Source organism: Pseudomonas sp. MWU12-2020 (genome assembly GCF_023100605.1).
Lineage (GTDB): Bacteria > Pseudomonadota > Gammaproteobacteria > Pseudomonadales > Pseudomonadaceae > Aquipseudomonas > Aquipseudomonas fluorescens_H.
On sequence record NZ_JALMEX010000014.1, the window covers coordinates 1 to 56,717 of the forward strand.

General features: G+C 60.9%; 52 protein-coding genes (1 of these 52 running past the window's edge). 27 read left to right on the forward strand and 25 right to left on the reverse strand.

The features are described 5' to 3' along the window. Positions 1-94: 94 nt before the first annotated feature. Positions 95-547, reverse strand: a complete 453-nt coding sequence (locus M0814_RS24695) for an Lrp/AsnC family transcriptional regulator (RefSeq protein WP_103484818.1) — start codon at positions 545-547, stop codon at positions 95-97. 164 nt (positions 548-711) lie between these two features. Between M0814_RS24695 and yedA the strand changes: the two genes are divergently transcribed. Further along, positions 712-1,653 carry a drug/metabolite exporter YedA gene (gene yedA / locus M0814_RS24700; protein WP_003228473.1) on the forward strand — a complete coding sequence of 314 codons (942 nt, stop codon included), beginning with the start codon at positions 712-714 and terminating at the stop codon, positions 1,651-1,653. A gap of 65 nt (positions 1,654-1,718) precedes the next feature. Next, positions 1,719-3,059, forward strand: a complete 1,341-nt coding sequence (locus tag M0814_RS24705) for a DEAD/DEAH box helicase (protein WP_003228472.1) — start codon at positions 1,719-1,721, stop codon at positions 3,057-3,059. A gap of 117 nt (positions 3,060-3,176) precedes the next feature. On the opposite strand, the gene M0814_RS24710 is transcribed toward M0814_RS24705, so the two are convergent. Next, positions 3,177-4,415 (reverse strand): TIGR03862 family flavoprotein, encoded by a 1,239-nt coding sequence (locus M0814_RS24710; protein ID WP_103484817.1) that lies wholly within the window; start codon positions 4,413-4,415, stop codon positions 3,177-3,179. 292 nt (positions 4,416-4,707) lie between these two features. Continuing rightward, the gene (locus tag M0814_RS24715) at positions 4,708-5,628 is read right to left on the reverse strand and encodes a histone deacetylase (RefSeq protein WP_003228470.1); all 921 of its coding nucleotides are present in this window, start codon (positions 5,626-5,628) and stop codon (positions 4,708-4,710) included. A gap of 96 nt (positions 5,629-5,724) precedes the next feature. Between M0814_RS24715 and M0814_RS24720 the strand changes: the two genes are divergently transcribed. The 3 genes from M0814_RS24720 (at position 5,725) to M0814_RS24730 (ending at position 7,859) form a co-directional block, all read left to right on the forward strand. Then, positions 5,725-6,294, forward strand: coding sequence for a GNAT family N-acetyltransferase (locus M0814_RS24720; protein WP_003228468.1), 570 nt, complete (start codon positions 5,725-5,727; stop codon positions 6,292-6,294). Between the two features lie 105 nt (positions 6,295-6,399). Further along, positions 6,400-7,269: an acyl-CoA thioesterase II gene (tesB, locus tag M0814_RS24725; RefSeq protein WP_003228466.1), complete on the forward strand. Its 870-nt coding sequence runs from the start codon at positions 6,400-6,402 to the stop codon at positions 7,267-7,269. Continuing rightward, positions 7,266-7,859 carry an HAD family hydrolase gene (locus M0814_RS24730; RefSeq protein ID WP_103484816.1) on the forward strand — a complete coding sequence of 198 codons (594 nt, stop codon included), beginning with the start codon at positions 7,266-7,268 and terminating at the stop codon, positions 7,857-7,859. The genes tesB and M0814_RS24730 overlap by 4 nt, the downstream gene beginning before the upstream one ends. 115 nt (positions 7,860-7,974) lie before the next feature. Here M0814_RS24730 and M0814_RS24735 read toward each other — a convergent pair whose 3' ends face one another. The 4 genes from M0814_RS24735 to M0814_RS24750 all read right to left on the reverse strand — a co-directional run bounded on the left by M0814_RS24735 (position 7,975) and on the right by M0814_RS24750 (position 12,566). Beyond that, entirely contained in the window at positions 7,975-8,928 is a 954-nt protein-coding gene (locus M0814_RS24735; RefSeq protein ID WP_103484815.1) for an alpha/beta fold hydrolase, read from the reverse strand. Beyond that, on the reverse strand, positions 8,929-9,819 hold the full coding sequence (locus M0814_RS24740; protein ID WP_103484814.1) for a neutral zinc metallopeptidase: 891 nt from the start codon (positions 9,817-9,819) through the stop codon (positions 8,929-8,931). 190 nt (positions 9,820-10,009) lie between these two features. After that, entirely contained in the window at positions 10,010-10,843 is an 834-nt protein-coding gene (locus tag M0814_RS24745; RefSeq protein WP_103484813.1) for an aldo/keto reductase, read from the reverse strand. Beyond that, the gene (locus tag M0814_RS24750; RefSeq protein ID WP_103484812.1) at positions 10,827-12,566 is read right to left on the reverse strand and encodes an FAD-dependent oxidoreductase; all 1,740 of its coding nucleotides are present in this window, start codon (positions 12,564-12,566) and stop codon (positions 10,827-10,829) included. The genes M0814_RS24745 and M0814_RS24750 overlap by 17 nt, the downstream gene beginning before the upstream one ends. 175 nt (positions 12,567-12,741) lie before the next feature. Here M0814_RS24750 and M0814_RS24755 point away from each other — a divergent pair, with 175 nt between their 5' ends. From M0814_RS24755 to M0814_RS24770, 4 genes are all read left to right on the forward strand, one after another. Continuing rightward, the gene (locus M0814_RS24755) at positions 12,742-13,518 is read left to right on the forward strand and encodes an IclR family transcriptional regulator (RefSeq protein WP_103484811.1); all 777 of its coding nucleotides are present in this window, start codon (positions 12,742-12,744) and stop codon (positions 13,516-13,518) included. Between the two features lie 219 nt (positions 13,519-13,737). Further along, positions 13,738-14,799 (forward strand): Gfo/Idh/MocA family oxidoreductase, encoded by a 1,062-nt coding sequence (locus M0814_RS24760; RefSeq protein WP_103484810.1) that lies wholly within the window; start codon positions 13,738-13,740, stop codon positions 14,797-14,799. A 2-nt stretch (positions 14,800-14,801) separates the two neighbouring features. Continuing rightward, positions 14,802-15,617, forward strand: a complete 816-nt coding sequence (locus M0814_RS24765) for a sugar phosphate isomerase/epimerase (protein ID WP_103484809.1) — start codon at positions 14,802-14,804, stop codon at positions 15,615-15,617. A gap of 116 nt (positions 15,618-15,733) precedes the next feature. Beyond that, positions 15,734-16,612 carry a DMT family transporter gene (locus M0814_RS24770; RefSeq protein ID WP_103484808.1) on the forward strand — a complete coding sequence of 293 codons (879 nt, stop codon included), beginning with the start codon at positions 15,734-15,736 and terminating at the stop codon, positions 16,610-16,612. A gap of 130 nt (positions 16,613-16,742) precedes the next feature. Here M0814_RS24770 and M0814_RS24775 read toward each other — a convergent pair whose 3' ends face one another. Beyond that, the gene (locus M0814_RS24775; RefSeq protein ID WP_103367271.1) at positions 16,743-18,080 is read right to left on the reverse strand and encodes an MFS transporter; all 1,338 of its coding nucleotides are present in this window, start codon (positions 18,078-18,080) and stop codon (positions 16,743-16,745) included. Between the two features lie 267 nt (positions 18,081-18,347). Between M0814_RS24775 and quiC the strand changes: the two genes are divergently transcribed. Further along, positions 18,348-20,249, forward strand: a complete 1,902-nt coding sequence (gene quiC / locus M0814_RS24780; protein WP_103484806.1) for a 3-dehydroshikimate dehydratase QuiC — start codon at positions 18,348-18,350, stop codon at positions 20,247-20,249. Positions 20,250-20,351: 102 nt separating this feature from the next. Beyond that, entirely contained in the window at positions 20,352-21,029 is a 678-nt protein-coding gene (locus M0814_RS24785; protein WP_045122645.1) for a TetR family transcriptional regulator, read from the forward strand. A gap of 117 nt (positions 21,030-21,146) precedes the next feature. On the opposite strand, the gene M0814_RS24790 is transcribed toward M0814_RS24785, so the two are convergent. Both M0814_RS24790 and aroQ read right to left on the reverse strand, forming a co-directional pair. Further along, positions 21,147-22,001 carry a shikimate dehydrogenase gene (locus M0814_RS24790; protein ID WP_103484805.1) on the reverse strand — a complete coding sequence of 285 codons (855 nt, stop codon included), beginning with the start codon at positions 21,999-22,001 and terminating at the stop codon, positions 21,147-21,149. Continuing rightward, the gene (gene aroQ / locus M0814_RS24795) at positions 21,998-22,447 is read right to left on the reverse strand and encodes a type II 3-dehydroquinate dehydratase (RefSeq protein WP_003228440.1); all 450 of its coding nucleotides are present in this window, start codon (positions 22,445-22,447) and stop codon (positions 21,998-22,000) included. Before aroQ ends, M0814_RS24790 begins: the two co-directional genes overlap by 4 nt. 329 nt (positions 22,448-22,776) lie before the next feature. Here aroQ and M0814_RS24800 point away from each other — a divergent pair, with 329 nt between their 5' ends. Next, complete coding sequence (locus M0814_RS24800; protein WP_103484804.1) at positions 22,777-23,205, forward strand: DUF4160 domain-containing protein; 429 nt, start codon at positions 22,777-22,779, stop codon at positions 23,203-23,205. Beyond that, the gene (locus M0814_RS24805; protein WP_103484803.1) at positions 23,202-23,648 is read left to right on the forward strand and encodes a DUF2442 domain-containing protein; all 447 of its coding nucleotides are present in this window, start codon (positions 23,202-23,204) and stop codon (positions 23,646-23,648) included. The genes M0814_RS24800 and M0814_RS24805 overlap by 4 nt, the downstream gene beginning before the upstream one ends. 55 nt (positions 23,649-23,703) lie before the next feature. Here M0814_RS24805 and trmA read toward each other — a convergent pair whose 3' ends face one another. Further along, positions 23,704-24,783 carry a tRNA (uridine(54)-C5)-methyltransferase TrmA gene (trmA, locus tag M0814_RS24810; protein WP_103484802.1) on the reverse strand — a complete coding sequence of 360 codons (1,080 nt, stop codon included), beginning with the start codon at positions 24,781-24,783 and terminating at the stop codon, positions 23,704-23,706. Continuing rightward, positions 24,780-26,075, reverse strand: a complete 1,296-nt coding sequence (locus M0814_RS24815) for an NCS2 family permease (RefSeq protein WP_003228434.1) — start codon at positions 26,073-26,075, stop codon at positions 24,780-24,782. The genes trmA and M0814_RS24815 overlap by 4 nt, the downstream gene beginning before the upstream one ends. 224 nt (positions 26,076-26,299) lie before the next feature. On the opposite strand from M0814_RS24815, the gene M0814_RS24820 reads away from it, so the two are divergent. Both M0814_RS24820 and M0814_RS24825 read left to right on the forward strand, forming a co-directional pair. Continuing rightward, complete coding sequence (locus tag M0814_RS24820) at positions 26,300-26,749, forward strand: DUF4879 domain-containing protein (protein ID WP_103484801.1); 450 nt, start codon at positions 26,300-26,302, stop codon at positions 26,747-26,749. Positions 26,750-26,816: 67 nt separating this feature from the next. After that, complete coding sequence (locus M0814_RS24825; RefSeq protein ID WP_103484800.1) at positions 26,817-27,368, forward strand: DJ-1 family glyoxalase III; 552 nt, start codon at positions 26,817-26,819, stop codon at positions 27,366-27,368. Positions 27,369-27,373: 5 nt separating this feature from the next. Here the strand turns inward: M0814_RS24825 and M0814_RS24830 are convergent, their stop codons facing one another. The 3 genes from M0814_RS24830 to M0814_RS24840 form a co-directional block, all read right to left on the reverse strand. Beyond that, positions 27,374-27,661, reverse strand: a complete 288-nt coding sequence (locus M0814_RS24830) for a HigA family addiction module antitoxin (protein WP_003228428.1) — start codon at positions 27,659-27,661, stop codon at positions 27,374-27,376. A gap of 14 nt (positions 27,662-27,675) precedes the next feature. Next, the gene (locus tag M0814_RS24835) at positions 27,676-27,954 is read right to left on the reverse strand and encodes a type II toxin-antitoxin system RelE/ParE family toxin (protein ID WP_027612847.1); all 279 of its coding nucleotides are present in this window, start codon (positions 27,952-27,954) and stop codon (positions 27,676-27,678) included. 100 nt (positions 27,955-28,054) lie between these two features. After that, the gene (locus tag M0814_RS24840) at positions 28,055-29,293 is read right to left on the reverse strand and encodes an MFS transporter (RefSeq protein ID WP_103484799.1); all 1,239 of its coding nucleotides are present in this window, start codon (positions 29,291-29,293) and stop codon (positions 28,055-28,057) included. Between the two features lie 537 nt (positions 29,294-29,830). Between M0814_RS24840 and M0814_RS24845 the strand changes: the two genes are divergently transcribed. The 3 genes from M0814_RS24845 (at position 29,831) to M0814_RS24855 (ending at position 32,535) form a co-directional block, all read left to right on the forward strand. Beyond that, on the forward strand, positions 29,831-31,273 hold the full coding sequence (locus M0814_RS24845; RefSeq protein WP_003228422.1) for a cytochrome ubiquinol oxidase subunit I: 1,443 nt from the start codon (positions 29,831-29,833) through the stop codon (positions 31,271-31,273). Positions 31,274-31,276: 3 nt separating this feature from the next. Next, a complete protein-coding gene (cydB, locus tag M0814_RS24850) occupies positions 31,277-32,284 on the forward strand; it encodes a cytochrome d ubiquinol oxidase subunit II (protein ID WP_103485429.1) in 1,008 nt (335 codons plus the stop codon). 83 nt (positions 32,285-32,367) lie between these two features. After that, entirely contained in the window at positions 32,368-32,535 is a 168-nt protein-coding gene (locus M0814_RS24855) for a DUF2474 domain-containing protein (RefSeq protein ID WP_080963309.1), read from the forward strand. A gap of 74 nt (positions 32,536-32,609) precedes the next feature. Here the strand turns inward: M0814_RS24855 and M0814_RS24860 are convergent, their stop codons facing one another. Then, positions 32,610-33,734, reverse strand: a complete 1,125-nt coding sequence (locus tag M0814_RS24860; RefSeq protein WP_103485428.1) for a class I SAM-dependent methyltransferase — start codon at positions 33,732-33,734, stop codon at positions 32,610-32,612. 158 nt (positions 33,735-33,892) lie between these two features. Then, entirely contained in the window at positions 33,893-34,615 is a 723-nt protein-coding gene (locus M0814_RS24865) for an autoinducer binding domain-containing protein (RefSeq protein ID WP_103485427.1), read from the reverse strand. Between the two features lie 320 nt (positions 34,616-34,935). Here M0814_RS24865 and M0814_RS24870 point away from each other — a divergent pair, with 320 nt between their 5' ends. Continuing rightward, complete coding sequence (locus tag M0814_RS24870; protein WP_103485426.1) at positions 34,936-35,712, forward strand: ferredoxin--NADP reductase; 777 nt, start codon at positions 34,936-34,938, stop codon at positions 35,710-35,712. 41 nt (positions 35,713-35,753) lie between these two features. On the opposite strand, the gene mscL is transcribed toward M0814_RS24870, so the two are convergent. Further along, the gene (gene mscL / locus M0814_RS24875) at positions 35,754-36,167 is read right to left on the reverse strand and encodes a large-conductance mechanosensitive channel protein MscL (protein WP_003228412.1); all 414 of its coding nucleotides are present in this window, start codon (positions 36,165-36,167) and stop codon (positions 35,754-35,756) included. 286 nt (positions 36,168-36,453) lie between these two features. Here mscL and katB point away from each other — a divergent pair, with 286 nt between their 5' ends. From katB to radA, 3 genes are read left to right on the forward strand one after another with little or no spacing between them, the layout of a single operon-like run. After that, positions 36,454-37,995, forward strand: a complete 1,542-nt coding sequence (gene katB / locus M0814_RS24880; protein WP_103485425.1) for a catalase KatB — start codon at positions 36,454-36,456, stop codon at positions 37,993-37,995. A gap of 60 nt (positions 37,996-38,055) precedes the next feature. Then, positions 38,056-38,592 (forward strand): ankyrin repeat domain-containing protein, encoded by a 537-nt coding sequence (locus M0814_RS24885; protein ID WP_103485424.1) that lies wholly within the window; start codon positions 38,056-38,058, stop codon positions 38,590-38,592. A 43-nt stretch (positions 38,593-38,635) separates the two neighbouring features. Continuing rightward, a complete protein-coding gene (gene radA, locus M0814_RS24890) occupies positions 38,636-40,003 on the forward strand; it encodes a DNA repair protein RadA (protein WP_007963764.1) in 1,368 nt (455 codons plus the stop codon). 192 nt (positions 40,004-40,195) lie between these two features. On the opposite strand, the gene M0814_RS24895 is transcribed toward radA, so the two are convergent. Continuing rightward, positions 40,196-40,564, reverse strand: a complete 369-nt coding sequence (locus M0814_RS24895) for a PilZ domain-containing protein (RefSeq protein WP_103485423.1) — start codon at positions 40,562-40,564, stop codon at positions 40,196-40,198. 159 nt (positions 40,565-40,723) lie between these two features. Between M0814_RS24895 and M0814_RS24900 the strand changes: the two genes are divergently transcribed. From M0814_RS24900 to yjiA, 3 genes are all read left to right on the forward strand, one after another. Continuing rightward, on the forward strand, positions 40,724-42,790 hold the full coding sequence (locus M0814_RS24900; RefSeq protein WP_003228403.1) for a carbon starvation CstA family protein: 2,067 nt from the start codon (positions 40,724-40,726) through the stop codon (positions 42,788-42,790). A gap of 15 nt (positions 42,791-42,805) precedes the next feature. Then, positions 42,806-43,003 carry a YbdD/YjiX family protein gene (locus M0814_RS24905; protein ID WP_003228401.1) on the forward strand — a complete coding sequence of 66 codons (198 nt, stop codon included), beginning with the start codon at positions 42,806-42,808 and terminating at the stop codon, positions 43,001-43,003. 153 nt (positions 43,004-43,156) lie between these two features. Next, positions 43,157-44,128, forward strand: a complete 972-nt coding sequence (yjiA, locus tag M0814_RS24910; protein WP_103485422.1) for a GTPase — start codon at positions 43,157-43,159, stop codon at positions 44,126-44,128. Between the two features lie 116 nt (positions 44,129-44,244). Here yjiA and M0814_RS24915 read toward each other — a convergent pair whose 3' ends face one another. The 5 genes from M0814_RS24915 to morA all read right to left on the reverse strand — a co-directional run bounded on the left by M0814_RS24915 (position 44,245) and on the right by morA (position 52,749). Continuing rightward, positions 44,245-44,955 (reverse strand): GntR family transcriptional regulator, encoded by a 711-nt coding sequence (locus tag M0814_RS24915; protein WP_103485421.1) that lies wholly within the window; start codon positions 44,953-44,955, stop codon positions 44,245-44,247. 24 nt (positions 44,956-44,979) lie between these two features. Next, on the reverse strand, positions 44,980-45,684 hold the full coding sequence (locus M0814_RS24920; RefSeq protein WP_045122643.1) for a FadR/GntR family transcriptional regulator: 705 nt from the start codon (positions 45,682-45,684) through the stop codon (positions 44,980-44,982). Between the two features lie 84 nt (positions 45,685-45,768). Next, positions 45,769-47,082, reverse strand: a complete 1,314-nt coding sequence (locus tag M0814_RS24925) for a C4-dicarboxylate transporter DctA (RefSeq protein ID WP_003228396.1) — start codon at positions 47,080-47,082, stop codon at positions 45,769-45,771. A 325-nt stretch (positions 47,083-47,407) separates the two neighbouring features. Next, a complete protein-coding gene (gene glyA, locus M0814_RS24930) occupies positions 47,408-48,661 on the reverse strand; it encodes a serine hydroxymethyltransferase (RefSeq protein WP_003228394.1) in 1,254 nt (417 codons plus the stop codon). 239 nt (positions 48,662-48,900) lie between these two features. Beyond that, entirely contained in the window at positions 48,901-52,749 is a 3,849-nt protein-coding gene (gene morA / locus M0814_RS24935; RefSeq protein ID WP_103485420.1) for a cyclic di-GMP receptor MorA, read from the reverse strand. Positions 52,750-53,043: 294 nt separating this feature from the next. Between morA and ettA the strand changes: the two genes are divergently transcribed. After that, a complete protein-coding gene (ettA, locus tag M0814_RS24940; RefSeq protein WP_003228391.1) occupies positions 53,044-54,708 on the forward strand; it encodes an energy-dependent translational throttle protein EttA in 1,665 nt (554 codons plus the stop codon). A gap of 352 nt (positions 54,709-55,060) precedes the next feature. After that, positions 55,061-56,398, forward strand: a complete 1,338-nt coding sequence (gene gdhA, locus M0814_RS24945) for an NADP-specific glutamate dehydrogenase (protein WP_103485419.1) — start codon at positions 55,061-55,063, stop codon at positions 56,396-56,398. Here the strand turns inward: gdhA and M0814_RS24950 are convergent. Beyond that, positions 56,395-56,717, reverse strand: the 3' portion of a protein-coding gene (locus M0814_RS24950) for a GreA/GreB family elongation factor (protein ID WP_103485418.1). Its footprint extends 172 nt past the window's final position; only the last 323 of its 495 coding nucleotides appear in the window; its start codon lies off the right edge, out of view; it ends in the stop codon at positions 56,395-56,397. The two genes, gdhA and M0814_RS24950, sit on opposite strands and share 4 nt — an antisense overlap.

The window sequence follows — 56,717 nt, forward strand, 5'->3', positions numbered from 1 at the left end:
GCTGAATGCCATGCTGCGAGACGGCACAGAGTGGCGGTGACGAACGGTGGCAGTAAGACAGTTGCTCCCACATTTGGATCCTCTGAGTTGCTGATTACTTGCCGTTGCCTTCGATATGGCTCAACGGCACGCGCTTCTCGATCGCGCTCGATAACACAATCGAGGTCTTGCTGAAGCCGAACTTCGCCACCCGATTGATCAACTCTTCCAACTCCGGCATCGAGCCCACCGCGCCCTTCATCATCACGCACGGATCGCCGGTCACTCGAAAGCATTCGGTCAGTTGCGGGATTTTCACCAGTTCGTCGTAGACCTTCTGACTGCCATTCTGGTGCAGGCGCAATTCGATCATGCACTGGATCGGCAAGCCGATTTTCGACAGGTCGATATTCGCCTGATACCCGGTGATCACCCCGGCTGCCTCAAGTTTGGCGACGCGTTCGGCCACCGCCGGGGCAGAGAGGTTCACCTTGCGTGCCAGATCGGCGTAGGACGCGCGACCGTTTTCCAACAGGGCGCTGAGCAGCATGCGGTCGTATTTGTCCAAGGCCGGACTCCTGAAATTGCCAGACTTTCGAAATCGCGGTTAATCCCGTCGATCTCCGTTGTTTCAAAAGTGTACCGGCGCGATAAACAGGTTTTGTAGCTTATTTTTGCGCGCCGGCCTTTCTAGAATTAATTCACACCCTGCCTCTGACTGTCGAGCTGCCCATGCCTGCCTTGCGCCGTTTTTCTCTGCCGCTGATCGCCGCGTTTTTTGCGCTGTACGTGATTTGGGGATCGACCTATCTGGTGATCCGTATCGGCGTCGAATACTGGCCGCCACTGATGCTCGGCGGCGTGCGCTTCGTGATTGCCGGCAGCCTGATGTATGCCTTCCTGCGCTGGCGCGGGGCGCCAGCGCCGACCTGGGCGCAGTGGAAAGCGGCGGGGATCATCGGGATTTTGCTGCTCAGTTTCGGTAACGGCGCGGTCAGTGTCGCCGAGCACAGCGGCGTGGCGTCCGGCGTGGCCGCGTTGGCGGTGGCGACGGTGCCGTTGTTCACCTTGCTCTGCGGCTATTTCTGGGGCGCGCGCAATACTCGGCTGGAGTGGGCCGGGGTGGCGTTGGGGATTATCGGCATCGCCATGCTCAACATGGGTTCCAACCTGCAATCGAGCCCGATGGGCGCGGCGCTGCTGATTTTTGCGGCGGCAACCTGGGCGTTCGGCTCGGTGTGGAGCAAACACCTGCCGTTGCCGCAAGGTGCGATGGCCAGTGCCGTAGAGATGCTGGTGGGTGGCGTGGTGCTGCTGATCGGCAGCGCGGTCAGCGGCGAACACCTGCAAGCCTTGCCGCCGGTGGAAGGCTGGCTGGCCCTGGGTTATCTGATTTTCTTCGGCTCGATCATCGCCTTCAATTCCTACATGTACCTGCTCAAGCACGTGCGCCCGGCAGCGGCCACCAGTTATGCCTACGTCAACCCGGCGGTGGCGGTGTTGCTGGGGATCGTATTTGTCGGCGAGAGCATTGGCATGGAAGAGGCGCTGGCGATGCTGGTGATCATCAGCGCGGTGGTGCTGATCGGTCTTCCGCAGTGGCGGCGCCCGGCGCAGCCGCTCGTCGTGGAGACGCCGAAGACCGCCATTCCAGCAGAGCAACGTGTGAATTAGGGTAAACTGCGCGCCATTGCACCCTTGTTTTGCGCAACCGCGCTGATTTTTCCTACGGTACTCCCATGACTTTCGCCACCCTTGGCCTGATCGAACCCTTGCTGCGCTCCCTCGAGAAGCTCGGCTACCAGACTCCAACGCCGGTCCAGGCGCAAGCCATTCCGGCCGTTCTGGCCGGTCGCGACCTGATGGCTGCGGCCCAGACCGGCACCGGCAAGACCGCCGGTTTCGCCTTGCCGCTGCTGCAGTTGCTGGCCATGGAAGGGCCGAAAGTGGCCGCCAATTCGGCGCGTGCGCTGATTTTGGTGCCGACCCGCGAGCTGGCGGAGCAGGTTCATGAGTCGGTGCGCCAATATGCAGAAAACCTGCCGTTGCGCACTTACGCGGTGTACGGTGGCGTCAGCATCAACCCGCAGATGATGAAGCTGCGCGGCGGCGTTGATGTGCTGGTCGCCACGCCTGGTCGCCTGATCGACCTGTTCCGCCAGAACGCGTTGAAACTCGATCAGTTGCAAACCCTGGTGCTGGATGAAGCCGACCGCATGCTCGACCTGGGCTTCTCCGAAGAACTGGCGAACATTTACCGCATGCTGCCGAAGAAGCGCCAGACGCTGCTGTTCTCTGCGACCTTCTCCGATGACATCCGCCTGCTCGCCGGGCAGATGCTCAACGATCCGCTGAGCATCGAAGTCAGCCCGCGCAACGTCGCGGCCAACACCGTCAAGCAGTGGGTGGTGACGGTGGACAAGAAGCGCAAGCCGGAACTATTCGTGCACCTGATGCGCAAGAACAAGTGGAAGCAGGTGCTGGTGTTCGCCAAGACCCGTAACGGTGTGGATGCGCTGGTGGAAAAGCTCCAGGGCCTGGGCATCAACGCTGACGGCATCCATGGCGACAAACCGCAGGCGACCCGTCAGCGTGCGCTAGATCGTTTCAAGCTCAGCGAAGTGCAGATTCTGGTGGCGACCGACGTGGCTGCTCGTGGTCTGGACATCGAAGACCTGCCGCTGGTGGTCAACTTCGACCTGCCGATTGTGGCCGAGGATTACATTCACCGCATCGGTCGTACTGGCCGTGCCGGTGCGACGGGCGAGGCGATTTCGCTGGTGTGCGCGGATGAAGTGAACATGCTTTCGGCAATCGAGATGCTCACGCGTCAGACCTTGAAGCGTCAGAACGAGCCGGACTTCGAACCTGAGCACCGCGTGCCGGATACCGACGCCAGCGGTCAGGTGATCAAGAAGCCGAAGAAACCGAAAAAGCCGAAGACGTCCGGTGGCGGTGGCGGCAAGCGCAATCTCGGTAAATGGGTCGACAGCGGCGAGACTCAGGCGCCCGAGCCTTCGATCAAGCCTGTACGCAAGGTGCCGGTGTTCAACACTGGGCCGCGTAAGCGCAAGCCTTGATCTGATGGGGTGTCTGTAAGGACGCCTTCGCGAGCAAGCCCGCTCCCACATGGGCCTTCATTGAAATGGAGATCTCCTGTGGGAGCGGGCTTGCTCGCGAAGGGCGCGCCGCGGTCCTCAGTCCTTGCGCAACCACTCCAGCATCCCAAAACCCGCAGATCGCCCGCTGGCAAAACACCCGGTCAGCAGATAGCCGCCCGTCGGCGCTTCCCAATCCAGCATCTCGCCCGCACAGAACACCCCCGGCAACGCCTTGAGCATCAAACGCTGATCCAGCGCTTCGAACGTCACGCCACCGGCACTGCTGATCGCTTCGTCCAGCGGCCGCGTTTTTACCAAAGTCAGCGGTAACGCCTTGATCGCCCGCGCCAACAGCGCCGGATCAGCAAACGTTGCTGCATCGCTCAGCTCTCGCAACAACGCCGCTTTCACCCCATCAATCCCGACCTGACTGTGCAGATGCTTGGCCATCGAACGCGAGCCGCGGGGTTTGCTCAACGCGGCCTGTAATTTATCCACAGGACGGCCGGGCAGCAGATCGATGTGCACCGTGGCTGAGCCGTGTGCATTGATCGCTTCGCGAATCGGTGCCGACAGTGCATAGATCAGGCTGCCTTCGACCCCGGTCGCGGTAATCACGCATTCGCCCAGGCGCGGGATATCGTCGTTCAAACCGATGGCGACATTTTTCAGCGGTGCGCCGGCGAATTTGCTGACAAGGAACTCGCTCCAGGCCTGCACCTCGAAGCCGCAATTGCTCGGCTGCAACGGCGCCAGTCCTACGCCTTTTTGCTCAAGGGGCAGCATCCACGCGCCATCCGAACCCAGTCGTGACCAACTGCCGCCGCCGAGGGCGAGCAGGGTGGCGTCGGGTTTGACGGTGATTTCGCCGTCGGGGCTGGCGATGCGCAGCGCATCGTGTTCATCCCAGCCGAGCCAGCGATGGCGGGTGTGGATAACCACGCCGCTGTCGCGCAGGCGCTTGAGCCAGGCGCGCAGCAGCGGCGCGGCTTTCATGTCGGTGGGGAATACCCGGCCGGAGCTGCCGATAAAGGTTTCGATGCCCAGTTCATGAATCCAGCGGCACAACGCGTCGGCGTCGAAACCGCGCAGTAACGGCGCGATCTGCGGCGCGCGTTCGGCGTAGCGCGCGAGGAACGCCGGGTAAGGCTCGGAGTGGGTGATGTTCATGCCGCCGACCCCGGCCAGCAGGAACTTGCGACCGACCGAGGGCATGCCGTCGTACAGATCGACGCGCACGCCGGCCTGGCTCAGCACTTCGGCGGCCATCAGGCCGGCGGGGCCACCGCCGATGATGGCGACGTGAGCGGGGAGGGGGGCGGAAGTCTGGGTCATGGCGTGCGCTGCGGTATGGCGGGATAAGGCGCGCATTCTAACAGCGCAGATCGATGTGGGAGATCTCTGTGGGAGCGAGCTTGCTCGCGAAGACGTCGGTAGATTCAACATCCAGTTGACTGACACGCCGCCTTCGCGAGCAAGCTCGCTCCCACAGGGGTATTTAGTGGATTCAATACCTGGTTAAAAATTAGTCAGTGTGCTGCAGGCCATGAGCGGTATGGGCTGTAGTCCCTTTCGCTCAGGTTATCCACAGGCCGTTCCACAGCCATTGTGGGTAACGCAGCACAGCTTAGTGACAACCGTGTGACGTCCAGACCCGTTGCGCGCTGTGATGGAGGATGCCGTGGCGGCGGGCGAGGGCGTGGCGATCCTTGCTGTAGCCGCCGCCGATCACGCCAACCACCGGGATGTCGCGGCCCAGGCAGTGACGCATCACGCTTTCATCGCGGGCGGCGACGCCTTCGTCTGTCAGCTGCAGATAACCGAGGGCGTCGTCCTTGTGCACATCGACGCCGGCGTCGTACAGCACCAGGTCCGGTTGATACAGCGGCAGCAGGTAGTTGAGCGTGTCATCCACCACCTGCAGATAGTCGGCATCGCCCATACCTTTGGGCAGCGGAATGTCCCAGTCGCTTTCGGCCTTGCGTGCCGGAAAGTTCTTTTCGCAGTGCAGGGAAACGGTGATCGCCTCCGGGGTGTCCTGCAGGATCCGCGCAGTGCCGTCGCCCTGATGCACGTCGCAATCGAAGATCAACACCCGGTTCACCCGACCGCTTTGCAGCAGGTAATGGCTGATGATCGCCAGGTCGTTGAAGATGCAGAACCCGGCCGGGTAGTCGTAGTGGGCGTGATGGGTGCCGCCGGCGAGGTGACAGGCCAGACCGTGCTCCAGGGCTTTTTCCGCCGCCAGAATCGAGCCACCGACCGCGCGCACGGTGCGTCGCGCCAGCGCTTCGTTCCACGGCAGGCCGAGGCGCCGCTGATCTTCACGGGACAACTCGCCGCTCATGTAACGTTCGATATAGCGACGGTCATGGGCCAGGGCGAGGATGTCGTTGGGACAGATCTCGGGACGCAGCAGGTCGGCGTCGCGGGTCAGGCCGCTGTCGACCAGGTGATCGCGCAGCAAGCGGAACTTGTCCATGGGAAAGCGGTGATCCGCCGGAAACTCGGGGCTGTAGTCTTCGTGGTAGATCAGCGGCAGTGGCATGGTGATTTCGTATGGCTGTTGAAGATTGGGAACGCAGGAAAGAGTGAACGATCCTACCAGCGATGTAGACTTGCGGCATGGAAATGGAGGGGCATGATGGAGCCGATTCAGCAACTCGAAAGCGCACGCCTGTTGATGCGTCAGTGGCGCGACGAGGATTTGCCGGCATTTGCGGCGATGTGCGCCGATCCGCAGGTGATGCGCTACTTTCCGGCACCGCTCAGCCGTCTGGAAAGTGCGTCGATGATCGGCCGGGTGCGCGGGCATTTTGCCGAGCACGGCTTCGGTCTGTGGGCGCTGGAGCGCAAGGACAGCGGTGAGTTCATCGGTTTCACCGGCCTCGGCGTGGTCGGTTTCGATGCGCCGTTCACTCCGGCGGTGGAAATCGGCTGGCGTCTGGCCCGCGAGCATTGGGGCCTCGGCTATGCCAGTGAGGCGGCGTGGACGGCATTGCGCGCAGGCTTTGATCGGCTGGGGCTGAAGGAGATCGTTTCTTTCACCGCGCAGAGCAATCTGCCGTCGGAGAAAGTCATGCAGGCGATTGGCATGCAGCACGATCCGGCCGATGATTTCGATCACCCCAAAGTTGCCGTCGATCATCCGTTGCGCCGGCATCTGTTGTACCGAATCACCAGGGAGCAATGGCTGCAAACCCTGCATGGCTAAGCCGACACGGACGTTTACAATGGCGCGACAGTGGCTCGCGCCAGAACCTGAATGGGCCGCCGCAGCCAAGACTGCGCGGCATAGCGTTGTGTGAGGAGAGTCTGAATGAGCCAAGTGTTGGAAGATCTGGTCGACCTGCTGACCCTGGAACCGATCGAGGAAAACCTGTTCCGTGGCCGCAGCCAGGACTTGGGTTTCCGTCAGTTGTTCGGCGGGCAGGTGCTCGGTCAGTCGCTGTCGGCGGCCAGTCAGACGGTTGAAGAGGCGCGCCATGTGCATTCGATGCACGGCTATTTCCTGCGCCCGGGCGATGCCAAGTTGCCGGTGGTGTATTCGGTGGATCGCGTGCGTGATGGCGGCAGCTTCAGCACCCGTCGGGTCACGGCCATCCAAAAAGGCCACCCGATCTTCACTTGCAGCGCTTCGTTTCAGTACGACGAGGCAGGCTTCGAGCACCAGAGCCAGATGCCGGTGGTGGTCGGCCCGGAAAACCTGCCGTCGGAGCTGGAACTGACCCAGCAACGCGCGCACCTGATCCCCGAGCACATGCGCGAAAAACTGCTGTGCCCGAAACCGATCGAAGTGCGCCCGGTCACTGAAAAAGACCCGTACAACCCGCAACCGGCCGATCCGGTGAAATACGTGTGGTTCCGTGCCGACGGCGCGTTGGCGGATATTCCGGCGCTGCACAAATACCTGCTGGCCTATGCTTCGGACTTCGGTTTGCTGACCACGTCGATGCTGCCGCACGGCAAGTCGGTCTGGCAGAAAGACATGCAGGTCGCCAGCCTCGATCATGCGTTGTGGTTCCACAACGATCTGCGCGCCGATGACTGGCTGCTCTATGCGATGGACAGCCCGTGGGCCGGCAATTCCCGGGGTTTCTCCCGTGGCAGCGTGTACAACCGCGCCGGGCAACTGGTGGCGTCGGTGACCCAGGAAGGCCTGATTCGTCACCGCAAGGACTGGGCATGAGCCTGAGCGATGTGAAGCACTGGGTGTTCGACATGGACGGCACCCTGACCGTCGCCGTGCATGACTTTGCGGCGATTCGCGTGGCGCTGGCGATTCCGCCCGAGGACGACATTCTCACCCACCTCGCTTCGCTGCCGGCCGAGGAGGCCGCGGCGAAACACGCGTGGTTGCTGGAGCATGAGCGCGATCTGGCGCTGGGTTCGAAACCGGCTGCCGGTGCGGTGGAGCTGGTGCGCGACCTGCACGGGCGTGGCTATCGCCTGGGCATTCTGACCCGCAATGCGCGGGAACTCGCGCATGTGACGCTCGACGCCATCGGCCTGGCCGACTGCTTCGCCGTGGAAGATGTGCTGGGCCGCGATGAAGCGCCACCGAAGCCGCATCCCGGCGGATTGCTGAAACTGGCCGAAGCCTGGAACGTACCGGCCAACGAGATGGTGATGGTCGGGGACTACCGCTTCGACCTCGATTGCGGGCGGGCGGCCGGGGCGCGGACGGTGCTGGTGAATCTGCCGGACAACCCGTGGCCGGAGCTGACGGACTGGCATGCGCAGGATTGTGTCGAGTTGCGGCGGATGCTTTTGGCCTGAGATCTTCGGTGCCTGTCAGATTGCCTTCGCGAGCAAGCTCGCTCCCACAGGGGAATGCATTCCAACTGTGGGAGCGAGCTTGCTCGCGAAGAGGCCAGAACGGCCACCGCAAGGATTACTGATCAAACAGCGCTTTCTGTCCCTCCGGCGACGTCAACATCCCATCGCCGTTATGCCCGACACCGGGCACTTCCACCAGCCGCTGATTCACCCCTTCCGGGTGGCGGCGCAGCAGGTAACTGAAAAACGCCTTGCCCCGCTCCAGTCGATACGCGCCCTGCGCCTCGGCGGCGCAACTCTTGTCCAGCGCCGGATGTTGCGGGTCGGTGTCCTGCTGCCCCAGCAGATAAATCACCTCGCGTTTGATGTAACTGCTTTCAAGCTGCATCGGCGTTTGCCCACCGGCGTACACCGGCATGTCGGTCAGACCGTACTTCCAGCGATTGAAGCCCGGGCACTGTGCGTGATCGAACGCCACTGGCCGCTGTTCGTTGAAATAAGCGTACGACGACGGATTGGCCACCACATACCGCAGGCGAATGCCGTTGGCCTTCAGCGCCGGCTGATCCTTGGCCAGCAGCGCGTAGCGTTGCACCACTTGTCCGCCACCGGAATGGCCGAAAATCACGATCTGCTGCACATCCGGAAACTGTTTGCGATCACTGACCCGGGCGACGATGGCGTCGAGTGCGGCGTAGGAGCTCAGCGGCTTCGGCCCTGTGGATAACCCGCCGCCCATCCACTCGTTGCCTTTCCAGCGCAGCAAAGTGTTGGGCAGGGAGTACAGAGCGACGTCGCTTTCGTTGAGAAACTGCGGCGCGATCACCAGCGTGTGCGCCGTTTGCCCGGCCAGTTCAGTGGCGCGCTCGGCACTCTTGCGGTAGGTCTCGGCGTTGCGCAGACGACCGTGAATGACGATCAGCACCCGCTCGATTTTTTCCGGTGCCGGGCTGATGCCGACGGCCATTTCGCCGGCCTCGAATTGCAGGCGTCCGGGGCTGATGGCATCGACGCCCGCCGCGTGGGCGTTGCCGCCGATGATCAGTAAAGCCAAAAGCCATTTGCGCATTTACAGGTTTTTCGCCGCGAAGGTATCGCACTGGCCGACCTGGCCTTGGGCGAAACCGGTTTTGAACCAGCGCACCCTTTGCGCCGACGTGCCATGGGTAAACGAGTCCGGCACCACACGGCCCTGACCCTGTTGTTGCAGGCGATCATCACCGATGGCGTTGGCCGCATTCAAGGCCTCTTCGACGTCACCCGGTTCCAGCCAGTTCAGGCGCTTCTGCGCATGGTAGGCCCAGACGCCGGCCAGGCAGTCGGCCTGCAATTCCTGACGCACCAGCAAACCGCCGTCGCCCTGCATCTGCCGGCCCTGCTGACGGGCCGTCTGAATTTTTGCCGAGACGCCGAGCAGCGTCTGCACATGGTGGCCGACTTCGTGCGCGATCACGTAGGCCTGGGCGAAGTCACCGGCGGCCTTGAAGCGCTGGGCCATTTCCTGGAAGAAGGCCATGTCCAGATAGACTTTCTGATCCGCCGGGCAGTAGAACGGGCCGGTCGCCGAAGTCGCCAGCCCGCAAGCGGAATTCACCCGGTTGCTGAACAGCACCAGGGTCGGGTCCTTATATTGGCGCCCGGCCTGCTGGAAGATTGCGCCCCAGGTGTCTTCGGTATCACCAAGGATCGAACGCACGAATTCGGCTTGCTGGTCGTTGGCCGGTGGCGCCTGGCGGGTTTGCGTCGAGGCCGGTGCCGATTGCTCGGTCATTTGCCCGGTGAGCTGGCCGAGGATCTGCAACGGATCCTGGCCGGTGATCCAGCCGATGCCGACGATCAGCAAAATCGCCCCCAGACTCAGACCCTTGCCGCCACCGAAACGCATGCCGCCGCCACCGCCGGTATCATCGCCACGGGCATCGACGACGTTGTCACTGCGTCGGCCTTTTTTCCATAGCATGTGGGAAATCCTCTTTCTGTACGTGGTGATGAGTGTTGCTGGTGTGAGAGTGTGGCGCCAGTCCGGTCGTCCGTCTATTCGCGCACACGCCAACAGGCCCGGCCTCGGGTGACGAGGGCGGGCCTGTTATTGACGAGCGTGTACGCGACTAATTCAATCCGTTGGCGGATTTCTCTCGGCGCGCTGTGCGTCAGCGATCGAAGGCATCCCACACCGGGGCGAAATCCGGGCTGACCTGACGCTGATTCTTCGGCAGTGCGGCGATCAGTGCGCGGTCTTCAGCGTCCAGTTCAACCTGCAGCGAAGCCAGGTTCGCCAGTTGATTGGCCCGGCTGCTGGCCTTGGGAATCGCCGCGACGTTAGGCTGTTCCAGCAGCCATTTCAATGCGACCTGAGTCGGTAGCACGCCGTGTTTTTCGGCAATCTGCTGAATCTGTGGAATCTCCGAGACCTTGTTACGCGCCAATGGCGTGTAGGCCGTCAGTGCCAGATCGTGTTGGCGGGCGTAGTCGAGCAGGGCGTTTTGTCCGAGCAGGACGTGGTACTCGACCTGAATCGCTGACAGAGGGATGCCGTATTCCTCGACGACTTTGCGCAGCAGCGATAGCGGAAAATTCGCCACGCCGATGTTGCGCGCCAGACCTTGCTCCTTGAAGGATGCGAGGGTTTCAAGCGTGCGCGGCAAGTCCCAGTCAGTGCTCGGCCAGTGGATCATGAACAGGTCGACGTACTCGCTGCGCAAGGCCTTGAGGCTGCGCTGCATCGAGTGGCGCATCGCGTCGGGTTGTAACTGATCCCACCAGACCTTGGTGGTGACATGAATCTGCTCGCGGGGTGTCGGTGTGTTCGCCAATGCTTGTCCGACGGCGTCTTCGTTGTTGTAGGCCGCTGCCGTGTCGATGTGCCGGTAGCCGAGTTCCAGCGCTTGCTCGACGGCACGGGTGCATTCGTCGCCGAGCATCGGCCAGGTGCCGAGGCCGAGTTTCGGCATGTTCAAACCCTGGGCGTTAACGATGTGCTGCATGGTCGATCTCCTGTTCGAAAGCAGTGATGCCGGCGATATGCCGGGCGGCGATGTAGCCGAAAGTCAGCGCCGGGCCGAGGTTGATCCCGCCCGCCGGATAGTGCCCGCCCATGATGCTGGCCATGTCGCCACCGGCGGCGTAGAGCCCGGCGATAGGCTGGGCATTGGCATCGAGCACTTGCGCATGCGGGTTGACCTTGAGCCCGGCAAAGGTGCCGAAGCAGCCCGGTTGGACTTTCACGGCATAGAAGGGGCCTGTCTCTATTGGGGCAACGCAAGGGTTGGGAAGGTTCGCCGGATCGCCTTGTTTGCGGTTATAGGGCGTTGCGCCGCGACCGAACGACGGGTCCTCGCCGTGGCGTGCATGGCGGTTGTAGTCCTCCACCGTGTGGCGCAACCCGCTGGGGTCGATGCCGCAGGCGCTGGCCAATTCTTCAAGGGTGTTGCCGGTTTTCAGATAGCCGCTGCGGATAAATCCTGACACCGGTACGGGAAATGGCCGCGACATGCCCAAGCCATAACGCCGTTGAAAGGCGCGGGTGCAGATCAGCCAGGAGGCGACTTCTTCGCCCTCGGGCGTGGCGGCAACCATGGCGCTGACGTAGTCGTAGTAACCGTTGGCTTCGTTGACGAAGCGTTGGCCGTTGCGCAGTACGCCAATAATTCCCGGCTTGCCGCGTTCGATGATGTGTGGGAAATGGCCGATGCTGCCATCGGTATGGGGCACTTGCGAGATCGGCGCCCAGGCCACGGGCGAAGCCACGTCGGTGTTGACCGTGGCGCCGACACTTTCGCCCAGGCGCAGGCCGTCGCCATTCACCGCCAGCGGCGGCAGTGCCCAGTGTTCATGACCCGTGGGCGTGCGCGGAAACAAGGCCTTGCGTCGCTCGATGTCGTTGGCAAATCCACCGGCGGCCAGCACCACGGCTTTGCGTGCATGAATGCGGATCGAACCTTTGGCGCTGCTGACCAACGCGCCGCAAACCCCTGCTTCATCGCGCAGCAGTTCGGTCACTGGCGCAGACGCCCAGAGCAGGACGCCAAGGTCCTCGGCGGACTTCGCCAGTCGTGCGACCAGCGCCACACCGTTGACCAGTTGCATGGCCCGGCCGTGTACCGCGAGGTCAAGCAAGTGCCGGGTAAAACGCCGGGTTACGTGCCACGCGGCTTTCAGTGATCGGCTGAGATTGAGGAACGCCGCAAGGTCGGCGCCGGCCATGATTGGCATGCCCATGAAGGAGGTTTCGCGCATCGTTGTACGCAGGCGCTTGAGCAGGCGTCCGACTTGTCGTCCGTCGTAAGGCGCAGCGATCACCGAGCGACCGCCCGTGCCGGCGCCGGGTGTATCGCCATGAATGTCGGCGATGGCGTTGCCGTCGGCAAATTGCAGAGCGGTGTGTTGTTCAAAAAACGCGACCATGTGCGGCCCGGCGGTGAGGAAGGCATCGACCATTGCCGGGTCGTAATGCTCGCCGAGTTCGTGGCGCAGGTAAGTGCGCGGTTGCTCAACGTCCTCGACGATGCCGGCGCGCCGGGCCAGCGGATTGCACGGCACCCACGCCCAGCCGCCGGACCACGCAGTGGCACCACCGAATACCGGTTCTTTTTCAACCACGATGACTTTCAGACCATGCCACGCCGCAGTGACCGCTGTGGATAAACCGGCGGCTCCGGAGCCGACGACCAGAACGTCGCAGTCGATTTCGGGAAGTTCGGCAGGCATCAGGCAACGCTCCGCAGTAGGTTTTATTGGAATTGGATTCCAGAAATTAACCAATGAAGCGCGACCGCAACAAGGCTTGTTTCAGTAAAGTGGGCGGTTATCGCCCGGCCAGTTCCGGATTTCGCTTTGTGTGAGATGTCTTCTAGAATCGGCAAAATTTCACTTGGATTTCCCCATGGCCGGCAGTCAGATCGAACGGGTTTTCAGCGTGCTCGAAAGCCTCACCAGTGAGCCGCGCGGGCTGCCGATGCAGACCCTCGCCGAACAACTGGACATTCCGAAAAGTGCCACTCACCGCATGCTCGCCGAGCTGATTCGCCTGGGTTACGTGCGGCAGAATGCCGACACTTTGCGCTATCACTTGTCGACCAAACTGGTGGCGATGGGGTTTCAGTACCTGTCGAGCAGCGGTGCCGACATCGTGCAGCCGGTGCTGGATCGACTGGCTCAGGAAACCGGTGAACTGGTGCGTCTGGGGGTGATCGATGGCGAGCGCCAGACCTGGATCGCCAAGGCACAGGGCGCACGCACGGGCTTGCGTTATGACCCGGACATGGGGCGCGATGCGCCGCTGTTCTACACCGCCTCCGGGCATGCGTGGCTGGCCTGCATGAGCGATGCCGAGGCGTTGTCGCTGGTCGAGCGCCAGGGCGCGGAAGTACCGGTGGGCGTCGGGCCGAATGCGCCGCGCTCCAATATCGAACTGCTGGAGCGCCTGCGCCTGGCGCGGGAACAGGGTTATGCCTGTGTCGAGGAAAGTTCGGCGGTGGGCACCTCGGCGATTGCCGCGGTGGTCAAGCATCCGGTGGACGGGCGAGTGATCGGCGTACTGAGCATTGCCGGGCCAAGCGCACGGATGCCCGGCGCGCGACTGCACGAATTGGCGCCGTTGCTGGTGAAGTTCACCGAGGAATTGTCGGCGGCGAGCCTGGCGTCTGAGTTATTCATCTGACCGATCCCCTGTAGGAGCTGCCGAAGGCTGCGATCTTTTGATCTTGAAAAACAAAGTCAAAAGATCGCAGCCTTCGGCAGCTCCTACAGGTCAGGCGTTGTGTATGAAGTTGTGCGGTGTTCGCACGGTTTTCCCATCACTGGGTGTTTGATTGTGGAACGCGGTTCTAAATTGTTGCTGGAGTGACTTTTCCAACAACAATCACAAAAGGATCGCGTCTTGACTCCGCCCCTTCGTATCGCCCTGATCGGCGCTGGCAACATGGGCCAGCAGCATTACCAGCACCTGCAAACCCTCAACGAAGCCCGCTTATGCGCAGTGGCCGATCCCGGCCCGCAGGCTGCCGCGCTGGCGGGGCAGTGGGGCGTGGCGCATTTCGCCGATCACCGGCAGATGCTGGAGCAGGCGCGGCCAGACGCGGTGATCGTGGCCAATCCGAATAATCAGCACGTCAGCACCGCCCTGGATTGCCTCGCCGCCGGGGTTGCGGTGTTGCTGGAGAAACCGGTCGGCGTGCACCTGGATGAGGTGCGTGAACTGGTGGCGGCGGTCAAACGCTGTGGCGTGCCGGTGCTGGTCGGCCATCATCGGCGGCACAATCCGCTGATCGTGCGCGCCCATGAGTTGTTGCGCAGCGGCGCGCTCGGGAGGCTGACCACGGTTACCGCGCTGTTCCAGTTACGCAAACCCGACGCTTATTTCGAGATCCCGTGGCGCCGTGAACCGGGGGCGGGCCTGTTGCTGACCAATCTGATTCACGACCTCGATCTGCTGCGTCACCTGTGCGGTGAAGTGCAATCGGTGCAGGCCGTCACCGACAACGCGGTGCGTGGTTTTGCCAACGAAGACAGCGTGGCGCTGTTGCTGCAATTTGCCGACGGTGCACTCGGTACGCTGAGCGGTTCTGATGCCGTCGCCGCGCCGTGGAGCTGGGAGCTGAATTCCGGGGAGAACCCGGTCTACCCGCGTCAGGTCGATCAGCCGTGTTATCTGCTGGCGGGTACCGCCGGGGCGCTGAGCATTCCGCAACTCAAGCGCTGGCATTACGCTGCCGATCAAGTCGATGCCGGTTGGCACGAGCCTTTGCTCGCGGTGCAGGAACATTGCGCGGCCGGGGACGCGTTGCGTTTGCAGCTGCAGCATTTTGTGCAGGTCGCGCGGCGTGAAGTCGAACCGCTGGTCAGTGCCGCCGATGCCGCACGAACATTGGCGCTGATCGAGGCGATTCGCGAGGCGGCGGCCAGCGGTCGTGCCTGTTCCCCTGCAGTGGTCGAGGCTTGAACATGAACGAACGAATCCTGTCCCTGGCCAGTCTCACCGTACTCGAATTGTCGCCACCGCAAATGGTCGAGGTGGCGGCGCGTGCCGGTTACAGCCATGTCGGCCTGCGTCTCGAGCCGGCGACGCCCGAGGAATATCATTTTCCGTTGGTGGCCGATGCTGATTTGCGGCGTCAGACGCTGGCGCGTTTGCGCGACACTGGCATCGCTGTGCTCGATGTGGAAATCCTGCGCTTGAAACCGCAAACCGTGGTCGCCGATTTTGAGCAATTGCTGGCCGTCGGCGCGGAGTTCGGCGCCAGTGAGTTACTGGTCGCCGGCAACGATCCTGACGAGCAACGGCTCACCGACAATTTTGCCGCGTTGTGTGATCTGGCGGCGCCTTACGGCTTGCATCCGCATCTGGAGTTCATGCCCTGGACCGATGCGCGCAACCTCGAGCAGGCGTTGCGCATCGTTGCCAATGCCGACCGGGAAAACGCCGCGGTGCTGGTCGATGCCTTTCATTTCGATCGCTCCGGCTCACGGCTGGAGGATCTGGCCCACGTCGCGCCTGCGCGCCTGCGTTATGCGCAATTGTGCGATGTGGCGGGCCCGAGACCGGCGGACATGGCCGAGATCTTGCGTCAGGCGCGCAATGAACGGCGGTTTCCCGGCGAGGGCGATTGTGACTTGCTCGGGTTGCTGAAAGCGCTGCCGACTAATCTTGCGTTGAGCCTGGAAATTCCTGCGGTGAAATTGCTCGAGCAGGGCGTGAGTGGATTGCAGCGGGCGCAGATGGCGATGGATAGCACCCGAGCGTTGTTGGCGCAGCTTTAAGCGCTGCTGCGCACCTGTCGCGGGCAACCCCGTTGCCACAGGGACAGTGTTGTTCCAGTGGCGACGAGACTTGCCTGCGAAGATTTTTGATCTTTTTTGCAACACAAGGAAATCCAATGACCGTCAGCACCCCGCTCTCTGGTGTCAACCAACCCTTCAAGGGGATCTTGCTGATTGTCGTGGCGACCTTCCTGTTCTCCAGCCACGACGCCCTGTCGAAATACCTTTCGGGCTTTTACCCGATCATCATGGTGGTGTGGGCGCGGTATCTGGTGCACACCTTGCTGATGGCGGGGATTTTCCTGCCGCAGTCGGGGTTGCGCGTGCTGCGCACCAAACGGCCGTTGTGGCAGTTGGCGCGGGCGCTGTGCCTGCTCGGCACCAGTCTGTTTTTCACCACTGCGCTGCTGTACATCCCGCTGGCCGAGGCCACGGCGGTCAACTTTCTTGCGCCGGTGCTGGTGACGGCCCTGTCGGTGCCGCTGCTCAAGGAACGGGTGACGCGCGGACAGTGGATCGCGGTCATCTGCGGTTTTATCGGGGTGCTGATCATCGTCCATCCGGGCGGCGAGCTGTTCACTCCGGCGGTGCTGCTGCCGTTCTGCTCGGCGCTGTTTTTCTGCTTCTATCAACTGCTGACGCGCAAGCTCGCGGAAATCGACAGCCCGACCACCAGCAACTTCTTCGCCGGGTTGTGCAACACCTTGGTGATGAGCGCGCTGGTGCCGTTCTTCTGGCAAGTGCCAACGTTGCCTCACGCCGTGTTGATGCTGGCGCTGGGCAGCTGCGGGATGACCGCGCACCTGTTTCTGACCCAGGCGTTCCGCCATGCCGCGCCGGCATTGCTGGCGCCGTTCGGTTATTGCCAGATCGTGTTTGCCGGGTTGTTGGGGTGGGTGGTGTTCAATCACACGCCGAGTCTGTTGACGGTGATCGGCATTGCGGTGATCTGCTGCAGCGGCCTGGCGGCGGCGTGGCAGCAGAGCCGTAAGTGAGATAAAGACACAACCCTGTGGGAGCGGGCTTGCTCGCGAAGGCGGTGGATCAGTCAACATCAATGTTGAATGTCAGTCCGCTTTCGCGAGCAAGCCCGCTCCCACAGGGGGAGGGTGGTGCAGGCCGGGGTTACTCGGTGACGTCTGGAATCTTGCGCGGCGCCATGAAGTACATCCAGGTCAGGGCAATGAAGTACATCGCCGGAATCAGCGTGAACAACACGGTGTAGTTGTTGTTGGTGACGGTCAGGATGTGGCCGACGATCTGGGTCATGAACATCCCGCCGATCGCGGCGCACATGCCGCCGAAACCGAACACCGTGCTCATCATGTGCTTGGGTGTGTAGTCCATCACCAGGCTCCAGATGTTCGCAGTCCAGGCCTGATGCGCCCCGATGGCCAGGGAGATTGCCGCGACGGCGACCCACAGATTGCTCGAACCGGCGGCCATGATCACGCCGATGATGCAGCAGGCGAACAGGAACATCGACAGCAGCCGCGCCTTGATCGAGTTCATGCCGCGACCGATCAGGAACGACGACAGAATGCCGCCGCCGACGCTGCCGAAGTCGGCCGTCACGTAGATGATGATCAGCGGAATACCCATCTGGGTGACGTTGATGCCCAGGTTGTATTGCTGATTGAGAAACGGCGGCAGCCAATACAGGTAGAACCAGAACACCGGCGCGGTCAGCGAATAGGCGAGGGCGAACGCCCAGGTGCCACGCATGCGCAGGATGCGTGAAAACGGTACGCGGGCCTGTTCCGGTTCTACTTCCTGCTGGATGTAGTCGAGTTCGGATTTCTTCACCCGTGGATGGTCTTCCGGGTTGAAGTATTTCAAGCCCCAGAACAGCAGCCAGATCCCGCCGAGTGCCGACATGCACAGGAACGCCGCCTGCCAGCCCCATACGTGGAGAATCAGTGGCAACAGCATCGGCGTGAACATGGCGCCGACGTTGGTCCCGGCGTTGAAGATGCCGGTGGCCACGGCGCGTTCACCGGCCGGGAACCACAGGCGCGTGGTTTTCACGCAGGCCGGGTAGTTGGCCGCTTCGGTCAGGCCGAGGATGAACCGGCAGACCATGAAGCCGACGGCCGACGTCGCCAGACCGTGGGCGCCGGTGGCCAGGCTCCAGAGCAGCACTGCGCAGAAGAACACGCGTTTCACGCCGACCCGGTCGATCAGGCGTCCCTGCAGGACGAAACCAATCGCGTAGCCGACCTGAAACCAGAAGTTGATGTTGGCGTAATCCATCGCCGTCCAGCTCATTTCCTTGGCGAGGATGGGCTGCATGACGCCGAGGGCGGCGCGGTCGATGTAGTTCAGGGTCGTGGCGAAAAACACCAGCGCCAGCATGCCCCAACGGGTCTTGCCGACAGCCATGGCGCCGCGGATCTTGTCGCCGATGCCACCCGTGGCAGTGCTCATGGCCGGGGCCATGCGGGAAGTCTGTGAAGGAATCATTGTTCCACCCGTTTTTGAATTTGTTATGTGGTGTTGTTTGCACGCACTGCGACCGAAGGTTCATTTCCGGACTCAATGTGAAGTCGATGGTGGGCAGTGGACGAAAAATCGTCAATTCGTCGAAACGCCATAGTGTTCGATAATCGCACGCAAAACTAACCGGCTGGTACACTTTAAATTGCTGCTGAAGACGATGCAGCCAATAATTTCCTCACGATAAAAAACGATCCCCTGTACAAAACTGCAGCGCAGTCCGGGAGTAGAAACATGCAGCGTTCCATTGCCACCGTTTCCCTGAGCGGCACCCTGCCGGAAAAGCTCGAAGCCATTGCCGCCGCCGGGTTCGACGGCGTCGAGATTTTCGAGAACGATCTTCTGTATTACGACGGCAGCCCGCGGGAAATCAGGCAGATGTGCGCTGACCTGGGGATCGCCATCACCCTGTTCCAGCCGTTCCGCGATTTTGAAGGCTGCCGCCGTGATCGACTGGCGCGCAATCTGGAGCGGGCCGAGCGCAAATTCGACCTGATGCAGGAACTGGGCACCGATCTGGTGTTGGTCTGCAGCAACGCCTCGGCGGACAGCATCGGCGATCAACAGATTCTCGTCGATGACCTGCGCCTGCTGGCTGAACGGGCCGGCGCTCGCGGGTTGCGCATCGGCTATGAAGCGCTGGCCTGGGGCCGGCACGTCAATACTTATCAACAGGTCTGGGACATCGTCCGCCAGGCGGATCACCCGGCCCTCGGCGTGCTGCTCGACAGTTTTCACACCTTGTCGCTGAAAGGTGATCCAAGCGCGATTGCCGACATTCCCGGCGACAAGATCTTCTTTGTGCAAATGGCCGACGCGCCGATCCTCGCCATGGATGTTCTGGAATGGAGCCGGCATTTCCGTTGCTTCCCGGGGCAGGGCGAATTCGATCTGCCGGGGTTCCTCGCGCCGATCATCCAGAGCGGCTACACCGGGCCGTTGTCGCTGGAGATCTTCAATGATGGTTTCCGCGCCGCACCGCCACGGGCGAATGCCGCCGATGGTCTGCGTTCGCTGCTGTATCTGGAAGAGAAAACCCGTCAGCGCCTGGAACAGCAAGCAACGCCGGTAGCCAACCGCGAAATCCTCTTCGAAACGCCGCCGGCCAGCGAATACAACGGCATCGAGTTTCTTGAGTTCGCCGTCGACGAAAGCCTCGGCGCCAAACTGAGCAACTGGCTGGAGCGCCTGGGCTTCGTCAAGGCCGGGCAGCACCGCTCCAAGAGCGTGAGCCTGCTGCGTCAGGGCGATATCAACCTGATCCTCAACGCCGAACCGTATTCGTTTGGCCACAGTTTTTTCGAGGCCCATGGCCCGTCGCTGTGCGCCACTGCCGTGCGGGTCAAGGACAGCGCCAGCGCACTCGCTCGTGCGGTCGCCTACAAGGGCCAGCCCTATCGCGGCCTCGTCGGCCCCAACGAACTGGAACTGGCCGCGGTGCGTGCGCCGGATGGCAGCCTGATTTATCTGGTGGATGAAGCGGCGGATGTCTATGGGACCGACTTCAATCTGCTGCCGAACGCTCAGGCCCGTGGCGGCCTCAAACGCATCGATCACATGGCCATGGCGTTGCCGGCCGACAGCCTCGACAGTTGGGTGCTGTTCTACAAGAGCCTGCTGGATTTCGAGGCTGACGATGAAGTGGTGCTGCCCGATCCGTATGGTCTGGTGAAGAGCCGGGCGCTGAGAAGCCGTGACAGTTCGATTCGCCTGCCGCTGAACATCTCGGAGAACCGTAACACCGCGATCTCCCACGCGCTATCGAGTTATCGCGGCTCCGGTGTGCATCACATCGCCTTCGATTGTGATGACATCTTCGCCGAAGTCAGCCGCGCCAAAGAAGCCGGTGTGCCGTTGCTGGATATCCCGCTCAACTATTACGACGACCTCGCCGCGCGCTTCGATTTTGACGACGAATTCCTCAGCGAGCTGGCGTATTACAACGTGCTCTACGACCGTGACGCGCAGGGTGGCGAGTTGTTTCACGTGTACACCGAGCCGTTCGAGGGGCGCTTCTTTTTCGAGATCATCCAGCGTAAATACGGTTATGCCGGTTATGGTGCGGCGAACGTCGCGGTGCGTCTGGCGGCGATGGCCAAATCACGCAGCGGCGCGGTGCGCCAGGCGAAGTTGTAGGAAATTCGTAAACGCGGGATTAAACACGGGTCGCGCAGCTTCCTTAGCGCAGTTGTGCGGCCCATAATCGCCAGCCTGTGCAGTGATGGCCGTGAGCCCGCAATGACAATGACTTCAGAACTCCCCGCAGCCCCCGTCGTATCTGGCATCGAGCCGCGCAAGAGTCGCAAGAACAACCCGGAAAAGACCCGCGAGAACATCCTGCAGGAGGCGATCGTCGAGTTCGTCCAGCAGGGGTTGTCCGGCGCCCGCGTCGACGCGATCGCCGAGCGTATCCACACCTCCAAACGCATGATCTATTACTACTTCGGCAGTAAGGAGCAGTTGTACGTCGAGGTGCTGGAGAAGCTTTACGGCGACATCCGCAGCACCGAAAACCGCCTGCACCTGGCCGAGCTGCCGCCGGTGGTGGCGATCCGCCGACTGGTGGAGTTCACCTTCGATCACCACGACCGCAATGTCGATTTCGTGCGCATCGTCTGTATCGAAAACATCCATAACGCCGAGTTCGTGAAGCGTTCGGACACGATCAAGGCGATGAACAATACGATCCTCGATTCACTGGGCGAGATTTTGCGTCGCGGTGCCGAGGAGGGTGTGTTCCGCACCGGGCTGGACGCGCTGGATGTGCACTTGCTGATCAGCTCGTTCTGCTTCTACCGCGTCTCGAACCGCCACACGTTTGGTGAGATTTTTCAGATCGACCTGCCGGACGAAAGCATCAAGCAGCGTCATCGCGAGATGATCTGCGAGTCGGTGTTGCGCTACTTGCAAGCCTGACGCATTCCCCCTGTAGGAGTGAGCCTGCTCGCGATGGCGGTGTATCAGCCTATACATCTGGCGCCTGACACACAGCTTTCGCGAGCAAGCCCGCTCCCACAGGATCGATGTTGATCTTCAGCTATTCATGCTTTGGAAGTGCGCAAGCATCCGCTGCGCATCCGGCACCACACCGCTGAACAATTCAAACGCCTTCACCGCTTGAAACACCGCCATGTTGCCGCCGTCCAGCGTGCGGCAACCGAGGGCACGGGCGTTGCGCAGCAGTTCGGTTTCCAGCGGGAAGTAAACAATCTCCGCGACCCATAATTCCTTGCGCAGCAGCTCCACCGGCACCGGCATGCCCGGCAGTTTGGCCATGCCCATCGGCGTGGCATTCACCAGACCATCGGCCTGATTCAGCGTGCCCGGCAGATCTCGCCCGGCCACCGCGCGGCCTGAGCCGAAATGCTGGTTGAGGTTGTTCGCCAGACTCTCGGCACGCTCGCGGTCGACGTCGAAAATGCTCAGTTGCTGTACGCCTTCGCTCAGCAGCGCGTGGGCCACCGCCGCCCCGGCACCACCGGCGCCCATCTGGACGACACGCTCACGCGCAGCGTCTGTCAGGCCTCGGCGAAAACCTTCGGCAAAACCCAGGCAATCGGTGTTGTGGCCGATGCGCTTGCCATCCTTGAGCACCACCGTGTTGACCGCGCCGATGCCCCGGGCTTCCGGCGACAGTTCATCGAGCAACGGGATGATCGCCTGCTTGCACGGGAAGGTGATGTTCAGGCCGGTGTAGTGCATGCGCTCGGCGGCCAGCAGCAAGTCGGGCAGCGCGTTGCTGTCGAGTTGCAACTGATCGAGGTCGATCAGTCGATACAGGTAGCGCAGGCCTTGGGCATCGCCCTCGTGTTCATGCAGTGCTGGCGTGCGCGAGGCCTGAATGCCCGCGCCGATCAGTCCGGCGAGTATTACGTTCTTGCGGATCATGCTGCGCGTCCTTTCAGCCGTTGACTGAAATGCTCCAGGGCCAGGCGATAGCCATGGCTGCCGAAACCGCACATCACCGCCGTGGCGATGGCCGAGACGAACGAGTGGTGGCGGAACGGCTCACGCGCATGCACGTTGGACAGGTGCACTTCGATCACCGGCAACTCACTGGCCACCAGCGCGTCGCGGATCGCCACCGAAGTGTGCGTCCAGGCCGCCGGGTTGATCACGATCCCGGCGCAACGCCCGCGTGCCGCGTGAATCCAGTCGAGCAATTCGCCTTCGTGATTGGTCTGGCGAAATTCCACGGTCAGGCCGAATTCTTCAGCGGCGCGCCCGCACAGTGCAGAAATATCGGCCAGGGTTTCGTGGCCGTAGGTCGCCGGTTCACGGGTGCCGAGCAGGTTCAGGTTCGGGCCGTTGAGCACCAGAACGATAGGGGGCATGGGGGCAAACTCCACTTATTGTTTTTGGCTTGGGCCGAGGGTCTCAGCCTGTGGAGGTAAAATGTACCAGATGGTTACCATGGTCAATTGAACTGCCTGGACCTTTGGCTTTTGTGTTCGGTGATCGCACACAAGCTGTTTTCATTTCAATTTTTTCGAGTTGTATCGACAGCTTTGCTTACGTTTTTTCTTGAAGATTCAGCACCTCCTCACGCATGCCGACGCTAGCCTCAAAGGTGTGAAAGCCATTGGGTGCTGTGCAGCGCCGACCGTCGGATTTGCAAGGAAAATCGAATCTTGAAACTTATTAACCTAACGGATGGGTTAGCATGAAGGTATGCAGCTACAAGGGATTGTCGATAAGCATCATGTTGCGAGATGAGCATTGCCCACCCCATGTTCACGTTAATGCAGGCGCCTGGAATGCCCGATTTCAGTTCAGTTTCTGGCACAACGACATTGATCTGTGGGATGTCGTGCCGCTTTCTCGTCGACCTGCGCTGGCCGTGCTGGAAGGCTTGAGTCGATCACTTGGGCAACCTGCTCATCTACGTCGTGCACGAGGGATCTGGTGGTCAGGTTTGCAGACAGTTTGTCTCGACAATCAGGTGTGGGATTGCGAGTCAAACGAAGTCCCCGTGATGAAACCGGTCACCGCTACGACCTACAGAATCAGTTCGGCGCGTTATGAGCCAGAAGCAGACAAGACTCTTCTGACATTGCTCGGCAAACTGGAAGGAGTGGAAATCGATTTATGAATGTCATCAAGGCAAAGCCGTCCGTGCATCGTCCACTGACGGAAGAAATGCTCGATGCCGCGATAAAACGTGGCGAAGCGCGACAAGCAGGTAGCTTGCAGGCTGTTTCCGTGACCTTTGAAAACCCCTCTCTGGTCATTCGTTTTGAAGACGGCAGCGGTGTGTTGCTACCGGTAAGCCAGTATCCGGAGTTCAAAGGGTTTGAGGCAGACGATTATGCAAGCCTGACAGTCGATTTTGCAGGCACTGCGCTTTGTCACGAGGGCAAAGACCTCGACGTTTCCATCTCCGGAATGATCTCGGCGAGCCCGTCACTCATGAGAATGGCGGCTTCGGTGGTTGCTTCGCGCAACGGTCGTCAAAGCAGTGCGGCAAAATCCGAAGCCGCACGAGCGAATGGCAAGAAGGGCGGGCGTCCACGTAAAACCGACACGGCACCGTAAGCAGGCACAAAAAAGCCGTCAATCACGACGGCTTTCTCGTATCTGGCATTCGCCATCAACGCCGGGTCAGCAACACCCCGGACTCCATGTGATGCGTCCACGGGAACTGGTCGAACATCGCGCAGCGGGTGATGCGGTGCGTGTCGTGCAGTTGGGCGATGTTGGCCGCCAGGGTTTCCGGGTTGCAGGAGATGTACAGGATGTTGTCGAAGCGCCGGGTCAGCTCGCAGGTGTCCGGGTCCATGCCGGCGCGCGGCGGGTCGACGAACACGCTGCCGAACTCGTAGCTTTTCAGGTCGATGCCGTGCAGGCGACGGAACGGACGCACTTCGTTCAGCGCTTCGGTCAGCTCTTCGGCGGACAGACGCACCAGCGTGACGTTATCCACAGCGTTTTCGCTGAGGTTGCTCAGTGCGGCGTTGACCGAGGTCTTGCTGATCTCGGTGGCCAGCACTTTGCGCACGCGGGTGGCGAGCGGCAGGGTGAAGTTGCCGTTGCCGCAGTACAGCTCCAGCAGATCGTCGGGACGATCGCCCAATGCTTCGTACGCCCAGTTCAGCATCTTCTGGTTCACGGTGCCGTTGGGCTGAGTGAACGCGCCTTCCGGCTGACGGTAACTGAAGGTGCGACCACCGACTTCCAGCTTCTCGACCACGTAATCGTGGCCGATCACTTCGCGCTTGCCCTTGGAGCGGCCGATGACGCTGACGTTGAGATCAGCCGCCAATTTCGACGCGGCCGCATGCCAATGCTCGTCCAGCGGACGGTGATAGCACAGGGTGATCATCGCATCGCCGGCCAACGTGGTCAGGAACTCCACCTGGAACAGCTTGTGGCTCAGCGCCGAGCTGGCCTGCCACGCCGCCTTGAGCTGCGGCATCAACTGGTTGATGCGCAGGCTGGCAATCGGGAATTCTTCGATCAGGATCGGCGTGCGTTTGTCGTCCTGGGAGAACATCGCGTAGTGCCGCTCACCGGCCTCGCGCCACAGGCGAAATTCCGCGCGCAGGCGGAAGTTCTGCAGCGGCGAGTCGAACACGGTCGGCTCTGGCGCATCGAACGGGGCCAGCAGGTCACGCAAACGCGTGACCTTGTCTTCGAGCTGAGTGGCGTAGGCCTGGGAATCAAAAGTCATGCGTTGAACCAACCCAACTTGATCACGAACAGAATCGACAGGATCACCAGCGCCGGGTTCAGCTCACGGGCGCGGCCCGACAGCAGCTTGATCACGGTCCAGGAGATGAAGCCGAAGGCGATGCCGTTGGCGATCGAGTAAGTGAATGGCATCGCCAGCGCGGTAACCACCACCGGTGCGGCCACGGTGATGTCTTCCCAGTCTATTTCCGCCAGACCGGAAGTCATCAGCACGGCGACGAACAGCAGCGCCGGTGCGGTGGCGAAGGCTGGAACGCTGGCCGCCAGTGGCGAGAAGAACAGCGCCAGCAGGAACAGGATCGCCACGACGACCGCCGTTAGGCCGGTACGCCCGCCAGCGCTGACGCCAGCCGCGGATTCGATGTAGCTGGTGGTGGTCGAAGTACCCAGCAGCGAGCCGGCCATCGCCGCGGTGCTATCGGCGATCAGTGCACGACCCATTTTCGGCATGTGGCCGTCCTTGCCCATCAGGCCGGCGCGCTTGGCGACGCCGATCAGGGTGCCGGAGTTGTCGAACAGGTCGACGAACAGGAAGGCGAAGATCACGCTGACCAGACCGATGTCCAGTGCGCCCTTGATGTCCAGTTGCATGAAGGTCGGGGCCAGCGAAGGTGGCATCGAGGTCACGCCGCCAAACGGAGTGAAGCCCATGGCGATGGAAATGATGGTCACCGCCAGAATGCCGATCAGTACTGCGCCGCGCACTTTCAGCGCTTCGAGGGCGACGATCAGCGCGAAGCCGAGGGTGGCGAGGATCGGCGCCGGGGCTTTCAGGTCACCGAGGCCGACCATGGTCGCCGGGTTGCTGACTACGATGCCGGCGTTGTGCAGGGCAATCAGCGCCAGGAACAGGCCGATACCGGCGGCAATCGCCGAGCGCAGCGGCAGCGGGATGCTGTTGATGATCCATTCGCGGATGCGGAAGATCGACAGCAGGAAGAAGCACACTGCCGAGATGAACACCGCGCCCAGCGCCACTTGCCAGGTGTGGCCCATGTGCAGGACCACGGTGTAAGTGAAGAAGGCGTTCAGGCCCATGCCAGGCGCGAGGGCGATCGGGTAGTTGGCGATCAGGCCCATGATGGTCGAGCCGATGGCGGCTGCCAGACAGGTGGCGACGAACACCGCGCCCTTGTCCATGCCGGTCTCGCCGAGAATGCTCGGGTTGACGAACAGAATGTAGGCCATGGCCAGGAAGGTCGTGACGCCCGCCAGAATCTCGGTACGCACGTTGGTGTTGTGTGCCTTGAGTTGAAACAGCCTTTCCAGCATGTCTGCTCCCCGTGGCGCGCGCGGCGCCGTGAATGTATCGACCTCAACAGCAAAGCACAGACCGTCGCAAGCGCCTGGGAATTTGTGGTGGGCCGGAAAAAGCCGCGCATCATACCAGCAGCGTGAGGAATATGGCGGTTGTTGGTGCCGAACGTCGTCGAAGTTTTGCCGGAGGGTTATCTGCGCCATACTGCGCGCTGAATTTTTCGGGGAAACGCGATCACATGGGCAAGCGCTGGATGAAGGCTTTCTGGGTAATGGCAGGGCTGATGGCCGGGTCGACGGCGGCGCTGGCAGCCTCGGCGCCACCCTTGACGCAAGTGAAAGTGATCAAGGTTCAGTCACCGGCCTGCGGCCTGGAAGACATCGGCGATGGACAGACTCAGACCCAATGCAATCACGCCGGGCCGAGCATCAAGGTGTATGTACTGGAAGTCGGCTATGGCCAGAACCAGCCGCATGCCACGCTGGACGGTTTTGAAGTCAACGGCACCCGGGCTCCAGTGTGCGCTTTTGATAACGGCAATCTGACCGAGTGCACGCCCGGCAGCAAAACCGTTGGCTCGCTGTATACCTTCGATCTGGCGGGCAAGCAGGAAGGCACCTTCAGCTTCAGCAACACTTCGCTCAACGCGCCGCGCAACACCCTGTCGACCCAGCTTTACATCAAGTAACGGCTATCACCGGACGGGGCAGGACAAAGCTGACTACGCTTGAAAGATCACCCAGCGGATAGCGCCCATGACCTTTAGAGCCCTGATTACCCTCGCCGAGGGCATCGATGATCTGCAAAGTGTGACCCTGATCGATGTGCTGCGCCGCGCCGGCGTTGAAGTCGTGGCGGCCAGCATCGAAGGCCGACGCATGCTGACCTGCGCGCGCGGTACGCGCCTGACGGCGGATGGCATGCTGGTCGATGTGCTGGCGCAGACATTCGACCTGATCGTCCTGCCCGGCGGGGTGGTCGGTTCACAACATCTGGCAGCACATCAACCGCTGCAGCAATTGCTCAAGGATCAAGCCAGCGCCGGACGCCTGTTCGCCGCCATAGGCGAAGCCCCGGCCATCGCCCTGCAAGCCTTTGGCGTCCTGCGTCAGCGGCGCATGACCTGCCTGCCGGCTACCAGCCATCAACTGTCGGGTTGTACGTTTGTTGATCAACCGGTGGTGGTCGACGGCAACTGCATCACCGCCCAAGGCTCCGGCGCCGCACTGGCCTTTTCCCTGACGCTGGTTGAGCAGCTTGGCGGCAAGGCGTTGCGGGCGAAAGTGGCGGGGGAGATGTTGGTGTGATGGCTTCAGGCGTGGGCAGCGATAGGCGTAATGGCTGGTTGCTCCCGATGCTCTGCTTGCCACAGATCGTAATCGGTTTGAACGCCTAGCCACACACGCGCCTTGCCAATGCCTGCTCGCTCCAGCCGTACTGCCAGATCCGGGCTGATCGGTGCATGGCCGTGCAATACGCGGGAAAGGTGAGGGCGGGCGAAGCCCAGATGTCTGGCCAATTCACTCACACTGATGCCTAACTCTGGCAAGACATCCACGAGCAGTGTTTCACCGGGGTGTGGCGGGTTGTGCATGGGCATGAGCCTGCCTCCTGTCAGTGGTAGTCCAGATAATCGACCAATTCGATGTCCGAACCGACAAAACGAAAGATAACCCGCCAGTTGCCTGAAACACTGAGCGACCAATATTCGGACAGTTCACCTTTCAGTGGATGCAGGCGCCAACCCGGCAGATCAAGATCTGCGGGAAGTGCTGCGCGATCCATGAACTGCAGCATACGTGCCAGACGTTTTGCGTGATCGGCGCGAATTCCGCGGGTCGAACCTGTTTCATAGAAGCCACGAAGGCCTTTGTGCTGAAAGGATTTGATCATGGCGGCGAGTGTAAGGCGATACATTACACTCTGTGCGGTAACTATGTACCGCACCTTTTCAATCAATTTGTGCTTGGCGTGTTGATTTCGCTGATGTGCCTCAGACCTTCGCCTCTTCCACCGGCACATGCATCCGGTCGCGTCTGGCCAGGGTCGGGAACAGTTTGATCCAGGTCCCGGTCACCACCAGCGTGCCGATCCCGCCCATCACCACGGCCGGTACGGTGCCGAACCAGTGCGCGGTGAGGCCGGATTCGAATTCGCCCAACTGGTTCGAGGCGCCGATGAACAGGCCGTTCACCGCGCTGACCCGGCCGCGCATTTCGTCCGGGGTTTCCAGTTGCACAAAGGAGGCGCGGATCACCATGCTGATCATGTCCGCCGCGCCGAGCACCACCAGCACCGCCAGCGAGAACCAGAATGAGGTCGACAGACCGAAGGCGATGGTTGCCACGCCGAACACGCCGACCGCGGTGAACATCACCCGGCCAACGTTGCGTTCGACGGAAAACCGGGCGAGGAACAGCGACATCCCCAGCGCGCCAACCGCCGGCGCCGAACGCAGCAGGCCCAAGCCCCATGGGCCGGTGAGCAGGATGTCTTTGGCGAACACCGGCAGCAACGCGGTGGCGCCACCGAGCAGCACGGCGAACAGATCCAGCGAGATCGCCCCGAGAATGTCCGGGCGGCTGCGGATGAAGCGAATCCCGGCCAGCAGCGAGTCCAGCGTGGCTTTGCCTTTGTTCAGCGGCGTCTGCCGCGCGGGCAGATTGAGCATCAAGGTGCAGGCGATAACGTAGAGCAACACCGTCGGGCCGTAGACCCAGACACTGCCAAACGCGTAGAGCAGGCCACCCATCGCCGGGGCGACGATGGTGGCCGACTGCTGTGCCGACTGCGCAGCGGCGACCGCCCGTGGAAACAGGGCACTGGGCACGATGCTCGGCAGCAGTGCCTGGGTGGTCGGCAGCTCGAAGGAGCGTGCGCCGCCGAGCAGGAAGGCGAGGATGAAGATCATTTCCCGGGTGATGTGATCGGTGGCGCTGCCGATGGCCAGCGCCAGGGCAATCAACGCTTGCAACGACTGACAGATCGCGGCAACACGGCGTCGGTCATAACGGTCGGCGACGTGACCGGTGTGCAGCATGAACAACACCCGTGGCGCGAACTCGACCAGCCCGACCAGACCCAGGTCGAGCACGTTGCCGGTCAGTTGATACAGATTCCAGCCGATCGCCACCGTGAGCATCTGAAAACCGCTGGCGGTGAAGATCCGGGCGAACCAGAACGCGAGAAATGGACGATGGTGACGTAACAGCAGGGGCTCTTGGCTGGGCATCTGAAGGCAGGTCTGGCTCGGGGGGGAACCGCGAGGTTATCACCAGTCTGTAACAGGAAGTTGCTATGACAAAAAATTTAGTTAGCCAGACATCTATCGTCCAAAACCCTCAGTTTCTTGTGGCGAGGGAGCTTGCTCCCGCTGGAGGGCGAAGCACTCCCGAGCATTTGTCTGGATAGGTCAAGGTGGCAGGTTTTACGACTGCTGCGCAGCCGAGCGGGAGCAAGCTCCCTCGCCACAGGGATTTCGCCGCTCTGGGAATGTGTTTCAGAACGTTGCTCAGGCAATGAGGCAACTTGTCACGCGGCAAACGACCACGCCGTTCTTCGTCGGAAATGGGACTACTCTTTCAACATTGCTTGATCCAGATCAAGACCCTCCCGGGCCATGGTCTGGTGGCCCGATGGCCAGACTCCCTGCGTTGCGATGGTTATTAAAAAAGAACGAATCAGAATTCGCCGCACTCGATATTCGTGGGGGCAGTAGGTGCAGGGGCCGCAAGCCCCATCGCCGGTATTACCTGACAGAGGAAGACGTATGTTCGGTTTAGAGGCGCTCGATCTCGCCCGAATTCAGTTCGCATTCACCATCTCGTTCCACATCCTGTTCCCGGCCATCACCATTGGTCTGGCGAGCTACCTGGCGGTGCTCGAAGGCTTGTGGTTGAAAACCCATAACGACACCTACCGGGATCTCTACCACTTCTGGTCGAAGATCTTTGCCGTCAACTTCGGCATGGGCGTGGTCTCTGGTCTGGTCATGGCCTACCAGTTTGGTACCAACTGGAGCCGTTTCTCGGACTTCGCCGGTTCCGTCACCGGACCCTTGCTGACCTACGAGGTGCTCACGGCATTCTTCCTCGAGGCCGGTTTCCTCGGGGTGATGCTGTTCGGCTGGAACAAGGTCGGGCGAAAACTGCACTTCTTCGCCACCGTGATGGTGGCCATCGGTACGCTGATCTCGACGTTCTGGATCCTCGCTTCCAACAGCTGGATGCAGACGCCGCAAGGCTTCGAGATCGTCAACGGTCAGGTGATCCCGACCGACTGGCTGGCGATCATCTTCAACCCGTCGTTCCCGTATCGCCTGATGCACATGGCCACCGCTGCGTTCGTGGCCACGGCGTTTTTCGTCGGCTCGTCGGCGGCCTGGCACCTGCTGCGCGGCAAGGACAACCCGGCGATCCGCACCATGCTGTCGATGGCGATGTGGATGGCGCTGATCGTCGCGCCGATCCAGGCGGTCATCGGTGACTTCCACGGCCTCAACACCCTTGAGCATCAGCCGGCGAAAATCGCCGCGATCGAAGGCCACTGGGAAAACAAAGGCAACGAAGCGACGCCGTTGATCCTGTTCGGCTGGCCGGACATGAAAGAAGAGAAAACCAAATTCGCCGTGGAGATTCCGTATCTCGGCAGCCTGATCCTGACCCACTCGCTGGACAAGCAAGTACCGGCGCTCAAGGAGTTCCCGCCTGAAGACCGGCCGAACTCGACCATCGTGTTCTGGTCGTTCCGGGTCATGGTCGGTCTCGGCTTCCTGATGATCTTCACCGGTCTGTGGAGCCTGTGGCTGCGCAAGCGCGACACCCTCTACACCTCGCGCCCGTTCCTGTATCTGGCGTTGTGGATGGGACCGTCCGGCCTGATCGCGATCCTCGCCGGCTGGTTCACCACCGAGATCGGGCGTCAGCCGTGGGTGGTCTACGGGCTGATGCGCACGGCGGATGCGTCTTCCAACCACAGCTTCATGCAGATGAGCATCACCCTGATCATGTTCGTCGTGGTGTATTTCGCGCTGTTCGGTGCCGGACTCGGCTACATGATGCGTCTGGTGCGCAAAGGGCCGAAAACCGATGAAGGCAAGGAAACCAACGACGGTGGTCCTGGCCAGAAACGCACACCGGCGCGGCCGTTGTCCGCCGCCGATGACGAAGGCACCGACGCTGACTCGCAGCGCAGCCTGGAAAAGGAGATTTGACTCATGGGTATTGATCTTCCGCTGATCTGGGCCGTGATCATCATCTTCGGCATCATGATGTACGTGGTCATGGACGGTTTCGACCTGGGGATCGGGATTCTCTTCCCGTTCATCCCGGGCAAGACCGACCGTGACGTGATGATGAACACCGTGGCCCCGGTGTGGGACGGCAACGAAACCTGGCTGGTACTGGGCGGCGCGGCGTTGTTTGGCGCGTTCCCGCTGGCCTATTCGGTGGTGCTGTCGGCGCTGTACCTGCCGCTGATCTTCATGCTGATCGGCCTGATTTTTCGCGGTGTGGCGTTCGAGTTCCGCTTCAAGGCCAAGGACGACAAGCGCCACCTGTGGGACAAGGCGTTCATCGGCGGCTCGGTGGCGGCGACGTTCTTTCAGGGCGTGGCACTCGGGGCATTCATCGACGGCTTGCCAGTGGTCAATCGGCAATACGCCGGCGGTTCACTGGACTGGCTGACGCCATTCACCCTGTTCTGCGGCGCTGCGCTGGTGGTGGCCTATGCCTTGCTCGGTTGCACCTGGCTGATCATGAAGACCGAAGGCAAGTTGCAGGAACAGATGCACAACCTCGCGCGGCCGCTGGCGTTCGTGCTGCTGGCGGTGATCGGCGTCGTCAGTCTGTGGACGCAGCTGGCTCACCCGGAAATCGCGACACGCTGGTTCAGCAAGCCAAACCTGTTCTGGTTCATGCCGGTGCCGATTCTGGTGCTGGTGACAATGTACGGGCTGATCCGCGCGGTGGCGCGCAACGCCAACTACATGCCGTTCCTGCTGACCCTGGTGCTGATTTTTCTCGGTTACAGCGGTCTGGGCATCAGCCTGTGGCCGAATATCGTGCCGCCGTCGATCTCGATCTGGGACGCCGCCGCACCGCCGCAAAGCCAAGGCTTCATGCTGGTCGGTACGCTGTTCATCATCCCGTTCATCCTGGGTTACACCTTCTGGAGCTACTACGTGTTCCGCGGCAAGGTCACCCATGAAGACGGTTACCACTGATCTGCGGCTCTGCTCACCCTGAGGGAGCAAATCTGTTCGCGGTGGCGTCCTCAGCGACGCCATCGCCCAAGAGGAACGATGCAATGAACGGCAAACATTCCCTGCACGAGATTGAAGAGGCCGAAAAAAAGCCGCTGTGGCAGCGGCTCGGCTGGTTGGCCCTGATCTGGATCGGTAGCGTCGGCGCGCTGTTCATTGCGGCCAGCCTGATGCGCCTGTTCATGAGCGCGGCGGGCCTGACCACGCACTGAAACATCCCGTCCCGTTGCCTCTGGGCACGGTTTACCACCCTCCGTACCACGGAGGGTTTTTTTTGCCTGAGGTTTTACTTGCGGGCTTTGAGAATCACGAATTTCGGTGTGGCCGCTACTTGCTCGACGCCACGGAACAGCCGCGCCAGTTTGCTGTGATAACCCAGATGACGGTTGCCGACGATGTATAACGCACCGCCGACCACCAGCGCCTCGCGGGCCTGCTGGAACATGCGCCAGGCGAGGAAGTCGCCGACCACTTGCTGTTGATGGAACGGCGGATTGCACAGCACCACGTCCAGCGATTGCGGCTCTTGTCCGGCCAGACCATCGCCGGCCCGCACGATCACTTCTCGTTCGCCCAGTGCCGCCCGCCAGTTCTCGCCGGCCGATTGCACCGCCATGAACGATTCGTCGACCAGCGTGTAATGCGCGTCAGGGTTGTGCAGGGCGCTGGCGATCGCCAATACGCCGTTGCCGCAGCCCAGGTCGGCGACCCGGGCCGAACCAAGGTTTTTCGGCAAGTGCGGGAGGAACGCACGGGTGCCGATGTCCAGCCCTTCGCGGCAGAACACGTTGGCGTGGTTGAGCAACTCGATGGCCGGTTCGTCGAGCAGATAACGCGACGGGTAGGGCGAGACCGTCGGGGCTTTCGCTTCAGGTGTGGCGATCAGCAAGCGGGCCTTCTTCACCGCCAGCGATGCCTGTACCGGGCCGATGTAGCGCTCCAGCAGGTCGCCAGCCGCCCGTGGCAAATGCTTGACCATCGCCGCAGCCACCACTTGCGCGCCCGGAGCCAGTTGGCCTTGCAGGCGAATCAGTTGTTCTTCGAGTAACGCCAGGGTTTTCGGCACACGGATCAGCACCCGGTCGTAGGGGCCGATCAACGGCTCGCTGGCCGGTGTGCCGCGCACGGCATCAAAGGCCAGGCCATTGCGCACCAGGTTCTTCTCAAGGCCCTGAAAAGCCAGGAACGAGTCACCACTGCTGCTGACCTGAACCTTGCCAGCCAGGCTGGCCGCGAGGGCGCCGAAGCTGTCGTTGAGCACCAGTACCCGGGTATCCGCTGCCGGTTGCTCGGCGGCCAGATGATTGAGCAGGTATTCGTCGGCCGCATCGAAGGCTTGCAGCGGTTCATTCTGCTGTTCAGGCTGGCGGATCAGATCGAGTTGGGCAAAGGGCGTATCGAGCAAGGGCATGGGACGGGGACTCTGGGTAATCAACGGGTGGCCCGCGGCCCAGGTGAGCGTGCTGCGGAACCGTCCGAGTGGACCACGACGCCAAAGTTGCCGTCATCACTCAGGAAGGTCGCAAATGGTACTTTTTTTTGCGCTCGAATACTCGCAGGTTTTAGCGTTTACGGCGTGTCCAGCAGGCCGATGCGCGTGGCAGCAATGACTGCGGAAATCTTGTTGCACACATTCAACTTCGAAATCACGTTCTGCACGTGATAGTTCACGGTCCGTTCGCTGAGGCAAAGGATCCGCGAAATTTCATAAGCGGTCTTGCCGACGGCCGAAAGCTTCAGCACTTCCAGTTCCCGGGGTGAAAGCTTCGGTCGGATGACAGGGTCGCTGTGCTTGGGCAAGGTTCTGGCGAACAACTCGCTCAGATGGCCGGTTACGTAGAACATGTAACCGAAATGCTCGTACAGCTCGAGCGGGCTCAAAGGACCCTTTTTTCTGGCGAGGCTCAGCGTGGTGCAGAGCCCGGATGCTTCATGATGGAACGACTGTGACCAGCCGTGGCGCAAGCCATGTTCTTGCAAGGCCATCCAGAGTTCTGGCGTTTGCGAGTACAGGTCTTCGTTCCACATCACCGGTAACATACAGTGATTGCAGTGTGCTATTACCGGATCAATCTTGCCGTAGCGTTCAAGTTCATAGAGTTCGTTCCACTCTTGAGGGTAGTTGTTGATTTGCAAGGGGTTTAAGTTGTCGTTCCGATTATTCGAAGTCAACGAGATCGCGCAGAAATTAAAACCGATATTCTCAGCGAATCTCAAAAGGATCGGATAGGCAGTCTCTATCTCCTTTGCGAAAGTCAGTTGCTTTAGTTGCGACTCCTTCCACATTTCCATTACAAACTCCGTGAGGCTTTTCCTGGGAGTGCGGTTTGGATCCAAAGGATCCGGCACGAACCCGAGTGTAGGACGTTTCTTACGTGGTGTTCTGATCTTTTCGCTCTTGGCTGCTTTGAAAATTAAATAAAGGGTTATTAGTGGGGTTATTTATAAAATGTCATCCTTAATTCAAAAGCTGAGCTGTTCCAGTTAGTTAACATTCACAATATGAAAATAAATTTAATTGTGAAATGCCGAGCGTACAACAGCACAAACTGTCGGTGTTTAAGCTGTTGATTTTGCGCGACACTGGGGGCATTCGTTGAATGGAGTGCCCCATGACCGCCAGCGCAGATAAGTTCACGGCCCAGACGTTGCTCGACGTGCAGCGCTTGACCCCCAGCCTGTTCACCCTGCGTACCACACGCGACGCCGGGTTTCGATTCCGCGCCGGACAATTCGCCCGCCTCGGCGTGACCAAGGCCGACGGCAGCACCGTGTGGCGCGCCTACTCGATGGTCTCGTCGCCATTCGACGAGTTTCTCGAGTTCTTTTCCATCGTGGTGCCGGGGGGCGAGTTCACCAGCGAGCTGAGCCGCTTGCAGGTGGGGGATACCTTGCTGGTGGAGCGCCAGGCCTTTGGCTACCTGACACTGGATCGGTTTGTCGATGGTCGGGATCTGTGGCTGTTATCCACAGGCACCGGGGTCGCGCCGTTTCTGTCGATCCTGCAGGACTTCGAGGTCTGGGAGCGGTTCGAGCGGATCATCCTGGTGTACAGCGTGCGTGAGACACGGGAGCTGGCCTATCAGCCTTTGATTGCGGGGTTGGCCGAGCGTGATTACCTGGCAGAACATGCCCATAAACTGCGATTCATTCCCACGGTTACCCGCGAACAAGTGCGTGGCGCCTTGCACGGTCGGATTACCAGCCTGATTGAAAACGGCGAGCTGGAACGGGCAGCCGGTGTTGAACTGACCCCTGAGCACTCGCGCGTCATGCTCTGTGGCAATCCACAGATGATCGATGACACTCGGGCACTGCTGAAAAAGCGCCACATGAGCCTGAGCCTGTCGCGGCGGCCGGGGCAGGTAGCGGTGGAAAACTACTGGTAGAAAAACGGCGCCATCAGGCGCCGTTTTCATTCATGAAGCGGTCAAGGCCGGTTGTTCTGGGCCTTGAGCAGATCGCGAATCTCGCCGAGCAACTCTTCTTCCTTGGTCGGAACCGGTGGCAGGGAAGGGGCCACGGCTTCTTCGCGTTTCAGGCGGTTGATGGCTTTGACGCCCATGAAAATCGCGAAGGCGACGATCACGAAGTCCAGAATGCTCTGGATGAATTTACCGTAGGCCAATACCACGGCCGGGGCGCTGCCCTCGGCGGCTTTTAGCGTAACGGCCAGATCACTGAAGTCCACCCCACCGATCAGCAGGCCGATTGGCGGCATGATCACGTCGCCGACAAACGACGAAACGATTTTGCCGAAGGCGGCACCGATGATGATACCGACGGCCATGTCGACCACATTGCCTTTGACCGCGAAGGCCTTGAACTCACTTAGCACGCCCATAGGTTATTTCCTTGTTACAGATGAGGTTGGTGTACGCAGTGTAAATCAGCAAAACGCGTCCTGCGCGAAACACCTTCTTACAATGCCCGTTTTTATCGACACATGAATCCACGATTAGTTTGCAAAGTGCCACTAATCGCGCGCGAAATACGCCGTAAACCGCTGATCAGGAAGCCATTTTTTTCAATCGTCGAGTTGCGAACTTTCTATTTATGTTCACCGGCATAGCCCTCTAGCCTCTGGTTGGCGCACCTGGATGCGCCCAAAAAAACCAGAGGAACCTGATATGAATTCCACTCTTGGACTGGGGGCTTTTCCCCATCGCCGTACGCTCGGCGTACTGACCGCCAGCTTGCTGACTTTTTCCGTGAACGCCGCACCCCTGACCCGAGATAACGGCGCAGCGGTTGGCGACAATCAGAACTCGCAGACCGCCGGCGCCAACGGCCCGGTGTTGCTGCAGGATGTGCAACTGATCCAGAAACTCCAGCGTTTCGACCGCGAGCGCATTCCCGAGCGCGTGGTGCATGCCCGCGGAACCGGTGCCCATGGCACCTTCACGGTGACCAATGATCTCAGCGACCTGAGCAAGGCCAAGGTGTTCGCTGCCGGCCAGGTCACGCCGGTGTTCGTGCGTTTCTCTGCGGTGGTGCATGGCAACCATTCCCCGGAAACCCTGCGCGATCCACGGGGTTTTGCCACCAAGTTCTACACCGCCGATGGCAACTGGGATCTGGTGGGCAACAACTTTCCGACCTTCTTCATCCGCGACGCAATCAAGTTTCCGGACATGGTTCACGCGTTCAAACCCGATCCGCGTACCAACCTGGACGATGACTCGCGTCGTTTCGACTTCTTCTCCCACGTACCGGAAGCCACGCGCACGCTGACCGAGTTGTATTCCAATTCGGGAACTCCAGCCAGTTATCGGGAAATGGACGGTAATGGTGTGCATGCCTACAAGTTGGTCAATGCCAAGGGCGAAGTGCACTACGTGAAGTTTCACTGGAAAAGTTTGCAAGGCATCAAAAATCTGACGCCCGAACAAGTTACAAAAGTTCAGGGGAAAGATTACAGTCATATGACTAATGATCTGGTCAGTCATATAAACAAGGGTGATTTCCCGAAGTGGGACTTGTACATCCAAGTGCTAAATCCGCAAGATTTGTCCAAGTTTGATTTCGATCCATTGGACGCTACCAAGATCTGGCCGAATGTTCCTGAGCGAAAAGTTGGACAAATGGTGTTGAACCGTAACCCAGCCAATGTGTTCCAGGAAACCGAACAAGTTGCGATGGCCCCGGCCAATGTTGTTCCGGGTATCGAACCTTCCGAAGATCGTCTGCTGCAAGGCCGGGTGTTCTCTTATGCCGATACGCAGATGTATCGTCTGGGTGCCAATGCCCTGCAGTTGCCGATCAACGCGCCCAAAGTTGCCGTCAACAACGGCAATCAGGACGGTGCGATGAACTTCGCTGCCACGCAGTCCGGGGTGAATTATCAGCCGAGCCGTCTGCAACCGCGTGCTGAGCCACAAAATGCGCGCTACAGCCAAATGGCGCTGTCGGGCAGCACCCAGCAGGCGAAGATCCAGCGTGAGCAGAACTTCAAGCAGGCCGGTGATCTGTATCGCTCGTTCAGCCAGCAGGAGCGTCAGGACCTGATCGCCAGCTTCGGCGGCTCGTTGGCCACCACCGATGACGAGAGCAAGCACATCATCCTATCCTTCCTTTATAAGGCCGATCCGGAATACGGCAGCGGTGTGACCAAAGTCGCCAACGGTGACCTGAGCCGGGTCAAGGCGCTGGCGGCGAAACTGGTCGACTGATCTCGACGCCATGTCATGCGGGGCCTGACTCAGGCCCCGTTCTGCTCAAGGAGACGGCTGATGCGATTTTGTCTGTTATTGCTGCTCGGTTGCCTGTCATTTACAGCGCTGGCCGAACAGAACCCCGAGGCGATCAAGGCCCAGTTGCAGGATTACTATTTCGATGCCGCCCGGCGCGGTGATGTGCCGATGCTCGAAACCTTTATCGAGTCCGGCTATTCCCTCGATACCCGCGACAGCAAGGGGTACACCGCTTTGATTCTGGCGGCGTATCACGGCCAGGGCGCGGCAGTTGATCAGTTACTGGCGGCGGGCGCAGATGCCTGCGCGCAGGATCAACGTGGCAACACGGCGCTGATGGGCGCGATTTTCAAAGGCGAGATGCAGATTGCCCGACGGTTGATGGCCACCGATTGCAGCCCCGATCAGCGCAATGGCGCCGGACAAACCGCTGCGATGTACGCCGGGTTGTTCAAGCGCGTCGAACTGCTCGACGCACTCAAGGCCAAGGGTGCCGACCTCAATGCCGAAGACCCGCTGGGCAACAGTGCCGCGCGTCTGGCCAATGGCGAAATCCGCAGCGCCGCGCCGCGTTGAGCGGTGGCTGCGTTATCATCGCGGTTTTTGCCGGGGGATCCAGATGGCCAAGGCCAAGCGCATGTACGGCTGCACCGAGTGCGGCGCAACCTTTCCCAAGTGGGCGGGCCAGTGCGGCGAGTGCGGCGCCTGGAACACCCTGACCGAAACCATGATCGAAAGCGGTGGGGCCACGGCGCCCACCGGGCGTACCGGTTGGGCCGGGCAGCAGGCGCAGATCAAGACCCTGGCCGAAGTCAGCATCGAGGAGATTCCGCGCTTCTCCACCGCGTCCGGTGAGCTGGATCGGGTCTTGGGTGGCGGACTGGTCGACGGTTCGGTGGTGCTGATCGGTGGTGATCCGGGCATCGGCAAGTCGACGATTCTGTTGCAGACCCTGTGCAACCTCGCCAAGAGCATGCCGGCGCTGTACGTCACCGGCGAAGAGTCCCAGCAGCAAGTGGCCATGCGCGCCCGCCGTTTAGGGCTGCCTCAGGATCAATTGCGGGTCATGACCGAAACCTGCATCGAAACCATCATCGCCACGGCCCGCCAGGAAAAACCCAAGGTGATGGTGATCGACTCGATCCAGACCATTTTCACCGAACAGCTGCAATCGGCGCCGGGTGGTGTATCACAAGTGCGCGAGAGTGCGGCGTTGCTGGTGCGGTATGCCAAGCAAAGCGGTACGGCGATTTTCCTCGTCGGTCACGTCACCAAGGAAGGCGCGTTGGCAGGCCCAAGGGTTCTCGAACACATGGTCGACACCGTGCTGTATTTCGAAGGCGAATCCGATGGACGTTTGCGTCTGTTGCGGGCGGTGAAGAACCGTTTCGGTGCGGTCAACGAACTGGGCGTGTTCGGCATGACCGACAAGGGCCTGAAGGAAGTCTCCAACCCGTCGGCGATTTTTCTGACCCGTGCCCAGGAAGAAGTCCCGGGCAGTGTGGTCATGGCCACGTGGGAAGGCACCCGGCCTATGCTGGTGGAAGTGCAGGCACTGGTCGATGACAGCCATCTGGCGAACCCACGGCGGGTAACTTTGGGGCTGGATCAGAATCGTCTGGCGATGTTGCTCGCCGTACTGCACCGCCACGGCGGCATTCCGACCCACGATCAGGACGTGTTCCTCAATGTGGTCGGCGGGGTGAAGGTGCTGGAAACCGCGTCCGACCTGGCGTTGATGGCGGCGGTGATGTCGAGCCTGCGCAACCGGCCGTTGCCGCATGATCTGCTGGTGTTTGGCGAAGTCGGTTTGTCCGGCGAGGTGCGTCCGGTGCCGAGCGGTCAGGAGCGCTTGAAGGAAGCGGCCAAGCATGGCTTCAAACGCGCGATCGTGCCCAAGGGCAACGCGCCGAAGGAAGCGCCGCCGGGGTTGCAGATCATTGCCGTGACCCGCCTGGAGCAGGCGCTCGACGCATTGTTCGAGTAACCGCTTACGCTCTCTCCAGCCGCAACTACTGCCCATTCCGCGAAAATAATCTGTGGCGAGGGAGCTTGCTCCCGCTGGACTGCGCAGCAGTCCCTTGCTTTTTTAGTGAAGAGCAGGGGCCGCTTCGCGACCCAGCGGGAGCAAGCTCCCTCGCCACGGTGGCAGCGTCACCCTTACCTGAGCAGCATTATTTTAGATTTCGATCAAGGCACCCAATTCGCGCTCAAGCTCGGTTTCATCCGCCAGATTCAGCTCGATCAACCGCCGCAAGCGCTGGATCGATTCCAGGCTGATATGCCGGCATTCAAACCCCAGTTGCCCGTGATCCTCATGGGCCAGATGCACATCCATCTGAATATTCACGTCATCGCTCAGATGAATGTCGACGAAGAAATCCTGCTCCTTGTCCCCCAGCCACGGCTGCGGCTTCTCGATCAGCAAGCCCTTGAGCGACAGGTCGATCAACTTCACCGGCCAGATGAAGTGGCCCTGACTCAGCTCGGTTTTGGCATCGAACGCAATACGTTTGAAGCGACGGCGATTGGCTGGGTGTTCGCTCATGGCGCAATCCTCGGAAGAGTTCGCTGACTATAGACCCGACCGGCGGGTGGCGGCCAATCGACAAGGCGTCTAGACCAACGTCGGGGTATGGCCTTTGGCGCCGTAAGCGCTAAACTCGGGGTGGCTGTCTTTCTTGTCCACCCTGGCTGGAATAATAAAATGAAAAATAATAATAGCCTGCTACGCCACTTACCCTGGCTAGTGCTGGCAATCGTAGGAGCGTGCGCCCTGGGCGTAGTGGCATTGCGCCGAGGAGAGGCGATCAACGCCTTGTGGATCGTGGTCGCGGCAGTGGCCATTTATCTGGTTGCGTACCGTTACTACAGCCTGTTCATCGCCAACAATGTGATGCAACTCGATCCGCGTCGGGCCACCCCCGCCGTGCTCAACAACGACGGTCTGGACTACGTTCCAACCAACAAACACATTCTTTTCGGTCACCACTTCGCGGCCATCGCCGGCGCAGGCCCGCTGGTCGGCCCGGTACTGGCGGCGCAGATGGGTTATCTGCCCGGCACGCTGTGGCTGATTGCCGGGGTGGTGCTGGCGGGCGCGGTGCAGGACTTCATGGTCCTGTTCATGTCGACCCGGCGCAACGGCCGTTCCCTGGGCGACATGGTGCGTGAAGAAATGGGCCGCATCCCCGGCACCATCGCCCTGTTCGGCTGCTTCCTGATCATGATCATCATCCTCGCGGTGCTGGCGCTGATCGTGGTCAAGGCACTGGCGGAGAGCCCATGGGGCATCTTCACCGTGATGGCGACCATCCCGATCGCGATGTTCATGGGCATTTACATGCGCTACATCCGTCCGGGCCGCATTGGCGAGATCTCGGTCATCGGTGTGTTGCTGCTGCTCGGTTCGATCTGGCTCGGTGGGCAGATTGCCGCTGATCCGGTGTGGGCCAAGGCCTTCAGCTTCACCGGTGTGCAAATCACCTGGATGCTGATCGGTTACGGCTTCGTTGCCGCCGTGCTGCCGGTGTGGCTGATTCTGGCACCGCGCGACTACCTGTCGACGTTCCTCAAGATCGGTACCATCATCGCCCTGGCGATCGGCATTCTGGTAACCATGCCCGAGCTGAAAATGCCGGCGCTGACCCAGTTCGTCGACGGCACCGGGCCGGTGTGGAAGGGCGGTCTGTTCCCGTTCCTGTTCATCACCATCGCCTGCGGTGCGGTGTCCGGTTTCCACGCGTTGATCGCGTCGGGTACCACGCCGAAGCTGCTGGATAACGAAACCAACGCGCGTTACATCGGTTACGGCGGCATGCTCATGGAATCGTTCGTCGCGATCATGGCGATGGTTGCCGCTTCGGTGATCGAGCCAGGCGTGTACTTCGCCATGAACAGCCCGGCCGCCGTGGTCGGTGGGGACGTGGCATCGGTGGCGCAAATGGTCAGCAGCTGGGGCTTCGCGATCACGCCGGAGGCGCTGCAAGCGGTGGCGCATGACATCGGTGAAACCACCATCCTCGCCCGTGCCGGCGGTGCGCCGACCCTGGCGGTCGGCATCGCGCAGATCCTGCACAGTGTCCTGCCGGGCGAAAACACCATGGCGTTCTGGTACCACTTTGCGATCCTGTTCGAAGCGCTGTTCATCCTGACCGCTGTGGACGCCGGTACCCGTGCCGGGCGTTTCATGCTGCAGGACCTGCTCGGCTCATTCGTGCCGGCGCTGAAACGTACCGAATCGTGGACCGCCAACCTCATCGCCACCGCAGGTTGTGTGGCGATGTGGGGCTGGTTGCTGTATCAGGGCGTGATCGACCCGTTGGGTGGCATCAACACCCTGTGGCCACTGTTCGGTATCTCCAACCAGATGCTGGCCGGTATCGCGCTGATGCTCGGCACCGTGGTCCTGATCAAGATGAAGCGTCAGCGCTATATCTGGGTGACCCTGCTGCCAGCCGCCTGGCTGCTGATCTGCACCACCACTGCAGGCTTCATCAAGCTGTTCGACGCCAACCCGGCGATCGGCTTCCTGTCGTTGGCCAAGAAGTACAGCGATGCCCTCGCCGCCGGACAAATCATCGCGCCGGCCAAGAGCATCGATCAGATGCAGCACGTGATCTTCAACGCCTACACCAACGCAACGCTTACCGCGCTTTTCCTGTTCGTGGTGTTCAGCATCCTGTTCTATGCGCTCAAGGTCGGCATCGCCGCCTGGGGCAAAAAAGAGCGTACGGATAAAGAATCGCCATTCCAGGCCCTGCCGGACGCGTAACCAGAGGATTGCACCATGTTCAATGACCTGAGTCGCCTCGGTAAATACCTCGGTCAGGCCGCACGCCTGATGGTCGGCATGCCCGACTACGACACCTACGTCGAGCATATGCAAACCAAACACCCGGACAAACCGGTGATGAGCTACGAGATGTTCTTCCGCGAACGTCAGGAAGCGCGTTACGGTGGCAAGGGTGGGCCGAAGTGCTGTTGAGCTGACAGCCTGCGGTTGATGCAATCCCCCCTGTGGGAGCGAGCCTGCTCGCGAATACGGAGTGTCAGTTGATGAATGATTTGACTGACACACCGCTTTCGCGAGCAAGCCCGCTCCCACATTTGTTTTGTGTTTCTTTCAGGAGATCGTGTTTTGTCTTCTCCCATACCCGTAACGGTACTCAGCGGTTTCCTCGGTGCCGGCAAGACCACCTTGTTGCGCCATCTGCTTAAAGCCGAGCACGGCCTGAAAATCGCCGTGATCGAAAACGAATTCAGCGACGCCGGCATCGACACCCAGTTGCTCGGCGACGAACCGGTGCAAGTCATGACGTTGGCCAACGGCTGCGTCTGCTGCACCATCCACACCGATTTGACCAAGGCCCTGTACCTGCTGCTCGAACGCCTGGACAGCGGTGAAATTGCCTTCGATCGGCTGGTGATCGAGTGCACCGGTCTGGCCGACCCGGCCCCGGTAGCGCAGACCTTTTTTATCGACGAAGAACTGCGCGAACGCTATCTGCTCGACGGCATCATCACCCTGGTGGATGCGGCTCACGCCGACCAGCACCTGACCCAGACCATCGCCCAGGCGCAGATCGGTTTCGCCGACCGCCTGCTGGTGAGCAAGACCGATCTGGTGGATGAGGCCGCGTTCACCGCGTTGAGCGAACGCCTGACGCGGATCAATCGTCGCGCGCCGATCCGCGTTGTCGAGCATGGCAACATCGATCTGGCCGAACTGCTCGACGTGCGTGGTTTCAACCTCAATGCCGACCTCGGTGGCGGGGTGAGCCTGCGTCCGGTGAGCAAGGCGCCTTCCATCGACCGCATCTCCAGTCTGGTGCTGCGCACTGACCAGCCGCTGGATATCGATCGGCTCAGCGAATTCATGAATGAGCTGCTGGAAGAACACGGCAAGCAGTTGTTGCGCTACAAGGGCGTGCTGAACATCGCTGGCGAGGATCGGCGGCTGGTGTTTCAGGGCGTACTGAAACTCTACGGTTTCGACTGGGACACTGAGTGGACCGAGGGTGAGGCGCGGGAAAGTGTGATTGTGTTTATTGCCGATGATTTGCCGGAAGAGAAGATTCGGGCGGGGTTTGCCAAAGTGACTTCTGCCTGATGGTTATTCGGCGCCAGGGCTGACGCCTTCGCGAGCAAGCCCGCTCCCACAGTAGGCCGCATTCTGTCAGGAGGAATGCAATTCACTGTGGGAGCGGGCTTGCTCGCGAAGGCGATCTAACCGGCGACACGATGCTCAAGGGCTGTACCCAGCAAAGTTTGCTCAAGATGATCCAGGTGTTGATTCATCAGTCGCTCAGCCATGGACACATCCCCAGCCGCGACCGCCTCGACAATCGCCAGATGCTCCTGCCACGCGCAGCAACCCGGCGTCGATCCATCACGCCGCGCAATCGCCAGCGACGTCAACGGCACCAGGCTGCCAAGGAAATGCGCCAACGGTGCATTGCCCGCCATTTGCGCCAACTGCAGATGAAACTCGCCGGACAACCGAATCGCCGCCGCACGCCGCTCCTGAACCACGGCCAGGCGTTCGCGTTCGACCAGTGCACGCAAGCGTTTCAAACCCTCGGGTGATGCATTCTGACAAGCCAGGCGCACCAGTGTGGCTTCGGTCAGGCGCCGCGCATGCAGGGTCTGTCGGGTCTGCTCGGCATCCGGTGCGGCCACCCGCGGCCGATGATTGGCGCGCAGCACAATCACCTGCTCGTGGGACAACTGCGTCAGTACCCGGCGCACATCGGCGCGGCTGACCCCGAACATCTGCTTGAGGCTGTCTTCGGTGAAGCGGCTGGCCGGATCGATTCGCTGGTCCAGAATCGCGTCGAACAGCCGCGGGTACAGATCATCTGCCGGCGTCCGCAGGCGGGAGAAGGGCAGGGGCGCCGACATCTGACGAGTGTGCGGCGACGTGGCAAGGCTGTTCATGGCCGGTCTCCAGTGTGAAGAAAGTCAGTTGCTGAGGTGGTCATCCGGAATGTTCAACTCAATGCCCATGCGCTGACCTTCGCGCAGAATGTGCCGGCGCATTTCGGCGCTGGCCTGGGCGCTGTTCTTGCTGCGGATCGCGCGCACCACCGCTTCGTTTTCTTCCAGGCGTTCGGCCAGATGCTCAGGTGAATTGCGCAGCACTTCGGCGCTTTGCTTGAGCGCGTTGCTGGTCTGCTGCACCACGCTCTGAAAGATCGGGTTCGAGGTCAGGGTGAACAGCTCTTCGTGGAAGGCGATGTAGGCGCTGACCCCGGCTTCGCTGTCGCCCGCTTCAAGGGCTTCGCGCATGTCCATCAGGGTCAGGCGCAATTGCCCGACTTCCTTGCTGCTGATCGACTGCGCAACCAGCCCGACGATGAACGGCTCAAGGGTGTAACGCAGTTGCAGCACGTCTTCGAGGCTGGCGCCGGCCACCGCGCTGTCGTGGCTCTGGCTGTCGCTGAGTTGGGCGTCGAGCACCACCACGCCTTTGCCCGGCATCGAGCGTACCAGGCCAAGGGTTTCCAGAACGATCACCGCTTCGCGCAGGCTCGGACGGCTGATGCCCAGTTGTTCGGCCAGTTCACGCTGACCCGGCAGCATGTCGCCGGAGCGCCACTGACCGCGGGCCAGCGCTGCGCGCAGTTTTTCTACGACTGAGTTGACGACGGTTGATGTGGTTATCACTTGTCTAGCTCCGTAAGCCCATAGGGGATGCCGCAAACGAGATCAAAAGATCGCAGCCTGCGGCAGCTCCTGCGGGGTTGAAAATCAGAACTCTTGCTGGTGCGCCGGAGTTCCGGTTTTACGCGGTTGAAAGGTGTAGCCCTGCTGACCGCTGAGTACTTTGTTTGCGCGTTGCACATCGATGTCCTTTTCCCAGCGGGCGATGGCCACGGTGGCGACGCAGTTGCCGATCAGGTTGGTCAGCGCCCGGCCAATGCCCATGAACCAGTCCACCGCCAGCACCAGCACCAGCCCGACCACCGGAATCGCCGGGATCGCCGTCAGCGTCGCCGCGAGAATCACCAGCGCCGAGCCGGGAATGCCGTGGGCGCCTTTCGAAGTGATCAGCGACACCAGCAGAATCGTCAACAGGTCGGTCATCGCCAGTGGCGTACCGGTGGCATTGGCGATGAACACGATGGCCAGGGTCAGGTAGATCGAAAAGCCGTCGAGGTTGAACGAGTAACCGGTGGGAATCACCAGCCCGACGGTCGAGCTGCCGATGCCCAGGTGTTCCAGTTTGCGCATGATCTGTGGCAGCACGGCGTCGGAAGAAGCGGTGCCCATGACGATCAGCAACTCTTCGCGCAGGTACTTGAGCAGTGGCCACAGGCGCAGGCCCGAGGCACGCATCACCAGTCCTAGAATCACGCTGACGAATGCCATGCAGGTCAGGTAGAACAAGCCCACCAGACTGCCCAGGTGTTGCAGTGAATCGAGGCCGTATTTGCTGGTGGTGAAGGCGATGGCGCCGAAAACGCCGATCGGTGCCAGACGCACGATCATGCCCATGATCCGGAAAATCACATGGCTCAATTCGTTGATCAGCCGCGAGATCCCGGAAGCCGCTTCGCCCACCAGATTCAGCGCACTGCCGAACAGCACCGAGAACAGCAGCACCTGGAGGATGTTGTTGTCAGCGAAGGCACCGATCACCGAGGTCGGGATCAGGTCCATCAGGAACTGGGTGGTGGTGTGCATGTGCTGGCCGCGTTCGGCGATATCGCCCATGTCGGCGGCGGACAACTGCTCCAGATGGATATTCGCGCCGCTGCCGATTCCGGTGCTGAAAGCGAACACCAGACCGATCACCAGGGCGATGGTGGTCAACACTTCAAAGTAGATCACCGACTTGAGGCCGATGCGCCCGACCTTCTTCAGATCGCCCGCGCCACTGATGCCGCTGACCACCACGCAGAACACAATCAGGCCGATGAGCATCTTGATCAGTTTGATGAAGCCGTCGCCCAACGGTTTGAGCTGAGCGGAATATTCGGGAAGGGTCAGCCCGCAGATGATGCCGAGCACCAGTCCGAGAACCACTTGGAGGAAGATTGAACGCGAGCACCATCTGAGCATGGGAGGAATCCTGGTCGGTGTCCTGGCTGCCGTGTGCGGGGCACATCAGATTCAGGACTTAATTATTGTGGTCTTACCGGTATGTCCAGTGCAGGCGCAGTCTACGCTCGGTTTTTTCGGGATGACAAGTGAAAATCGCTAAATTGGCATGACCGGTCTGACCAGTGGCCAGAGATCAAAAGATCGCAGCCTTCGGCAGCTCCTACAGGTGAGCGCATTCCAAATGTAGGAGCTGCCGAAGGCTGCGATCTTTTGATCTTTCCGACAGGCGAAAAAAAACCGGCCATCGCTGGCCGGTTTTTCATGCTGCGGATTTAACGTCGCATCAAGCGCCGTACACCGGCAGTTTCTTGCAGATGGCTTTGACTTTCTCACGAACGGCGTCGATCACCGCTTCGTTGTTCAGGTCAGCCAGGATGTCGCAGATCCAGCCGGCCAGCTCTTTGCACTCGGCTTCCTTGAAGCCGCGAGTGGTCACAGCCGGGGTACCGAAGCGCAGGCCGGAAGTGACGAACGGCGAGCGTGGGTCGTTAGGCACGGAGTTCTTGTTCACGGTGATGAACGCTTTGCCCAGAGCGGCGTCGGCGTCTTTACCGGAGATGTCCTGCTTGATCAGCGACAGCAGGAACAGGTGGTTCTTGGTGCCACCGGAAACTACGTCGAAACCGCGCTCGATGAACACTTCGGCCATGGCCTGGGCGTTCTTCACCACTTGTTCCTGGTAAGCCTTGAACTCAGGCTGTAGCGCTTCCTTGAAGCAGATCGCCTTAGCGGCGATCACGTGCTCCAGCGGGCCGCCCTGGGCGCCCGGGAATACTGCGGAGTTCAGCTTCTTCTCGATCTCGGCGTTGGCGCGCGCCAGGATCAGACCGCCACGAGGACCGCGCAGGGTCTTGTGCGTGGTGGTGGTGACCACGTCAGCGAATGGCACCGGGTTCGGGTAGACGCCGGCGGCGACCAGACCGGCCACGTGCGCCATGTCGACGAACAGGTAGGCACCGACTTTGTCAGCGATGGCGCGGAAGCGCGGGAAGTCGAGAATCTGCGAGTAGGCAGAGAAACCGGCCACGATCATTTTCGGCTTGTGCTCAACCGCCAGACGCTCGACTTCGTCGTAGTCGATCAGGCCGTTGGCGTCGATGCCGTACTGCACGGCGTTGTACAGCTTGCCGGAGGAGGAAACGCTGGCACCGTGAGTCAGGTGACCACCGTGGGCCAGGCTCATGCCCAGAATGGTGTCGCCACCTTGCAGCAGGGCCAGGTAGACAGCGGCGTTGGCTTGCGAACCGGCGTGCGGCTGAACGTTGGCGTAATCGGCGCCGAACAGCTCTTTGGCGCGGTCGATGGCCAGTTGTTCAACAACGTCGACGTACTCGCAACCACCGTAGTAGCGCTTGCCCGGGTAGCCTTCGGCGTACTTGTTGGTCAGTACCGAGCCTTGAGCTTCCATCACCGCAGGGCTGGTGTAGTTTTCCGAAGCGATCAGCTCAATGTGCTCTTCCTGGCGCTGAGCTTCTTGCTCCATGGCGGCAAAGAGATCGGCGTCGTACTTGGCAATAGTCAAATCACGGCTGAACATGGCGGTCCTCAAGGATCGGGGGCAGAAAAGGGGGGCATTCTAACCCAATGGGTTTTGGATGGCATATGAAACGACATCATGTCGCAGACAAGTGGCGTTCATGCCAGATGTGCGGTGCTTTTGAAGGCCTCTTCGCGAGCAGGCTCGCTCCCACAGTAATCGAGGCAGGCCTGCGATTTTGTGATCGACATCAATCCCTGTGGGAGCGAGCCTGCTCGCGAAGGGCGCGCCGCCGATGTTCAGTCGAACATGAAGAGGGCGTCGTTACTGAACTGCGCCTCGAAGCGGCTCGCCGGCATCGGTCGTCCGAACAGATAGCCCTGCACTTCATCGCAACCGTGCTCGCGCAGGAAGTCCAGTTGCTCATGGGTTTCCACGCCTTCGGCGATCACCGCCAGATTGAGGCTGTGGGCCATGGCGATGATTGCCCGAGCGATCTGCGCGTCCTGCTCGCCGGACGGCAGGCCGTCGACGAAGGTGCGGTCGATCTTCAGCACGTCGATCGGGAATTGCTTGAGGTAGTTCAGCGACGAATAACCGGTGCCGAAGTCATCGACCGCGATGCTCAGGCCAAGGTTTTTCAGCCCGGCGAGGATCTGCATCGCCTCGCTGACTTCGCGCATCAGGATACTTTCGGTCAGCTCCAGCTCCAGACACGCCGGTGGCAGCCCGGTTTCGCGCAGGATGGTGGCGATGCGCGTGCCGAGCTGGCCGTCGGAGAACTGCCGCGCCGAGATGTTCACCGAGACCTTCGGCACGCGCACGCGGTTCTGGTGCCAGGTCTTGAGCTGACGGCAGGCTTCGCTGATCACCCAGTCGCCAACGTCGACCACCAGACCCAGCTCTTCCAGCACCGGAATGAAATCCCCCGGCGGCACCAGTCCACGACGCGGATGACGCCAGCGCAGCAGCGCTTCGGCGCCAGTCAGGCGTTTGCCGTCGCCGCTGAACTGCGGCTGGTAATACAGGACGAATTCGTTCTGCTCCAGCGCATGGCGCAGGTCGCTTTCCAGCTCCAGGCGTTCCAGCGCACTGGCGTTCATGTCGGCCTGATAGAACTGGAAGTTGTTCTTGCCGCGCTCCTTGGCGTGGTACATCGCGGTGTCGGCGTTCTTCATCAACTGGCTGAGTTCGTTACCGTCCTGCGGACTCAGGGCGATGCCGATACTGGCGGTGACGAAGAACTCGCGGCCTTCCAGCACAAACGGTCGCACCAGGCTGGCGAGGATCTGCTCGGCCACATGAATCGCCCGGTTCAGCGCCATTTCGCGGCTGGAACGGTGTTGCAGGAGCAAGGTGAACTCGTCGCCGCCCATGCGCGCCACGGTGTCGTCATCGTCGACGCAGGCCAGCAGCCGCGTGGCCATGTCTTTCAACATGCGGTCGCCAGCAGCATGGCCGAGCGAGTCGTTGATCGGCTTGAAGCGGTCGAGGTCGAGGAACATCAGCACCACCCACGACTTCTGCCGTTCGGCCGATTGCAGCGCAGTGTGCAGGCGATCCTGGAACAGTGTGCGGTTCGGCAGGTGGGTCAGGGCGTCGTAGTAGGCGAGGCGGTGGATGCGTTGCTCGCTGGCCTTGCGCTCGCTGATGTCGCTGAAGAAGCACACGTAACTGGCGAGGTCGCCTTCATCGTCGAGTACCGCCGTGATGCCGACCCACGCCGGGTAATGCTCGCCGTTGCGGCGCTTGAGCCAGACTTCGCCTTCCCAGGTGCTGTGCTGGTGCAATTGCTTGAGCACATAGCGCAGGTGCGCGTCCTGTTGCTCGTCGACGGTGAGCATGTTCGGCAACTGATCGAGCACTTCCGATACCGCGTAACCGCTGACCCGGCTGAACGCTTCGTTGGCCTGCACGATGTAACCGGCGGGGTCGGTGATCAGAATCGCCGAAGTCGAGTGCTCGAATACCGTGGCCGCCATGCGCAGGTCTTTCTCGGCGCGGCGTTGCTGGCTGATGTCGCGGCCGACACCGAGCACGCCTTCGAACGCGCCGTGTTCGTCCCACACCAGCACCAGACGCAGCTCGATCGGAATCTTGCGGCCGTCGGCGCGCAGGCAGTCGAACAGGAACATCTGGGTCTGCACCTGGTTGCGCAACACTGCCAGTTGTTCAGGTTTGTCGAGCGCTTTGCTGACCCGATCCATCAAGGAGTAGATGCCGCTCAGTTGCTGCGGGTTGGCGATGGTCGATTGCCAGCCGTTCTGGAAAATCCACTCGGCGTCGTAACCCAGTACCGCTTGCACTGACGGGCTGACGTAGTTCAGCGACAGCTTGCTGTCGGTGGAGAAGATCACGTCGCTGATGCTTTCGGCGAGCATGCGGTAGCGTTGTTCGCTGTCACGCAGGGATTCACTGGCCTCGATCTGCTCGGTGATGTCCTTGGCCACGCCGATGATCCGCGTGACCTGATCGTGCTTGTCGCGGGCCAGTGCCTGTTCGCGGATGTCGAAGCGCCGCCACTCGCCATCGCGATGCCGGAAACGCAGTTGGCATTGCAACAACTGGCTGTAACCGGCGTGACGCTGCATCTGCCGCGAGCGATGGTAGTAGTCGGCGTCTTCCGGGTGCAGGAGGATTTCCCAGAAGTACTCGCCCATCTGATGCAGTTCGGTGCGGTTGTACCCGAGGGTCTGGCCGAGGTGGTGGTTGCTGAAAATCATCCGCTGGCTGATCACGTCCTGCACATACAGATGATCCGGCACGGTGCGCACCACGTCCGACCAGAAGCCTTCGCGTTCCAGCAGCGACAGCTCGATCAGCTTGCGGCTGGTGATGTCGTTGATGCTCAGGATCACCGCTTTATAGTCGTGCTGTTCTTCAGGCAGGCGCAGGACCATCCACAGGTGCTGATCGCGACCATTGATGTCCGGCAATTTGATTTCCAGTTCCAGCTGTTTTTGTTGCTGCAGAACGGCGTCGAGCACCTGGTTGCCGATGGCGCACTGGCTGTGCGGATGACCGTCGATCAGCAACTGCCAGGCGTGCTCGCAGGAATTGACATTGAGCAGTTGCAGCGCCACCTGATTGACCTCGGTGACGCGCAGTTCTTGCAGCAGTTGCTGGCGCTGGGCCGGCTGGTCGAGCCAGGCCTTGAGCTGGTCGCTGGTCTGGATCTGCGCCTTGTCGAACACCTGCTTGAGGCCGGACAGGTCGAGCACGCACAACGCCACGCCAGTGCCTTCGAAAATGTCCTGATAGCGCCGGCGACCTTCATGCAACTGGCGCTGACGGCGACGCATGTTCAGCAGCGCGATCACCGGCAGCATCGAGAACGCCAGACCCAGCAGGCATTTGCCGATGAACGCCGGTAGCAGTTCTTCGAGCACGCGCTGGCGGTCGAACAGCCCGCGCAACTGCCAGTCGCTGCTGCTCAGCGGCACGGTGAGCACGGTGTTGGCCATGTCGTCCGGACTCAGCACGCCGGGCCTGGCTGAGGACAGCGCTTCGTCGCGGCTGATGATCTGATGATTGAGACGGTTTTCCACCAGCCACAACGGGCGGATGCCGGTTTCGCCCTGCTTGGTCAGCGAGTCGAAGAAGGTCGGGGTCAGGCGCAAAACCCAGTAGCCGCGCGTGCTGCCGCTGGCTTGATGCAATAACAGATGCACTACCGAGCCGTCGTCGGCGTTGCTGAAGTAATGCGCTTGGGCGCGGCTGCGGCGCACCAGTTCACCGAGGTAATCGGCGTCGTGGCTGTCGCTGGCGCTGTCGTTGATGATTTTCCCGGACGGGCTGAGCAGGGCCAGGCTGCGCAGGTCGGGCAACGATTGCTGGAGCTTGCGCAGCAGTGCCTGCTGTTCGTCGGACGACTGCGGCTGTTCGACGATCGGTAACAGGTTGAGGGCGATCTGCGCATTCAGCGACATGTTCAGGCTGACCTGCGAGGCGAGGTCGGCGGTGTAGTCGATGGTGTACTGGCGCTGGTTTTTCTGGGTCTCGCGCAGTTGATCGAGCAGCTGCCAGAACAGCAATGCCAGCAGCAAAAGTACCAGCGTCGCCAACGCACCCTTCAGTGTTCCGCGCAGGGGCGAGCCGGTCCCCGGATTGGACGCGCTCACAGAAGCTGGCGGGGTAACGTTGGACAAGCTGTAATCCTGCGGTTTGGCTGGACTGGCGCGACGTGCACTATAAGCCGGACGCCCGAAGGGCGGCTAGCATGCCTTGAGTTGTGGCGAAGTGCCAGCCCCACTCGGCTGGACTGCCTTCCGTCATTAAGGTAGCTTTGCCGGTTACGCGGGAGCGTTCCAGCTCCTAGACTCAGGTTTTTTTAGCGCGCACGCCTTGATGGCCATCAAGTGATCAAGTGAACGACGCGCATCGGCCTGGCCGGGCATCGCCTGCGCTCCAATCATTCATCTGTCACTGACCCAAGGTTCTCCATGGCTCAATACGTCTTCACCATGCATCGGCTGGGCAAAGTTGTTCCGCCGAAGCGGGAAATCCTGAAAAACATTTCGCTGTCGTTCTTCCCCGGCGCCAAGATCGGCGTACTCGGCCTCAACGGTTCGGGTAAGTCCACGCTGCTGAAAATCATGGCCGGCGTCGACACCGAGTTCGAGGGCGAAGCCCGTCCGATGCCGGACCTGAACATCGGTTATCTGCCGCAAGAGCCACAACTTGATCCGACCAAGACTGTGCGTGAAGTGGTCGAGGAAGCGGTCAGCGTGATCAAGGACGCGCAAGCGCGTCTGGACGAGGTCTACGCCGCTTACGCCGACCCGGATGCCGACTTCGACAAGCTGGCTGCCGAACAGGCCAAGCTCGAAGCGATCCTGCAGGCCAGCGATGGTCACAACCTGGAGCGTCAACTGGAAGTCGCGGCCGACGCCCTGCGTCTGCCGGCCTGGGACGCCAAGGTCGAACACCTGTCTGGTGGTGAGAAGCGTCGTGTGGCCCTGTGCCGTCTGTTGCTGTCCGCCCCGGACATGCTGCTGCTCGACGAACCGACCAACCACTTGGACGCTGACTCCGTAGCATGGCTGGAGCACTTCCTGCACGACTTCCCGGGCACCGTGGTTGCGATCACGCACGACCGTTACTTCCTCGACAACGTCGCTGGCTGGATTCTGGAACTCGACCGCGGCGCGGGCATTCCGTACGAAGGCAACTACTCGGGTTGGCTCGAAGCCAAGTCCGATCGTCTGGCGGCCGAATCCAAGCAGCAGTCGGCTCACGAAAAAGCCATGAAGGAAGAACTGGAGTGGGTGCGCAAAGGCGCGAAAGCCCGCCAGTCGAAATCCAAGGCTCGCCTGCAACGCTTCGAAGAAATGCAGTCGCAGGAATTCCAGAAGCGTTCGGAAACCAACGAGATCTACATCCCGGCCGGTCCGCGTCTGGGCGACAAGGTCATCGAGTTCAAGAACGTCACCAAGGGCTACGGCGATCGCGTGCTGATCGACAACCTGTCGTTCTCCATGCCGAAGGGCGCCATTGTCGGCGTGATCGGTGGTAACGGTGCCGGTAAGTCGACCCTGTTCCGCATGCTGATGGGCAAGGAAACTCCGGATTCCGGCACCATCGAAGTCGGCGAAACCGTGCAACTGGCCTGCGTTGACCAGAGCCGCGAAGACCTCGACGGCAGCAAGACCGTGTTCCAGCAGATCTCCGACGGTTCCGATCAGATCCGCATCGGCAACTACGAGATCCCGTCGCGCACTTACGTCGGTCGCTTCAACTTCAAGGGCGGCGACCAGCAGAAGTTCGTCAAGGACCTGTCCGGTGGTGAGCGCGGTCGTCTGCACCTGGCGCTGACCCTGAAGGAGGGCGGCAACGTCCTGCTGCTCGACGAACCGTCCAACGACCTCGACGTTGAAACCCTGCGTTCCCTGGAAGAAGCCCTGCTGGACTTCCCGGGCGCCGCCATTGTGATCTCTCACGATCGCTGGTTCCTGGACCGGGTCGCGACGCACATCCTGGCGTACGAAGACGACTCGCAAGCAGTGTTCTTCGAAGGTAACTACACCGAGTACGAAGCCGACCGCAAAAAGCGCCTCGGCGAAGCAGCTGCCCAGCCACATCGGGTACGCCACAAGAAACTGGCCTGATATCAGGCTGGTTGGATGAAAAAGAGCGGAGCCTTCGGGCTCCGTTTTTTTTGCCTGGGTTTTTCAGATGCAACCGAGTCGAACCCTTCGCGAGCAAGCTCGCTCCCACAGGGGAGCGCATTTCAAGTGTGGGAGCGAGCTTGCTCGCGAAGGCGGTATAACTGTTGGAGCATCACTTCAATCTGATCTCCCCAATCAGGTGCAAAACCAGCCCAAAAAACCACCTGATTTATATCCTGTGCACCATTTAATTTCATAACTGCGACATTTTGCGCTGTTGCTGTGCGCAAATCGTTTGCTACAGTCCGGCTCAATCGCTTCCAACGACAATAAATTTGCCGAGACATTTCCCATGATCGAATCCGTCGAATCCTTCCTTGCCCGACTGAAAAAACGCGACCCGGATCAACCCGAATTCCACCAGGCTGTCGAAGAAGTCCTGCGCAGTCTGTGGCCGTTTCTCGAAGCCAATCCGCGTTACCTGACCTCAGGCATTTTGGAGCGCATCTGCGAGCCGGAGCGGGCGGTGGTGTTCCGCGTGTCGTGGGTCGACGATCAGGGCAAGGTTCAGGTCAATCGCGGTTTCCGCATCCAGATGAACAGCGCCATCGGCCCGTACAAGGGCGGCTTGCGCTTCCATCCTTCGGTGAACCTGGGCGTGCTGAAGTTTCTCGCCTTCGAACAGACCTTCAAGAACTCCCTGACCTCGTTGCCCATGGGCGGCGGCAAGGGCGGTTCGGACTTCGATCCGAAGGGCAAGAGCGACGCCGAAGTCATGCGTTTCTGCCAGGCGTTCATGAGTGAGCTGTACCGCCACATCGGCGCCGACGTGGATGTGCCGGCTGGTGACATCGGTGTCGGGGCGCGGGAGATCGGTTTCCTGTTCGGCCAGTACAAACGCTTGAGCAACCAGTTCACCAGCGTGTTGACCGGCAAAGGCATGACCTACGGCGGCAGCCTGATTCGCCCGGAAGCCACCGGTTTCGGCTGCGTGTACTTCGCCGAGGAAATGCTCAAGCGCCGCGGGCAGACCGTCGAAGGCAAGCGCGTGGCAATCTCCGGTTCCGGCAACGTCGCGCAGTACGCGGCGCGCAAGGTCATGGACCTCGGCGGCAAGGTGATTTCGCTGTCCGACTCCGAAGGCACGCTGTACTGCGAATCGGGACTGAGCGAAGAACAGTGGCAGGCACTGCTGGAACTGAAAAACGTCAAACGCGGACGCATCAGCGAACTGGCTACGGCGTTCGGTCTGGAGTTCCGCGCCGGTCAGTTGCCGTGGTCGCTGCCGTGCGACATCGCGCTGCCCTGTGCCACGCAGAACGAACTCGATGCCGAGGCTGCGCGTACGCTGCTGCGCAACGGCTGCGTGTGTGTGGCCGAGGGCGCGAACATGCCGACCACCCTGGAGGCTGTGGATACCTTCATCGAGGCCGGCATTCTGTTCGCCCCGGGCAAGGCGTCAAACGCTGGCGGCGTAGCGGTCAGCGGGCTGGAGATGTCGCAGAACGCCATGCGCCTGCTGTGGACGGCGGGTGAGGTGGACAGCAAGCTGCACGCGATCATGCAGTCGATCCACCACGCCTGCGTGCATTACGGCGAAGAGAACGGGCGGATCAACTACGTCAAAGGCGCGAACATCGCCGGCTTCGTCAAAGTCGCGGATGCGATGCTCGCGCAGGGTGTGGTTTAAGCCGGTTCGATGCGAATCACTTCAATCACCTGATCGCCGGCGGGGCGCTGCCACAGCACTTCGTCATTGAGCCGGGCACCGAGCAATGCCCGGCCCAGCGGCGAAGCCCAGTTGATCAGGCCCTGACTGGCGTCGGCCTGATCTTCGCCGACCAATTGCACCCGACTTTCGGTGTTGTGTTCGTCGGCGTAGGTCACCCAGCTGCCGATCTGCACCTTGTCGGTGGAGGTCGCGGGGGCGGCGACCTGTGCGCTCCCCAGACGTTGATTGAAGTAGCGCAGATCCCGTTCCAGATCGGCCAGCCGCTGCTTGTCGGCCT

Bases quoted from the DNA above. Each gene is read 5' to 3' on its own strand.
- yedA (WP_003228473.1), top strand. From the start codon at position 712: ATGCCTGCCTTGCGCCGTTTTTCTCTGCCGCTGATCGCCGCGTTTTTT.
- M0814_RS24705 (WP_003228472.1), top strand. From the start codon at position 1,719: ATGACTTTCGCCACCCTTGGCCTGATCGAACCCTTGCTGCGCTCCCTC.
- M0814_RS24710 (WP_103484817.1), bottom strand. From the start codon at position 4,415: ATGACCCAGACTTCCGCCCCCCTCCCCGCTCACGTCGCCATCATCGGC.
- M0814_RS24715 (WP_003228470.1), bottom strand. From the start codon at position 5,628: ATGCCACTGCCGCTGATCTACCACGAAGACTACAGCCCCGAGTTTCCG.
- M0814_RS24720 (WP_003228468.1), top strand. From the start codon at position 5,725: ATGGAGCCGATTCAGCAACTCGAAAGCGCACGCCTGTTGATGCGTCAG.
- tesB (WP_003228466.1), top strand. From the start codon at position 6,400: ATGAGCCAAGTGTTGGAAGATCTGGTCGACCTGCTGACCCTGGAACCG.
- M0814_RS24730 (WP_103484816.1), top strand. From the start codon at position 7,266: ATGAGCCTGAGCGATGTGAAGCACTGGGTGTTCGACATGGACGGCACC.
- M0814_RS24735 (WP_103484815.1), bottom strand. From the start codon at position 8,928: ATGCGCAAATGGCTTTTGGCTTTACTGATCATCGGCGGCAACGCCCAC.
- M0814_RS24740 (WP_103484814.1), bottom strand. From the start codon at position 9,819: ATGCTATGGAAAAAAGGCCGACGCAGTGACAACGTCGTCGATGCCCGT.
- M0814_RS24745 (WP_103484813.1), bottom strand. From the start codon at position 10,843: ATGCAGCACATCGTTAACGCCCAGGGTTTGAACATGCCGAAACTCGGC.
- M0814_RS24750 (WP_103484812.1), bottom strand. From the start codon at position 12,566: ATGCCTGCCGAACTTCCCGAAATCGACTGCGACGTTCTGGTCGTCGGC.
- M0814_RS24755 (WP_103484811.1), top strand. From the start codon at position 12,742: ATGGCCGGCAGTCAGATCGAACGGGTTTTCAGCGTGCTCGAAAGCCTC.
- M0814_RS24765 (WP_103484809.1), top strand. From the start codon at position 14,802: ATGAACGAACGAATCCTGTCCCTGGCCAGTCTCACCGTACTCGAATTG.
- M0814_RS24770 (WP_103484808.1), top strand. From the start codon at position 15,734: ATGACCGTCAGCACCCCGCTCTCTGGTGTCAACCAACCCTTCAAGGGG.
- M0814_RS24775 (WP_103367271.1), bottom strand. From the start codon at position 18,080: ATGATTCCTTCACAGACTTCCCGCATGGCCCCGGCCATGAGCACTGCC.
- quiC (WP_103484806.1), top strand. From the start codon at position 18,348: ATGCAGCGTTCCATTGCCACCGTTTCCCTGAGCGGCACCCTGCCGGAA.
- M0814_RS24785 (WP_045122645.1), top strand. From the start codon at position 20,352: ATGACAATGACTTCAGAACTCCCCGCAGCCCCCGTCGTATCTGGCATC.
- M0814_RS24790 (WP_103484805.1), bottom strand. From the start codon at position 22,001: ATGATCCGCAAGAACGTAATACTCGCCGGACTGATCGGCGCGGGCATT.
- aroQ (WP_003228440.1), bottom strand. From the start codon at position 22,447: ATGCCCCCTATCGTTCTGGTGCTCAACGGCCCGAACCTGAACCTGCTC.
- M0814_RS24800 (WP_103484804.1), top strand. From the start codon at position 22,777: ATGAAGGTATGCAGCTACAAGGGATTGTCGATAAGCATCATGTTGCGA.
- M0814_RS24805 (WP_103484803.1), top strand. From the start codon at position 23,202: ATGAATGTCATCAAGGCAAAGCCGTCCGTGCATCGTCCACTGACGGAA.
- trmA (WP_103484802.1), bottom strand. From the start codon at position 24,783: ATGACTTTTGATTCCCAGGCCTACGCCACTCAGCTCGAAGACAAGGTC.
- M0814_RS24815 (WP_003228434.1), bottom strand. From the start codon at position 26,075: ATGCTGGAAAGGCTGTTTCAACTCAAGGCACACAACACCAACGTGCGT.
- M0814_RS24820 (WP_103484801.1), top strand. From the start codon at position 26,300: ATGGGCAAGCGCTGGATGAAGGCTTTCTGGGTAATGGCAGGGCTGATG.
- M0814_RS24825 (WP_103484800.1), top strand. From the start codon at position 26,817: ATGACCTTTAGAGCCCTGATTACCCTCGCCGAGGGCATCGATGATCTG.
- M0814_RS24830 (WP_003228428.1), bottom strand. From the start codon at position 27,661: ATGCCCATGCACAACCCGCCACACCCCGGTGAAACACTGCTCGTGGAT.
- M0814_RS24835 (WP_027612847.1), bottom strand. From the start codon at position 27,954: ATGATCAAATCCTTTCAGCACAAAGGCCTTCGTGGCTTCTATGAAACA.
- M0814_RS24840 (WP_103484799.1), bottom strand. From the start codon at position 29,293: ATGCCCAGCCAAGAGCCCCTGCTGTTACGTCACCATCGTCCATTTCTC.
- M0814_RS24845 (WP_003228422.1), top strand. From the start codon at position 29,831: ATGTTCGGTTTAGAGGCGCTCGATCTCGCCCGAATTCAGTTCGCATTC.
- cydB (WP_103485429.1), top strand. From the start codon at position 31,277: ATGGGTATTGATCTTCCGCTGATCTGGGCCGTGATCATCATCTTCGGC.
- M0814_RS24855 (WP_080963309.1), top strand. From the start codon at position 32,368: ATGAACGGCAAACATTCCCTGCACGAGATTGAAGAGGCCGAAAAAAAG.
- M0814_RS24860 (WP_103485428.1), bottom strand. From the start codon at position 33,734: ATGCCCTTGCTCGATACGCCCTTTGCCCAACTCGATCTGATCCGCCAG.
- M0814_RS24865 (WP_103485427.1), bottom strand. From the start codon at position 34,615: ATGGAAATGTGGAAGGAGTCGCAACTAAAGCAACTGACTTTCGCAAAG.
- M0814_RS24870 (WP_103485426.1), top strand. From the start codon at position 34,936: ATGACCGCCAGCGCAGATAAGTTCACGGCCCAGACGTTGCTCGACGTG.
- mscL (WP_003228412.1), bottom strand. From the start codon at position 36,167: ATGGGCGTGCTAAGTGAGTTCAAGGCCTTCGCGGTCAAAGGCAATGTG.
- katB (WP_103485425.1), top strand. From the start codon at position 36,454: ATGAATTCCACTCTTGGACTGGGGGCTTTTCCCCATCGCCGTACGCTC.
- M0814_RS24885 (WP_103485424.1), top strand. From the start codon at position 38,056: ATGCGATTTTGTCTGTTATTGCTGCTCGGTTGCCTGTCATTTACAGCG.
- radA (WP_007963764.1), top strand. From the start codon at position 38,636: ATGGCCAAGGCCAAGCGCATGTACGGCTGCACCGAGTGCGGCGCAACC.
- M0814_RS24895 (WP_103485423.1), bottom strand. From the start codon at position 40,564: ATGAGCGAACACCCAGCCAATCGCCGTCGCTTCAAACGTATTGCGTTC.
- M0814_RS24900 (WP_003228403.1), top strand. From the start codon at position 40,724: ATGAAAAATAATAATAGCCTGCTACGCCACTTACCCTGGCTAGTGCTG.
- M0814_RS24905 (WP_003228401.1), top strand. From the start codon at position 42,806: ATGTTCAATGACCTGAGTCGCCTCGGTAAATACCTCGGTCAGGCCGCA.
- M0814_RS24915 (WP_103485421.1), bottom strand. From the start codon at position 44,955: ATGAACAGCCTTGCCACGTCGCCGCACACTCGTCAGATGTCGGCGCCC.
- M0814_RS24925 (WP_003228396.1), bottom strand. From the start codon at position 47,082: ATGCTCAGATGGTGCTCGCGTTCAATCTTCCTCCAAGTGGTTCTCGGA.
- glyA (WP_003228394.1), bottom strand. From the start codon at position 48,661: ATGTTCAGCCGTGATTTGACTATTGCCAAGTACGACGCCGATCTCTTT.
- ettA (WP_003228391.1), top strand. From the start codon at position 53,044: ATGGCTCAATACGTCTTCACCATGCATCGGCTGGGCAAAGTTGTTCCG.
- gdhA (WP_103485419.1), top strand. From the start codon at position 55,061: ATGATCGAATCCGTCGAATCCTTCCTTGCCCGACTGAAAAAACGCGAC.